The following is a 57671-nucleotide window of genomic DNA, read 5'->3' on the forward strand; positions in this document are numbered from 1 at the left end:
TCACACAAAGTGGATATGCAAATACCACATTGTATTCACCCCGAAGTATAGACGGAAAGAAATTTATAATCAAGTCAGAAAAGATTTAATCGTAATTTTCAAACGTTTATGCAAGTACAAGGGAGTAGAAATTATAGAAGGTCATATGATGCCCGATCATGTCCACATGCTGGTAGCGATTCCACCGAAGATTGCAGTCTCAACATTTATGGGCTATCTAAAGGGGAAAAGTTCGCTCATGATCTTCGAAAAGCATGCCAGCTCAAGTATAAATACGGGAATCGAAAGTTTTGGGCAGAAGGATACTATGTAAGTACAGTGGGGTTAAATGAAGGCACGGTAATGAAGTATATTCGTGAGCAAGAAGCACATGATCAAGCGTTAGATAAGCTGAGTGTAAAAGAATACGAAGATCCATTCAGCAGTAATCGGAGCAAAAAGAAGTAAAACCAGTTTAACTGGTGAGTGAAAGTGATAAATAACACTGAGCCTGAACAGCCCTGCTGTCAGGCTAGCGTCTTTAGGCGCAGTTTGGCAACAGGGGGTTATACCCCAAGAGCAAACCACCCGTTGGACGGGTGGTCCTGATTTATAAGTTCCAAACATGTATAAATACTTGTAGTTATGGTGTCCAAATAAGGAGTGAGTGAATTTCAAACGAGGTATGTGACTGCAGGTAAAGTTCATTTTAATCTCAGTACACAAGGGAAGCATATCCTGGATTGCTGTTTCATTGAACTAACGTAAAAAGGAGATGTCTTTTTTCTCATGTACCAGACTGGAGAATGACATCATAAAGTTGCCTACCAAGTTCCAAATTTGCTCCGTTAATTAAAGACAAAAGGCATAGATGCATGAAAGTAGGGAACAGGAACTTTGTGTCATTTTGGTAGGGAACTTTATGTACAAATTGTACAAACGAGGAATTTGGAGGGAGTGACATGAAGTTGCCTACCAGGCTGGAGAATGACATAAAGTTGCCTACCAGACTAGAAAAAATTACTAAAGGAACAGATCAAGTTCCGTTAAATTAAGACAAAAGGGCATAATTGCATGAAAGTAGGGAACTTTATGTCAATGTACATTTAGCGATAATGTCCGGCTAGTTTACGAAAATAATTAGCAGAGATGAGCATTGTGCCGGGGGTTCTTGAACGTGCGGTAGAAGAATATGAGGCAGCAGGTGGAGATGGATACAACGATTCGTTAGAAACGGAGGATTCATTGGATGCCACTAGCGGCCAGCGCGCTGGGATGAAATTCTGCATGACCGCTTGAAATCGAGTAAACGGACAGAATAATGGTTACTTACATTCAGATTCGTGTCCCGCAAGCCAGAAGATGATTGTATAAAAATTTGTCTATGGGTCATGATAAATATGAACATTACGGATGTTATTGTCATAGGACAAGAACATGCTCCCTTTAAAGTCGCTATTTTAGCGGCTTTCGTATTATTAGGTCAGCCAGAAATTTTCTGGTTGGCCTATTTTTATGGGTGTTTTACGATGGTGGTAGCCGGGAGAACGAGGGCGGCTTAGGGACAAAGAACCCGTACAAAAAACTGTTCTCTCACTACCTTCCAACGACCATGTTTGAGCTGGTTGAGGCAATGACCTCGTATCACAAGCGAAGCTATGGGTTTGGAAACCAGATGGGAATGCCGGTAAATCGAATGAGGAGGTTTTTATGCAACCTGTTGTTGGAATTGATGTGGCGAAAGGATGTAGTGTTATTCAGGCCTTCAAAAAGCGTAACGAACCCTATGGAAGGATGGAGACCCTTCAGCATAGTGAGGAAGGTTTCGAGCGGTTAGGGGTAGTGCTCAGCATACTGAAAGAGACAAGTGGTGTGGAGCCTGTCGTTGTCTTCGAGGCAACCGGAAATTACCATCGAGGTTTGGCAGGATATCTGAAACGTAGCGGATGAATTCACTACATCATCAATCCTTTGCAAGCGAAACGATCCAAAGGCACACAACTTCGAAAAGTGAAAACCCAGCCGATGCTTGGCATTTGGCCGAGATGTATTACCGTGGGGATGTTAAAGCGCATCGCGAGTGGGAAGAGTACTACAGTGAGCTTCAGCACTTGACTAGGCAGCATGAGTTTGTGACCGCGATGTATGTGCAGGCGAAGCTGAACAGCAGAGCATTGCTTGAGCAGGTGTTTCCTGATTTCATCGGAGTCTTTAGCAACTTGTATGCGACAACGTCCCTAAAAGTGCTGCAAAGATGCTTGGAGAATAAGACCGAGAATGTGGAAGGTCTAATTGAGGAATGTGTGGGTAGATCTAATTCGAAGCGATGGATTGCAGAAAAAACGGGAAGATTGAGGAAACTTATAGAAGGCTGGAACAGACAAAGAAGATAATCTCAAACCGTAGCACTGGGCAGCATGGTCGTGTTGCTGCTGGAGTTTGACAAGCAGTTAAGCCATTTGGAAAAGCAGATGGAAGCACTGGCGATGGAACTGCCCGAAGTAGGTTTGATTAAAAGCATACCAGGCATAGGGGGCAAACTAGCCTCTGGTAATTGCAATGAATGAGAGATCGATCTTTTCCAATAAAGCCAGTAATACATATGTACAAAATACGAGTTTTGTGAAACAGTACTTAAGAAAATAAAAGAACCGCTATGAATTTATATATCCAATTACGGTTCTGCTCATTTACAACTTAATCCCAAACAACTTCTGTTCCTGCAATAAAATCATGTATTGCACGACGATCCTCTCGCATTCCAACCATAAACGCGCTCACAATAATTCCAATACCTAGCGTCAATACGTACACAAGTCCAGCAACTAAAACTCGCATCAACATTGTAGTAATTTTAGGCGGTTCTTGTGTGTCATATATTCGAATTCGAATCCCACAAATTCGTTTACCAACCGTTCGGCCATACCAATAAACAGGTAAAAAAATCGCATATAACGAACTTAATATCTGCGCAATTGGTTCATCTGAATCATAATTACCAGTGAGTACACCTGCGATGATTACTGTTGGTATTCCAATAATAAGTCCATCCAAGAAACTTGCTGCAAGCCTAATCCAAAAACCTGATTTGTACAAAATCATTTCCTCCAAACTATTTTGTCATACCTTGATGCATGGTTATTTGTATTATACAAGAAATATATACCATTTGGTTCATATTATTCATTTTTATCTCTCAAATATCTTTCTTGCCACTTTGTGAAATTATTAACTATTATATAGATGCGTTTAATATGTTTAGACTTCACCTTTTCGCGTAATCCCTCTCTTCTATTACTTCCAAAATAAAGAAAAAGCCATATTACACATATGGCCTGGAAGTATATTTACCCTGCTCTTATAATCATCAATGAAATGCTCTCCAGAATGATCCTTCTGTATTAATGATGCTCATGATCTGACTAAACGGAATCGTAAAGGTCGGGAATCCCGCAGCATATGGCGCGATATCATAAGGGTTGAAATACAGATGTAGTGCATCTGCTGTCACAAAAAAAGGCTGGTCCGCACTTATTCCAGTGTACGTATCTGGAAAAACATACGAATACTGCGGATCATTTTTGATCTGGTCCCCTACAATTTGGCTTAATACCTTCACATAATCACTGTCCGGCTTAAACAGATCCTTCAATTCATAGAGCTGACCGTCGGTTAGATTAATAATGGCATACACCATCGTTGGCATCCCATGTGCAGCTCCTGCTGGATAGTTATAACCCGTCAACTGGAGTTGGAGCAATTGCTTCTGATAGAAAGTTATATCAAAATCACCGGTATAAGTATAGTCCAGTTGTTGATCTGCAGGAATCGGTTTTACTTGGGAAAGTTCTTTCAGCTTAGCATTAAGCTTATCCTGCTCTATCTGATTGGCTAATCCGTCAACCTGCGGATAATAAACGAGATAATCCCGGTTTGGTTTATACTTCTCTTCACGCACCTGATAAGGCGGATGTAGCGGTACGATCGTATTCTGTTGCCAAATCATACGTCCAGCCCGGTCCACATAGGATAAACGTTGATCCACAAACACTTTAATCAGATCCTGCGTCACCACTTCCATCGATCCTGCCCCTGTTACACGAGGATATCCTGGCGCCGGTCTACCGCTCAAATCCAGAAGATACGTCTGATTTCCGTCTGATGCAGATGCAAGACCATGTTTGTAATTTTCCACATTACGATAGATAAAGTCCGTTAGTATTCTTCCATTCAATTCAGCGATTGCATACAACGAGCCGATGTAAGGTTGTTCTGCATCAATGGCTTTCCCGAGTGCGTACCTGTTCTCCCCAAGCTCCCGAATATCGTTATAAGCCGGTTGAATCACAAATGATCCCTGCATATTAATGACACCATAGTTCGATTTGTAATCCTCTGCCGTATTAACAATAGCCTGCCCATCGTTAAAAGCAAATGCAGAAGTAAACTTAGGCTGAATACGAATGTTACCCCGTTCATCGATGTACCCATATTTTCCAGAGGATTCTTTTTGAAAAGCAAGCAAACCATCCCCTAACGGCCCTACATAGGCATATGGGTAAGTCGCTAATCGATTTCCGTTCCGATCAATAAGGGCGTATTCCTGATCCTTAATCTGTACAACGGCTTTACCCTGCTGAAAATCATTTGCTGAAGCGAATTGCGCTCGGATTACCTCATTTCCTGAAGCATCCAGGTATCCATACAAGCTAGATGATCCATTCGTCTGATTCGGATTTTCATTATAAAACATCGCTCTGCCTTCATGCATATCTGCGATAAACGGATAAGCTCGTTTGGTGAGCACGGTACCTTGCTCATTGATCATTTTAAACCCTTGAGAATCAATGGCCATGGCCCGCTCTTCGGAAAAAGAATTAATCGAATCATACACAGGCTGAACTACATACTGCCCTTGAAGATTGATGACACCGGCACGACCGTTCTTAACGACGACTGCCAATCCGTTAGGCTGAAACGCCTGAGCTTCTTCTAGCACCGGCTCTAGACGGATATGTCCCTGTGCATCCATATAACCCCAGCGCGTCCCGCTTGTTGTTCGAACAGAAACGGGATATAACCACGTTGTCACTCTGGCATGTGTGCCTGCCGTTGCAGTCATCGCCTGCTTTATTTTATTCTCTAGTTCAAACAAGTTCTCTCTTGAAGGATATGCTTCCGGAAAACGTAGCGCTTTCTGAACCGAAGTGAGTGCCGCAGGATAGGAGCGGGCTTGAAACTGGGCATCCGCAAGATAATACCAATAGAATACATAATCGGGATACTGCTTCGTTAACTGCTCATAATATTTCACGACTTTAGGAAAATAGGCTCGGTATACATCTGTTGCTGGAACCCACTGATTCTGCTGCCACCGAATAATCTCCACTCGATAAGCTTCACCAGTGTCATGAATCCAGAGCGCTAATTCTACCTTTCCATCTCGCCCGTGCACGCCAGGTATATCCACAATCTCAGCGTAGCTGTAATACAAATCGTCTGGGGCAATGTCCGTAAGACCGGATTCGGTCCACTCATATACAGCGAGTTTTGACCAAATGGCTCCAATCTGCCAGCCTACGATCAGATTATTTCTTGCCGTTGACGTTACAGGCGCTGCTGTCAGCAACGTAACGCCATAACCTAATCCTTTTGTCAAAGCCATTTTAATCCAATGGCCTTGAACGAATTTTAATATAAGCAGATACAATTCACTATTCAACTGATACACTGTAGAAATCTCAGGCATTCCATCACCTGTAAGATCAGCCGCATACACTGCCGGATGTTGAATTGGCTTATCTATCGTAATGACCATTGCCCCCGCCGGAATATGTTGATTTACAATTTGCAGTAATAGCGGTTCACTCATCGACATCTCCGCTTCCTCCCTTATGACCGCATTCGCCTAATGGTATGCAACATAACTCGGGATATGACATGAAAATGTATTGTGACACCTCTACTTCATCCTATTACTCTTCTAAATTCACCTTCTGTCCATTGATTACAAGATTGCTTACATCTTCTACGCGAATGGTTTTAGAAGATATCCATTTGACCAGATCATTGTGCAATTGAATAAAACCGGTTAAAGCAGACATTTTTGTGCCGTCCTTCAGCTGCAATTCGATTTTCAAGTCCTCCATACGAATCATGCCTAAGGCCTCGCCTGTTAACGTAATACCGATTGGTGAAAGAGTTGCTTCCACTTCTGTGCCTGAATTCTTACCCAGGTTTACATGTCCACGTTTACTTTTGTTAAGCTGGTTCAGGTTAAAGCTCGTTTCCCACTTACCTTGAATAACTTCACCGATATTTGTAAAACTGCCCTGTAGCTTAAGCTTATTTAGTGCTTTAACTGATGAAATATCATATATATACTCGATATAATCTCCACCATAACCTACGCCATCTTTCATATAATAACCGTAGCTGATGGAGTTTTCAGGAATATCGAGCCTATGACCTTGTTCATCTATGAAATAGAAAAATCCATGATTATATCCACCCACCTCATTATCCGGATTAATCTGCACATGCAGCTTTCCATTAACGAAGCCGATATTAGATATATACATCCAGTTCACACCCTGAATGGCAATGTTCGTTTGATCCTTTCGCAGTACTTGGAACGAATCTTTATCCATTTCATTTGCAATTTCACCACCAAGTCCGCTGATTTGATCTGAATTCAACATTTCGTAACTGTTTTTCTCTTTTTGTTGTAACAATGATTTCCAGTCCACAGGGACGGAATAGCCATCCTTCCTAGCCGCTCCTGACATCAAAGTATTTATGCGGACAGTCATCCGATTGGTACTAACTTTACCCTGGGTTACAAATCGAACAATTGCTGTTTTGGCGGCTCTATCATAATAAATAATTTGAGCATTACTTGCTTTTCCTCCAGTTAATCTGTAATCATACACATCGAGATTCCCGTCAATACGGTTACTTATCAGATCGGATACAGAAACATAAACTTCGGTTGTATCCCCATCTCTAACTGCCCCGATAACCTCCACATGTATTCCTTGATCTTCACTCTCCTGATGAACTGGCTGGAGAATAGCAATTCGATCTACTCCCAAAAAATGAAGAACTGAAGTCAGGTCAAGAATCCCGATCGCGGCAGCTGCACCAGTAAATATACATAGAGATAACGCTACGGTCACAGGAATATAAATGAATTTACGATATCTTCTCCGATTGCTTATACTTCTTTGTGTTTGTTTAAGTCCGCTAAACGATGATTCAGATAGAACATTCGGCTCTAATTCAGCCTTCGTTATTTTGTCATAAAACCGTCTCTTAATATTGGATAGGTGTTGCTCGTTGAATTGATTTTTGGATTTCCCCATAGGATCACCTCCTTTTTACTTCCTATCGTTCCACCATGTTTTCAAACGTTGTCTGGAACGATACAGTTTGTTAAGGACTTGTCTGACATGCAACGACAGATCTTCTGAAATTTCATGTGGCTTTTGACCATTATAAAAACGACGTTTCATGATCTCGCGTTCAGGTTCCGGGAAAGAATGAATCATTTGTTCAAGCTCTATATCATTCTCTTTGCGAATAAGCTGTAGTAAAACATCATCCGTTTCCATGGAATGAGTTTGCTCTTCATATGTAATCTCGGATCTTCGATTTATTTTTCGGTAGCGATCAATCGCTTTGTGTTTTACAATTGTCGCAAGATAATTTTTCAGGCTGCTTCGCTCTGTTTGGAACGCCTCTGGATGCTGCCAGAATGTGAAGAAGGTATCTGCTACACATTCTTCGATCTCTTCATTCGAAACATGTTGGAGAATAGAATGTGCAATCGTCCACAACAATCCTGCGTATTGATTCATCACCCATTCCATAGCCTCAGGATTGCGATTCACTATGGCCTTCCTGATCTGTTCTTCCTTCACAATTACATCTGCCTCCTTTCCATATTCATCCCCTGTTACTGCATCGTTACTTCGTAAACATGAGCTTCCTACATATATTCGTTCATCAAATCACTTTTACTCACATTCAACAACAAAAAAATCGCAGGGGCTCAGCCACCTGCAACTTTTTTAGATTATTTCTATCGAATTAGGAATACAACCAGCCCAAGTATTACTTCATACCATACATTAGTACAGACTTAACCTGCTTCATCGTTCTCAAAATCAGCCATAACGTTAAACAAGTTAACTAGAGAGATCAAGTTTGTGATTGTACACTAAGCTGAACATATTGACTCAGACGACAATATTGATCCAAGAGCCGTTCATCTTGTGCTTCGCCTAGTGCCACTTTGCGCCCTGCCTCTAGAACACCACTGATCAATTCATGCAGGAAGTGCATCTGCAATCGCTGCGCGTTGGCATCCAGTTGCTCAAGCAGTTGCGTATCTCGAATCGAAAATTGAGATAACCCCCGAAGAAGTAGTTCTTCAGACCAATCGGATAACTGCTGTATCAATCCACTATCTTCTTCCAAAACGTCCCATCCTTCCACTACTGGAATCCAGCTTCAAGCTTAGCAACGTCTGGCCCTTTAGAAAACTGATTGGACTAATACGTTTCGTTTCTATTCGAACAAATGCATAAAAATGTTCAAGTTTTTGTGAACCAAATCCTGATTCGAGTCTGTTAATCATAGATTGCCAATCCGATGAGTATGGAAGTGTGAGAGGCAAGCGCGCCCCCTCAGTATTCTCGACCATAAGGATCAGATCCTGCGTTTGTTTGTTAAAGCTATGCTCTGTAATACGGGCAACTTCAATTAGTGACAACCGTTCTTTTGGTTCAGTGAATAGATCAATAGAATCGGGCTCCCGTTGAAGTGCAGCAGATATGTCTATCAGGTACTCTCCAAAATCAACCTCTGTCACTCCGGTTCGTGGTAAAATAGTCAGTTTCGCTCCATCACCTGAAGAAATTCGTCGTTCTTCATTCACTTTAACCGACTGAAACTGAACTTCTTCTCCCGTAAATTGACTAAATGTCAAACTTGGCAACCAGGGGGTAAACGCTGCATAATGCTCGGCAAACGAGAAATGTTGATCCTCATAGTACACCGCACGTACATCACTGTACGTATAGATCTGCCCATCATCAAAGCAATAGAAATAATACGTAATGCCGCGAAATCCTGACCGTGTCTCCCAAGAATCTGCTCCTAGCCCATAGAGATGCAGTGAAGGTACGGTAAAGTACTTACTTCGGAAACTGCCAACCAGCTGACTTTGTTGCCTAACAGGGATTTCGCCTTGTTCAAGCACTTCTAGCGCGAGATACAGCTTACTTATACGATCCAGCATCGTCTGCATGGAGAAACGTACATGACGCTTGAAAAAAAGCTGGAGTTCTCCCTGAATGCCGCGTAAACTACGTTCAATCTCTGGAAGGTTACCACTATGTGCAGCAATGGCCAGCGTCTCCAGCTGCGCATTATATGACTGAGGTAGTCTGGCAAGCCCTGTCCTAAGCATGCCTGCCAACATGCCCCGGCACTCCTGAATGGTTTGAAGCGAGAACTTGGGCTCATATGCGCGGACACTCAAAGCATCCGTATCATCCACCCCATGATACATACGATATCTCAGCAAAGCTTCAAGCTTGGCCATTTTTCCCGCGGTCTGCTTTAACTTGCATAAAGCTTTGGTCAGCTGAGGTTCTTCTGTGAAGGAAACCTCTATATTCTGAATTTTTAAAAGTACAGTGAGCAGTGTGTCTTCCATAATTTGAATGTCTTCGGGATAACGTAAACGAAAAACGACCTCTTCAACCATCGTCGAAGTATATGATTTCAGGATGGGAGTAAGATCGGCTTCGAGCATCCAGCGAAAACGGACATGTCCCTCCGGCGCATGAGACTGCAAACCGTAATCCAGCCTTTCTGACTCGTTAACCTGATGAAACTTATCCTGCGTCTGAAGCTCGTATTCTTTAATAGTGTCAGGATCTGCATAATCAGGGGAAGATGCATGAATGTCTGCTGAAGGCTTGGCAACTTGTGCAACTTCCACAATATCCTCGCCCATGTTTTCAGTTATCTGCTGACGCTGATCATATAGAATCGCAATCAATACATGCTTGCAGATATTCTCCGAGGGACAGGAGCACTGCCATTCATCCAGCGTAGCATAGAGGGTACACTCGATACCCTCACTTAGCTGACAGCTCACTGAAGCTGTATTCCAGGTGTACTGTACTTGTACACCTTGATCCAGCTCTTTAAGCGCCCTTTTATATAGCCCCTTGTTCGCATAACGAATGAGATAATCCTCTGTGCACAATTTTGTAAAGTGTCTGAATTTCTGCTTGAATTCACTGAAATCGTTCATAACCACCAAATCAACGCCCCGTTGCTCTCAAAATATCATAGAGAGTCTCACTGAATACTCGGCCTGAAATTTGGCCCAAAGGAATGGATTTGTTATCTGCATAATAATAGTGCTGTCTCTTGCCATTTGGTTTGAAGAAATGTAACGATTCCAGCGTCACGTCGTCCATCCCTTCATAATACGTGATACTTGTACCGCTGAACCGAAGTTCAGCAACAATCTCTCCGTACTCTTTGTAAAACTCGTTGAACCAGCCGCCATCTTGCGCAGGACCTTTAATCCATCCGTATTTCTCCAATGCTTTCGGGAGAGCTGTTGGTGAAAATTCCTCTTCTGGAAGACCATCATATTCAGTCTTGGTCCGGTCTTCATCCTCAATTAGATGGATTTGACGTTTCAATTGCTCGAACGGCTGTTTGACCTCATAATCCTCAAGCTGAGTAGTCCAGCCTTCTAGCGTATCCTGGTCCAGTTCAAGCGGATGTACAAGACCCACCTGAGCTCCTGATGGCAGATCCGTTTCATCCTCGTCCACCGTATTAAATGTACCGTCCTCCATATAACGGAATGTACGGATTAACTCACCCTGCTCATAAATGCCCCAGATTAATCCAACGGCAAATTTCTGCATGATGACATTGTCTACAAATAGGGAAGTCCATTCCTCAGCTGTCCATAAACGCTGTTTGGATAAAGACTCTTCCAAGCGTGCAGTCTGGATCGTAACCATCGTTTTCAGATCCTTCTTCAACTGGGTAAAACGTGCCTTGGATTCTGCCGCGAGCTCAGGATCATCCTTTTGTGCCGGAGCAGGCAAACTTTTAACGGCTTTACCTGTTTCTTCGTTTACGACCACAACCTGTAGATCGGCATTAACTTTGACCTGGAAGGACCGTTCACCGTAACTAAGCTGTAACTTGCCTTTTTCATCAAAACCAAGGGAAGTGACTAGACGGTCTTCAAGTTGCTCTGCAGTCAATCCCATATTTTCTGCTGCAAGCTGCAAAGCCTCTTCGGCTGCGCCTTTTACCTGACGGTTCTTTACACTGCGTTTAACCTTGTCAATTGCCATCAGTGCGGCAGGTTCTTTTAGAAATGCGAGTACTTTCACTGCCTCGGCTGCTATAGCCCCGCGGCTATTCTCTGTCCATTCCTTAATCTGTGGGGTCAATATATGAACAATCTGAAGATCACCGAACAGTGCGGAAACATACATGATCCACTTTTCTTTCGCAGGTGCACCATCCTGAATCCATAGCTGTAACAATTCCTTTGAAAAACGAATAAGTGAAGCTTCGCTTACATATTCACGTAGTTCATTTAACCGCTCATTCGGTCCAGACCCATGATCAATCGATTGCAGTAACACATATTGTTTGATCCGATCATCTAATGGCAAACCATCTGTGGATCGAATCAAGGCAGGCAGTTCCTTTAGAGGTAACCAGCTGATCCGAGACATCTTTTTCGCATCGGCCAGGTCAGCTAACGCTGCATGTGAATATTCAGGGCTTAGGTCAGCCGTATCAAGCAGAATTTGAATCAGGTTTTTCCATTCGGTGGCTTTCTCATTTTGCAAGAGTTCAGTGTATAATTCCTTACTGTTATCCAGACTACGGATCGCTGTTAGCGCCATTTCTTTAATCGAAGCTTTTTTCTCCGCACGGTAAATCATCATATACAGTTCTTGATCCGGAACCCGGTTGAACTCAGCCAAAGCAATACTGCTCGCCCGTTTAGAAGCATCCTGTAAACCTACCTGAATAGCTGCTACCAATTGTTGCTTAGGCAGGGTATCTCGCTGCTCAAATGCAACCTCAAGCGTTAAAATACGTGTATCCGTTGGCAGTTTTTTATACTGCTTCAACGCGTACTCCAGGTTTTGCTGTAAAATACGGCGATACTCATCCTGCGGCATCGATTGATACGTATAATCTGTCATACCATTCAGCGAAATCAGACTAGTCAGCAGTTGTTCTCGTTTCACCTGAGGGTCGTCACCATACGTATTTAAAATCTGCTCACCACTAAAAGCATAAGAATGATACATGTCCGAGACAATGTCCAGCGTCCATTCCGGATGAGTTAGCAAAATCGCAAAGCGGTGCATTGGCTCCGAATCCATTGGCAGGAAGCTGATACTAATGAGATTGTTAATCCGCTTCCGATCCCGGTTGACATGATTAAACAATCCACGGCTGTCCTTGTCTTCCCAATACTCTTCAAGTGTGTACTCACCACTTAAATATCTCGCAATGGCAAGACCTTGTCTCCCACCTTCGAGCGGTTGACGCAACACTTGGAATACAGCATCTTCAATTGTGCTTTCCGGTTGAATTCCATTGATAGCTTGATCCAACATCATTTTATGAAGACACAACTTCAGGAATGGTGCTCTGACAATCTCATATGCTCGTTTGGCTTGCTCAGGTTGATTGGCAATTGCCGCTTTGATTATAATCCAAGACACGCGGTACGAATTCAATTCGAGTTGCATCATTTCAATCAATTGATAGGGTTCGTTCAGAGGGATCAGCCCGGACAGCAGATCATCTTCACTTCTTGAACGAGGGTTCATGCTAAGTAAATACTTACGAACCTCCATCGGATACAGTTCATGCAGGTGATGAATGACTTCGAGTAGTACCTTGCCAACGTCACTAACGTTATCCAGAAAGCGTTGCTTTCCTCCATTGATATTCGTCAGATACAAGACTGCACTGCTCAATAAAACCATCGTCTGATGGAATTCCGCATGTGAAACATGATGTTTCGCGGAGTAAGTGATTTCAGGATAATGCTTGGCAATCAATTCGCTACGTTTCTGTTTCAGGAATTCCTCTTCCAGCAACTGTGACGAACCGTTTTGTTTGCCTTGAACGTTGCCTGCAACCAAAGGTTCAATCAAGCGGTACAGCTCTTGATGAAGATTTGTCGCATCGTTCGCCATAACATGCTGAAACAACTCGGGCAGGACGGAACTCATATCCTCGATCTCTTGCTTATTTGCAAATTCCACATCCGGTTGCACACACAAATGAACAAGCATCATGGCATCAATCACATCTCTGAAATTACCCTGACTATCTGCTTTTTTGGAATCGAATAGCCATTGTGCTCGCTTCACGCGCCTCTTAAGCTCAGAGAGAATTTCTTCTTCACCCGCATATTGCTTCATTTTCTTCAAACGAGATAACAAGGTTCCCATCCGATCCGAAATCTTGCTTTTCCCATTTAATCCGTAAGCCTCCGAATCATCACCCAGACAAGCTGTGAATGCGTTAACCCCCCAAGGACTTCTACGGAAATAATTCGATTCCAAATGCATGGCAATAGCTCCGGCACGAAAAAAGATATCTCCATCATCTTTTTTGCCAAGCTTGGACAGAGCTTCTACTGTTCGATAGACATAATGACTCGTTTTACCCATCATCTCCGGGAACTTTTCGGTTGCACCCATGACGTAATCGATAATTTCGGAGCTACGATCTGTTTTGAGCGAGTAGTCATCTGAACAAATGGAAGCGAACTTTTCAACCAAACTCTCTACTCCACGGTCTGCGGTCAGCATGATTTTATTCCTCCTAAAAGTATGTTTAAGTGATCATTTCGCCGATCCATTCGGCAAGTTCGTTAGGTGTAATCGCTGCTACATGTGCCCCCATATTGGCTAAAGTCTGTGCAGCATGTTTGTTGTACACCGAATCTCCGTTGAAATCGAGAGCGGTAAGCACAAGCAACTTGCATCCCGCATCGATAATATCCTTACAGGCCTGATACATTTGATTAATCGGGTAACCTTCCTCCAGATCACTTACCAAAATGTAGATCGTTTTTCCAGGATTCTCAATCAGCGTCTCCCCATAACGTAGCGCTTTGGCGATATGGGTTCCTCCACCGAGTTGCACATTCATCAATACATCTACGGGGTCCTCAAGTCGGTCGCTCAGGTCCACAACTTTGGTATCAAAGATGAACAGCTTTGTGCGTAGCGCATTCAATCGATAGAAAATACTCGCCATGACCGAACTGTAAATCACCGAATCCATCATACTACCGCTTTCATCTACACCGATAATGATGTTCCACTTATTGTGTTGCTCTAAATTTCCGTCAAAATAAAGTCGATCGATCACAAACCTTCGTTTGTGTTTATCATAATTTTTAAGATTACGAGTAATCGTTCGTTTAAAGTTCAGGTTGCGCAGGGATCGCACCGAACTGGTTGCGTACCGACTGCGTTTCCCCATAATACTGGCCCGAGTATGAGACTCCAGCTTCCTGCGCAGATCCTCAACCACTGTGCGTACAATATCTTTTGCACTCCGCAGTACATCACCTTTCATTCGCCCTTTGAACTGCATGATGTTTTTGAGCAGGTTCATATTCGGTTCAAGGGACTCCAGCAGTTTTTTATCGGTTAAGAGCTCCGTCAGTCCATAACGATCAAGTGCCTGCTTCTCCAAAATTTCAACCGTTGATTTGGGAAAAAGATCTCTGACCTTGTGTAACCAATTGGGTACAGTAAGCTCGGATGAACCACGTCCACCCTCTTTTCGGTAACCTTGTTCTTCACCGTATTCACGGTTATAGAGGTACCCCAGAATCTCGTCCAATTCAACATACTGAAATTCACCCGTTTTATATTGATCCGATTCACAAAGACCTTCCTCTGCAGATTCTCCCAAAATCAGGCGCCAACGGTTCAAAGTTTCAACAGCACTTCGTTCTTCCGAGGAAGACAACTCTGGCAACATTTCGTCCTGGTCGCGACGGGCATCATTCATATTAACTTCCATGCAGCAAACTCCTTTCGAAGCGCTTCGTCCTGCGTTTTGTAATGAATAAGCAGTTGCTCGTCCAGCACAGGCATCAACATTTCATCCGACCTCACTTGGTGCAGATTGGCCACGCGCTCGGCAATCAGATTTGTTTCCATTGGCGTAAAATAAGTGAAAGCCAGACGTAGTTCTGGAATCATAGCAATAAAATCATCATAGGATAACTGCTCAATTAACCCGTTTAGCTCTTGTAACAGCTGGTCCTCATATAGAAATGCATCTCGAGCTACGGTAAACACACCTTGTAAAAATAAAGCCGTTTGACGCGTCTGTTCCGGCGTTCCGCGGATATACCCGCGGGCACGCTCCACGATCTCTTCTCTAGATCGATCACCAAGTCCCGAAGCAATAGCGATACAGACCCCTTCGAGCTGAGCAGGAAGCTTCGAATCCGATAAAAGCTCGTGCAAATGGTTTCGAAAAGCCGTATCCTGGAATTGCTCTTCGGCAGACTCGGCCAGCATTGCAAGTAGCTTTATTCCCTGAATAATACCTTCATGCTCGTCCGCATTCGTTCGCGAAAGCTGTTGCAGCTTGTCCACCGCGTTACGGTAAGCTTCAGATACTAATTCAGGAAGATGAGGGTCATCCGATAGTCCTAGCAGCCGGCGATGCTGATGAATCCGATTCAGAATCGTTAAGCTGTTGCATAGTGACAGAAAATGTCCATCTGTCCGCAAAGCTGCTCGAACCTGGGCATACAAACGCATCGCTGTCTCCTGAAGTCCCATTAATAGTGCCTGGAGCATTTTTTGAGCAAGTTCACCGCTGTGATGGTCAGGAATATCTCGCATCTGCTCTTCCATCTTTCGAGTAGCTGCTGTGGCAAGTGTTCCGCCATATAAAGAATTTTCAATAAGCCGCGCTTCAATTCGTGAGGAATACATGTATTCCCACGTTTCACGAACCAGATTCATATCACGCTGCGCGATCCAATCCGGTCCCGCCTGTCGCTTCGCGAACTCGGGAACAAGATAAGAGATGCATTGAAACAACTGGCTAATCAAACGATGTTCCGGCTTGGCATACAGATCAAGTACCTTTTTATGCTGACCCGTTGTTCGAATCTGAAGTTTGAATTCTGTGCATCGCGCTTTAAAATCCTCAACGATAGGAATATGAAAAGCATTAGGTGCAACGCTCCCGATGGCGTCTCCGGTCAACAGAAGTTGCAGTTCCTGAAGCGGCTTGTCGGTGGCAAGTGTAAGCTCTCCTTTGACAAATGAAGAGAGGGCCGCGTCCATCAGCTCGTACACTCCGCCTTCCTGCTTGCCTCGAAGCTCCGCCAGACCTTGAATCATACTATATGCCTCAATGGCATCACTCGTGGAAACATGTTCTTCCCGTTCTCGCAGCTTGCGCATCAATCTGGATAACACGTTCAGTGTAGTTACACGGTAAGGAGAACGTGAAGTATGGAGCAGTTGATCCCAGATTTGATCGTAAAAATACACATAAGGCATACCGCTGGCATAGCCATTCAATCGATCAGCTTCGGCAAATGTATACACCATCGGATACACCTGTTCTTGAACATTTCCTGAATCAGATGTATCGTGCTGAGTTGAATTGCCCTTGGTTTCCTTTTCCTGAACAGTAGAATTCACTAACCCAAAAGTATGAAAACCTCCCGTAATTACAAGCACACGCTGATACTGCTCTTCAGCTTCCTTGATTCGTTTTGCCATATGGGCTTCTCTCACCAGGTCACCACTCGTCATCAGCCGCTCCGGGGTGTAACACATTCGGGATAATGTACAATACGTGAAAACATCCTGCACAAAGGCAGAGGTAGGTTTCTGCAGCCCCCCGATCTCAAACACCTTTTCCCATAGTTCATCAAAACTGCGGCAGTTTGTTTTCTCACATAAACGGTTAATAAATTCTGAACTGGCAAGCAGTGTTTCGTCCTGAACGGAGATTTCTTTCTGTTCTGTTTGCGAAGGACTCTCCGTGTTTCTGGATACATGCCGATAATCCAAATCTATAAATTGTGCCGGAATGCCAAGCTGGTGGGCTTGCTTCAACGCGACATATTCGGGTGAATACCGGAGCATCGGATAATAACAGGCTTCTCTTCCATATTCATCTTCATAGGTATAATAGAGACTGACCGGAGGCAAGGTCGCTTCATCCGTTAAAACATGTATCAGGGGATTACCGCTTTCTGGCCCTTCAATCAAAATGATATCGGGTTTGTAATCTCCGATGACATGCAACAGATGATGGGAACAAGCTGGACTATGATGCCGTATTGGAAAATAAACCGTTCGATTATTTAAGTTATATACACTCGTATCGAATAAGGATTGAAGCTGATCGAAATCCGTAACATCCGATAAACCAGCAGCGTCGGTGGGCTCTACTTGGTCTAACCGATCCATTTTCTTTCCTCATAATAATTTTTCCAAATTTCCTCTTCGGCGGAGCGAGCTTTGACAATTTTGGAAAAATAGTTTTTGAGAATGCCTAGGTCCTTGTCGCTTTCCTTAGCAATGGTTCCCAGCATGTTTTGTACCAACCGATCCAGCGCAATAGATTTCCCCTCATAATAGTACGATGTCATTGCGCTCTGCACATATACCGACACGGCTTCTGCAGTACTCATGGACGCTTGAGGTGTATCGAGCTTGTACCCTTCACGTGACATGCCTGTTCGCAGCTCCATAAATGTAGTTGCCAGCAACTCCACCACGTCGGTTTGAATTTCGGTATCAATTCCACTATGTAATAACAGGTTTCTCGCCTGAGATTCAATGATTTTGGCTTCCATCTTCACATTCTGGATCGGTCTGATCGTTTCAAAATTAAAACGTCGCTTGAGTGCGCCGCTCATCTCATTTACACCTTTATCCCGAATGTTTGCCGTAGCAATGACGTTGAATCCCGGTTTGGCAAAAAGCACACCCCCGTCAAGTTCTGGAATGCTCATGACTTTATCACTCAAAATACTAATTAAGCTGTCCTGTGCTTCAGCCGGACAACGTGTAATTTCCTCAAATCGCGTTAAAATCCCTTTTTTCATGCCGTTATATAACGGGGAAGGCACGAGAGCTGCTTCAGAAGGCCCTTTGTCCAAAAGCATCGCATAATTCCAAGAATACTTGATCATATCCTCCGTTGTTCCAGCTGTACCTTGTATGGTATTCAGACTGGTCCCCGAGATCGCTGCCGTAAGCAACTCACTGAGCATTGTTTTTGCTGTACCGGGCTCACCGACAAGCATCAACCCGCGATTTCCTGCAAGGGTAACAACTGCACGTTCAATCAACACATCATTCCCGTAGAATTTACGTGTAATGGTGATCTTCTCTCCATCCAGCATCGCTGGCTTATCTCGACCAATAATAAAATCCCGCACATTAGCTGGAGATAATAACCAGTTGGGCGGACGATGACCCTGATCCTCCTGTTGTAACGCCCTTAACTCAGCCTCGTATAATGTCTCCGCAGGCGGTTTAAGCATCTCTATCATCAAGATGTCTCCTCTCAAATAAACAGATCGTATGTTCCTATTCTCATCATTTTATCACAGCCGTAAGTTATTAAGTCTGAAAACGGGCAAAAATGGTTGAAACGTCCTTCTTACCTGCACTTTTGACTAAGTCCAAGGACTTACATCACCGCACAAATGTGAATCCTCTCTCCCGGTCTACCTCTAGAATAGAGCAATTTCTCATTCTATCCTTTGGAATATCGCTTAGGCATATAGTTCTACCTATCAACACTAACGGCCGGACTTCAGAGATAGGGCACTACCATCTTATAAACAATCCAACATCTCTTCTAATCACTGCATAAAAAGAAAAGAATACATAACACAGAACTGTGCTTCCTGTGTTTCATCCACCCGCATAATTGGCGGCATATTGTCGCTCACTTCACGCACTCAACTGGCTACAGCCATAAACAAAAAGCCGCTAGATTAGCGACTATATGCAAACATATATCCTGTTCTGTAGACACTACATTCTCCGTCCGCACGAAGACGAGTACAGCTCGTACCATTCATACCGTGTGAGTTCAACCTGAGCCGCATCACGACAAGCGAGAATCCGCTCTGGACGAATCGAACCAATCACCGGCTGAATTCCGGCTGGATGTTTCATTAACCAAGCTAGTACAATGGCTTCACTCGTGACACCACGCTCTTTAGCAATACGAGCCACCAGTTCTGCCGTTGCTTCAATCTCGGGTCGTTGTCCTTCAATCGCCCTGCCTGTAAATCTTCCCTGTGCGAGAGGACCCCAAGCTTGCAACTGAATGCGCTCTGCCTGGCAGTACTCCATCGTACCGTATGGGAAAACATTTTCTTTCGCCTGCGCACGGTTCACGGTTACGCCAGCCTCTACAAAACCGATTTTATCAAGGCTCATTTCCAGTTGATTCACGATGAATGGCATACGACTGTGCATCTGAAGCAAACGGATCTGTTCAGAACCCATATTAGACACGCCGAAGTTTCTTACTTTTCCAGCCTGATGAAGTTTAGCCAGCGCTTCTCCGATCTCCTGCGGGTGGGCAAGTGGGTCGGGACGATGCAGCAGCAAAATATCCAGATACTCCGTGCCGAGCCGGGATAAAATCCCATCAACACTCTTTATAATATGTGCCCCTGATGTGTCATAACGCTGTGGCCCCTCATCATCCCCTACCAGCCGAATTCCGCATTTAGATTGAATAATGATCTGTTCCCGAAGTCCGTTCCTTTCAGATAAGATCCGCCCAAAAACATGCTCCGCTTTCCCGCGTGTATAGATGTCCGCCAGGTCAAAATGATTAATGCCAATCTCCAGTGCGGCTTCTACCGCTTGACGGCCTTCGACCACCAAATCCTCAGTAATGGGGGCTCCATCCCAATCTCCTCCAAAGCGCATACACCCCAGAACAATAGGACTCGCGGGAATTTGATGATCATGTAAAGGCAACTGTCTATATGACATTTCCGTACTCCCTCTCATTTTTTTATTTTTGAAAACGTATTCTTGACTTCCTATCTTGTCTTCTTGAGTCCAACACGATATTCCTGCATCGCTCGCATTTTTATCATGGAAAAACAAGGTTTCGAACCTTTACATATGGAATAATTACAAAGTGACATATCTTATTGCTAAGGAGAGGAGATTACACATCTTGAATCCAAATGAATCCAACGAGACGAATGAGAGCAACGAGACCTCCAGCCCTGATTTTTTCAACGCATCATTTACTCACAATCCTTATGCGGTATACGAAAATTTAAGAAAAGAAGACCCCGTCTTCAAAGTCATGTTTCCGAGTGGAGAGTTTGGCTGGATCATTTCTCGATATGAGGATGCTGTTCAGATTTTGAAAGATTCTCGCTTCAGCAAAGACATAGTCAAACGATACGGGACAGAGGGCAAGAGTATTTTTTCAAAAAATATGCTGTTCTCCGATCCACCTGATCATCGTCGTTTGCGAGGTTTGGTACAGAAGGCTTTCACGCCAAAACTTGTCGCAGATATGAGAAGCCATATTCAGAGCATTGCGGATGATCTGCTCGACGAGCTACCTTCCCAAGAAACAGTGAATCTTATAGATGACTTTGCTTTTCCGCTACCTATTATTGTCATCAGTGAAATTCTTGGTGTGCCGCTGGAGGATCGGGACAAATTCCGCATGTGGTCTAATACCGTTATTGAGGCTTCCACCGGCAAGAATGAAGAACTATTCCAACAACATGAACGGGAGTTCATCGAATATTTGACCGATTGGTTCGCCAAAGTACGTCGAGAACCTGGCCAGGACCTGATTAGCCAGCTAGTCATTGCCGAAGAATCCGGGGAGCAATTGACCGAAAAAGAATTGCTTGGTGTGGTCTCACTACTTATTATTGCTGGACATGAAACCACTGTAAATCTTATTGGAAACGGTATTCTGGCCCTGCTTGAGCATCCGGAACAACGAGATTTGTTAATTCGGGAGCCTGAACTGATCCATCAAGCCATTGAAGAGATGCTGAGATATAACGGGCCGGTTGAGTTCAGCACCTCACGCTGGGCTTCAGAGGATATGGAGTTTCGTGGGCAGCAGATTGCCAAAGGTGAACTTGTGGTTGTGGCGCTGGATTCGGCTAATCGAGATGAAGAACAATTCAAAGACCCGGATGTGTTCGATATCACACGTGAGAAAAGTGCGCACCTCGCTTTTGGCAAAGGTATTCATCTCTGTCTGGGTGCACCACTTGCCCGACTTGAAGGCGAAATTGCCGTAAGTACGCTGATCAATCGCTTTCCTAACATGAAGTTGCAGATCGATGTCGATACACTGGAATGGAGACCGGGCATGGTCGTTCGCGGCGTCAAGGAAATTCCGGTGCTACTAAAATGAGCAATTTCTTGTTTGTGGTGTTCCTGTTGATTATTCCGATTCTGTGGTCCAAACTCAGCAATCTTCAACGTCAGGTGCATGAACTGAAATCAGAGGTAGAGCGACTTCAAAACGGTTCGTCTGTCGATGCAAATCGTTTTGCTATCAACGCTTCTTCTGTCCAAAATGCTTCATCCTTTTCTTCATCTACAAGCACAGATTCTTTTCCTCAGAGCGGATTCGATATGAATACGGAGTTGGATCAGGAATTGCTTGCAATGGTACGGGGTGGAAACAAAATTCAAGCCATTAAAAAACTTCGTGAAGCCCGCAGCCTTTCTTTAAAAGAAGCGAAAGATTATGTTGAAGCATTAGATCGATAGTATCGCCCTCAAAATGAAAGAGGAACTGAGCGGATTAACGCATACAGTTCCTCTTTTGAGTACTCTTTTTCATGGCGCCCTGACTTCTTACTGAGCAGTTACCGCACCATCGATCGGATATACAGCTCCGTTGATGTACGGTGCATCGTTTCCGAGCAGGAAAGAAACCAGATTAGCGATTTCTTCCGGCTTACCGAGACGTCCGGATGGAATGCTATCTACTGTAGCTTGGAAAACTTCCGGATTATCTTTACCGAATTGAACAACCATCGGTGTCTCAATCGTCCCAGGAGCAATCGCGTTCACGCGAATGTTCTCCTTGCCATATTCAATCGCTGCTGTACGCGTCAAACCAACAACACCATGTTTGGTCGCCGCATACGGAGCAACTGCCGGAACACCCACAATTCCAGCGGTAGAAGCTGTATTCACAATGGAACCTCCACCCGTTTTGAGCATTTCGGTAATGACATATTTTAATCCGTAAAATACGCTTCTCAAATTAATATCAATAATCTGGTCAAATTGCTCAATGGTATGTTCGATTAATTTGATCCCTGGGCCGGCAATTCCCGCATTGTTGAAAAACATATCAATCCGGCCAAACTCTTCAATCGTCTTTTTCACATAATTCTCTACCTCAGCAGCTTTACTTACATCGGCCTGAACAAAAATTGCCCTGCTACCCAGCTGTTCAATCTGCTTCACCGTTTCAAGACCTGTCTTTTCCACCAAATCTACGACAACGATGGAAGCTCCTTGCTCCGCTAGTTTCAGTGCTGCGGCTTGACCTAATCCACTTCCTGCTCCCGTAATGATGGCTACTTTTCCTGCGTGACTCATGATGATCTCCTCCGATTATGTGTCATTTGTGATTGTACCTATTCATTCCTCGGCTCGATATGGATGAGCTATGTAGGTCAGCAAGGAAATGACTCCTTCCTGACTTTACCTATTTTATCAACAACCGATTTAAAAACAAACTAAATTATATCAACCCATATGATTTTGCTTACCGAAGCAAGTTCGTTTTCGCCAGCTCAATTAATTCATCGCCACGGCCATTCAGAACGGCTTTCATCATCCATAACGTGAATCCTTCCGCTTGTTTTATATTAATTTTCGGTGGCAGGGACAGCTCCTGGCGATTCACAACAGCGTCGATTAATACCGGGCCATTGTGTTGCAACGCGCGCTCCATGGCTCCCTCAAGCTCGGCAGGATCTTCTACGCGTATGCCTTCAATGCCCATTGCTTGTGCCACCATCGCGAAGTTTGGATTCACAAGCTCTGTCCCCGATTCGAGGAAACCGGCAGCTTTCATCTCCAGCTCTACAAAGCTGAGTGCGCCATTGTTAAACACAACCACTTTGACTGGGAGGTTATGCTGCTTCAGCGTGAGCAGATCTCCCATAAGCATCGCTAATCCCCCATCTCCGGACAACGAGATGACCTGCCTTCCAGGATCAGCAACCTGAGCACCAATGGCCTGAGGCAGTGCATTGGCCATCGTTCCGTGATTGAATGAACCAAGCAATCTGCGGTTACGGCTCATCTGAATATAACGTGCTGCCCACACCGTGGGTGTACCTACATCACAAGTGAAGATTGCATTTTCCGTAGCGGCATCACTGATCACTTTGGTCAAGTATTGCGGATGAATAGGCTTTTTGCCTGGTTTTCCCACCGCAAGCTCGTCCAAATCCTCCCTTACTTTCGTATAATGCTTCACGCTTTTACGCAGATGTTTGTCACTATGTTCGGCCGTGAGATATGGAAGCAACGCTTCAATCGTCGCCTTGATATCACCGCACACTCCGTAATCCAGCTTGGTTCGCCGCCCTAAATGCGAGGTTTGAATATCCACTTGCAGTACAGTTGCATCTTCCGGATAGAACTGACGATAAGGGAAGTCAGTCCCGAGCATAAGGAGCACGTCACAGTCCATCATGGCATGGTATCCCGAAGAATATCCGATTAAGCCTGTCAGCCCTACTGAATAAGGATTGTCGTATTCTAAGTACTCTTTCCCTCGAAGTGCAATAACCATAGGGGATTTCAATCGATCACAAAGCTCTAGCAGTGGTTCACGAGCCCCCGCACATCCTGCCCCGCATAGAAGTGTAATTTTTTTGTCCTGATTCAAGTACTCCGCCAGCTTGGTGAGTTCGGGTTCAGAAGGATGTACAACCGGATGTGGCGCATGGTAGACATGCTCGGGAACAGGCAGATCAGCCGCTTCAAGTCCAGCAACATCGCCCGGAAGCACAATGACTGACACACCGGAACGAGCTACTGCTGTCTGCATCGCCATTGTGAGCGAACGAGGCATCTGCTTAGCTGTCGTGATCACTTCACAATAATGGCTGCATTCCTGAAACAAATACTCTGGATGAGTCGCCTGAAAATATTCACTGCCAATCTCGTCACTTGGAATGTGAGCAGCAATGGCCAGAACCGGCACACGGTTTCGATGGCAATCATAGAGTCCGTTAATAAGATGCATATTCCCAGGCCCGCTACTACCTGCACATACGGCAATGCTCCCACTTACTTGGGCATCTGCACCCGCTGCAAAAGCCGCTACTTCTTCATGTCTTACATGAATCCATTCTATTTTGCCCGACTTGCGGATGGAGTCGAGGACCGCATTTAACGAGTCTCCAACAATGCCGTATATCCGGTGAATTCCCGCATTTAATAAAGCTTCGACAAGGACGTCTGCTATCGTTTTTTTCATGATGCTTGGTCACTCCTTTATAACGTTATTTTGATTAGGTTTCCATCCCTTGAATATACCTATTCTTATACCCCAATATTTTGAAAAACGAATCAAAAGCATATGTCATTCCAAGTATATAAACACATTCTGCGTTAACATCTGGAGAAAACTCAAAAAATCCGCTTACCTTAAAAGGCAAACGGATCAATCTTGTTTTTTACACGATATCTACTCCTGAGAGCATAATTAATCAAATAGCTGGCATAACATTTCCACCACTTACAGGGATGTACGCTCCAGTGATAAAAGAGGACAAATCGGATGCCAGAAAAGCAACGACGTTTGCAATCTCCTGGTCTTCTCCCCTGCGTCTCAATGGTACGGATCGAGTATATGCCTCATCATGTCCTGGTTCACTTGTTCGGTCACGTTCACTAATTGTCCAACCCGGAGCTACTTGGTTGACCGTAATCTGATATTCGCCAACTTCCTTCGCTAACACACGATATACACCGTCCATTCCGCGTTTTCCTGCGGTGTAGGCCGATTGATGGGCAAAATTTTGCATCGCACATTCAGTGTTAATCCCAATGAAGCGACCGGACCTCATTTCCTGCATCTGCGGAATGAAAGCTTTGGCAAGATATACACTCTGCATGACACATGATTCGAACTGGCTTAAGTAATCCTCGGGTGCTTGCTCCAGAACGGAAGTCCATTCGTATTGAATGACTGCATTCGCAACGACAATATCTACGTTACCCAGCGTATTTTGGATCGCACCTCGCATCTGAAATACGGTATCTTGTTTAGTCATGTCACCTTGTACGATAACGGCCTTACGACCCATTGCTTCGATCTCGTCCTGCAATTCTTTGGCCTTCATTTCGTTGTTTATGTAATGCAATGCCAGATTCGCGCCGCAAGTTGCAAGTGTACGAGCAATCACTCTTCCCAATTGCCCAGTTGCACCCGAAACTAATGCCGTTTTCCCCGTTAAATCCAACTTCATGACCTGAGTCACCTCCTTATCCATTCTACTCTAAAACGATTTCGAAAAGTGAATTTTCGAATACTCGTGACGCCTGCATTTTCGGATATCAAGACTTCCTTTGGAGATTTTCTTGACTCTCAGTCCATTTTCAACGTTACTTTTGGATCTCTATTCACCATTGTGTTTTATAAAATCAATTTCCTGAAAACGGCTGACTTCCTTCTCCCAGCGCTCAGCAACATACTGACGGTGTACGGGATGATCATTATAAGCGTCATAAGCAGCCTGATCTGCAAACTCCATAGAAAACCCGTAATCAAACTCATTTTTTGCACTCACTTGGCGTAGGACCTGGAAATGTTCAACACCTGGAATTTCCGCAAGCGCTTCCTTACTTTCGTTCAAAAAAACTTCGGACTCCGCTGTATCTTTACCTGCATAAAGTGTAAATGTCACCATATGTGTAATTCTGCTCATCTCTGTTTCCTCCTCCACTATGTTCAGACTCTGTACTCTAGTTTACAACTGAATGCGCTGAAAGCGCAATATTTGGTTGAATTGAACCAAATATTGCGCTTTCATGCAAGAAACTAAGAAAACACAACCAAAAACAAAAACCCCCGGAATAACATTCCAGGGGTTGCTCCTCATCTATAAGTGAACTAGTTTTTGAGGTTGTATTTGCGGTTGAACTTGTCAACACGTCCACCGATATCCACGTTTCTTTGTTTACCAGTGAAGAACGGGTGGGATGCAGAGCTAGTATCTACACGGATAACAGGGTAAGTGTTACCGTCTTCCCATTCCATTGTTTCATTCGAGAACTTCGTGGAAGAAGCCAGGAATTTGAAGTCAGCACTTGCATCGTAGAAAATAACGAGCTGTGTTTTAGGATGGATGTCAACTTTTGGCATAATCTATTTACACTCCTTTAATATGGGTACTTCCTAGAATCAAACTAAATTTTATTATACTCTTTTTTTGCACGAAGTACCAGCAAGAATTGACGAAAAGACAAAAAAATTATAATCCATGCGAGTGGGTATCTAAATCCATCATTACGCCGGGCCTTTTTCCAGTACATGCAATATGTACTCGAGCGCCTCGAGTTCATCCCTTCCTCTCGTCTGTAATCGAACCATACTGCCGTTTCGAAGCGGAAGTAATGCCATGCCTAGCAGGCTCTTTACATCTACACGATGTTCATGATCAGCCTCCGTATAAGACAATGATATGTCCGAAGCAAAACGTGACGCTTGAGAGGATACCGACAGTAACTCATCCCGATGAAAATCCGCGTGAATCATAAATTCATGTGTTCTCACAACTTTCAATTCCTTTCGCCAAAATATGAGTAACTGTAATCATGTGTTTTCATTTATATATTAAAATCAACATGAATTATACCATGTGCTGGCAGGTTGTCCATGCCTTTCATGCGGAAAAAACAAAAAAATTACGACTACTCCCGTTACAATTAAAAAAAGGTCCTGTACACATATGTGTACAGAACCCACACTCTTTTCTTATTACATACCGTTCGGGTAAACCATCACTTTAAGACTACCGCTTTTGTTATGCAGCGCCCTCTCCATTGCCTGTTGTGTCTCTTCAAGGGGGTATCGATCGGTGATCAAAGACATCACATCATGCTGTCCCGAACTTAAAAAGGCTACCCCCGCAGGATACGTATTGGCATAACGGAATATGCCATAGATATCGACTTCATTGTCGGCAATAAACGGGACATTGATTGCAATCTCATCCTGGGCGGGCAATCCAACAATGGCCAGCTTACCACCTCTGCGAAGAGAATATAGCGCCGACTGCAGTGCTTTGGGATTACCTGCCGTCTCCCAGGCTGTATCCACTCCGATGCCCTCGGTAATTTCCCGAATCACAGCAAGCGCATCCTCATGACGCACATTGATGGTGTGCGTTGCTCCCATCCGGCGTGCGGCCTCAAGCCGGACTTCCTCTAGATCCGTGACAATGATGGCCTCTACTCCGAAGGATTTCGCTGCCGCAACAGCCATCAGTCCGACGGGGCCCATGCCCATAATAGCCAGTGTCGTTCCTGGAGCCAGTTTACTCCTGCGAGCGGCATGAATACCAACGGAAAACGGTTCATTCATGGCTGCTTCCTCAAAGGTCAGGTGATCCGGGATTGGAAATACCATATCCTCTCGTATGACCATGTACTGCACGAATGCTCCATCGACCGGAGGGGTTGCCAGGAATTGAACTTCAGGACACAGATTGTAACGTCCTTCCTTACAAGCTGTACAGCGTCCGCAAGTCACTCCAGGTTCAATGGCAACTCGCTCCCCCACCTTCACTCGGGCAACGTCTGCACCAACCGCAACGATAATCCCCGCACATTCATGGCCAAGAATAATCGGTTTCTCCACAACAAATCTGCCAATGCGACCATGCTCAAAATAGTGTACATCAGATCCACAAACGCCTACGGCCATTACCTTAATAAGCACTTCATTGGATGAAGGTCTGGGAACAGGTTGATCCTCAATGATAATATGTCCAGGCTTTGTCATGACGGCAGCCTTCATCGTTACGGGCAGTTCGTGTTCACTCATACGCATTCTCCTCCTTATGCATGTCAGTGCTGTCTCTCGTTTCAAAGAAAACATTGCGTACTTTCGTACATGTTTATTTCATGCATGATTATTAGTAGATTTTTCGAGCTTGCTCATCCTGAATACCGCTCTTGCGATAAAAATACGTGTTAATCATATCGCGCCATTCCTTCGCGTGATCTGCCTGTTCCTCCTGCAGCGTAGCTACCTTGTTAAAGATGACTGGATCCACTTTACCTTCCAGCTCTCTCCATGTTTCGAGTAAAGCTTCAGCCTGCGCAGCACCTTCGAAATGAGTATCGTAGATGTGCTGGATAACCGTTTTACCGGAATGTAACACATGCGTGTACGGGACGTGATGGAAAAAGAGAATTAACTCATCGGGACAAGTCTCCAGTGATTCATATCTTGCTGCATTTTCCGCATGATATTGGGAAGTATAACCTGTACCACTCTTCACCGTCCGATCAACCCCAATTCCATGACAGTCCGCAAAGTGATACGTTCCCCATTTGGAATACTCGTAACCATCCACATTAGGTCCGTAATGATGATCCGGGTTTACCATCCAGCCTACACCGAGAGGTGCAGTATAATTTTCATAGATGTCAAGTGAAGACAGCAACATACCCGTAACCCGCTCTACGACTTGCTCATCATGTCCAAACGTTAATCTCACCCATTCATCTGCGATGGCTTCTGCCGAGAGCTCAGGATTCCACCCCAGTCTGCCATATCCGTACAAATTCGCTTGAGCCAGCGGATGGCCTGTCCAACTTGCATCCGCACCGATGTTGGATACAGCCGCAAATCCACTGTACTGGCGCTGATAGAGGGAACCGTCTGCAATGCGCTTGATCTCTGAGCCTTTGCCCTTGGCATACGTGTCAAAATCCAGAATTTCCTTCCACTGTGGCACAAGATAAGCCAGATGACGCTGTTGTCCTGTGTATTCTTGCGTAATCTGGAACTCGATCACTTGATTCGTATTCTCCATCGCCCCAAATAAAGGGGATACTGCTTCTCTAACCTGAAAATCCATAGGTCCATTTTTAATCTGCAAAATGACATTGTCTGCAAACCGTCCGTCTAGCGGTTTAAAGTGGTCATAAGCCGCGCGAGCCCGATCTGTAGTACGATCCCGCCAGTCCTGCTTGCAGTCGTATACGAAGCACCGCCAGATGACAAGTCCGCCAAAGGGACGAAGGGCTTCTGCAAGCATGTTTGCACCGTCTGCATGGTCACGATTGTATGTGAACGGCCCCGGACGATTTTCAGAATCGGCCTTGATCACATATCCGCCAAAATCCGGAATCACAGCGTACACCTTCGCCGTTTGAACGTTCCACCACTCACGTACCTGATCATCCAGTGGATCAGCTGTCTGCAAGCCACCAACTTCGATTGGACTGGCGTAATTGGCACAAAGAAACAAGCCAATACCATACGCTCTGAATTCAGCCGCTACCTTCGCAACATCACCAAGGTATCGCTCTGTCAGAAACAGACTCTCTTGTTTATGCACATTCACGTTATTAATCGATATCGCATTGATTCCGGTTGAAGCCAGTAATCGGGCATAGTCTCGGATCCGCCCTAAATCCTGTGTGAACTCATCGTTTTCGTAAAAAATAGAACGCCCGGCATATCCCCGCTCAATACTGCCGTCCACATTATCCCACTGATTAATCATGCGCAGTTGATTCACGGGTTGCTCTGTAATAAATAAAGGCTTCTCTCCGTCAAGAGCCGAACCGGCCTCTTCTGACTTACCTTGCTTTAATGTCAGTTCACGAAGCAAATGAAAAACAGCATATAAAACACCTTGCGGCGTCTCTGAACCAATAATCAGTTCCTGGCGAGACTCATCTTCACGAATGATAAAACCCTCACCCTGTACAGCAGCACGTTCCGCCTCCGTAAACGCACTTGTCACCTGATTGTTCCCTGCCCAGGTGCCCACTCGGATTGAAGGTTTACGTTGTTCGTCTGAATCCGTGCTTTGGGTCTGAGAATGGCGAATGACAGGCTGTTCACCGTATAACTTACCGAGCCCTTGCTTGAGCTCGGTAAGAGCGGTATCGATGACCAGATGCTGTTCCTGTACATCAATTTGCCGGCTCCAGAGAGGAGCTGCCGTTCTCGTTCCCGTAGCCCCTTTCGCTTCTGGTAGTGCAACATGATAACCTAGCCATGCTTCATATTGCGGGCCGGACAGTCCAGATTGTACGGTAGTTTGACTCATTGTACAGCCTCCTTGCTTGCATAGATCTGTGCAAGACGATTATTTTTGCCTTCAAGCAACCACAGTATAGAAGTTACGCCACGTGGATAATATTTGCTGCCGACAGCAACACCGGATAAGATCTGGTCACTCCAGCACCAGTAGGATTCCTTCGGATGAAGCAACCATTCCACATGAGTTGCATCCGCTGCTTTCCCAGTCTCATCCCACTCCACACCCAGAATCTCACGTGTGATAAATTGGGACAAATAGATTTTGCTCAACCAGGAGTTGTTGCTTGTCGAAGACAGCTTCCAGCCACCATCTTCAAACAGACATATTCCTGGAACTAGCACCGTTTTTAGATGTGTATGCAGTGCCTTGATATAGGGTCCGAACCGACCGTTAACATCGAGTGCCGCTTCACAACCTGTAAAATACGGGAATACCAGACCTTCAATCGCCGGAATGATACGCGAATCGTTATTTTCCGCAATAACCGCCGGGATGTAACCTCCATCAGTCAATTGAGCAGCGACGCTTGCCGCGCAGCGATCTGCTTGTTTTCCTGCCTGATGAGACAGCTCTGCGAGCTTCTCGGCTGCAAACAACTTTTCGAGTGCAACATAGACAGCCCAGCATTTACCCGCAAGATAGATATTGTTCCGCGATTGTCCAAGGGATACGTCCAAACTGTCGTACGTGGTTATCTCTGCCCCGCCTTGTGTACGGCTGCTATCCAGTCCCATTAAGCCATTACGTTGATCTTCTTCTGGATGGTCACGGTTAAGCATACTTTGGAAGCATTCCTGAATAACCGGCAACATCTCCGTCACAAACTCCCGATCTTGCGTCTGCTCAATATATACCGTTGCGCAGCAAAGCCAATTGACAAGCTCTTCATGGCTCATCTGAGAGAAACAGTCATCGATGCCGACGAGTTCATACGCCGAATGACCCGGACGGGAAAATACATTGGCGATTCCAATATCATGTGTAAACGTAATGCCGCCCGGATGAAGTGTCTCTTCTCCAGGGAAGCGAACCTGATCCGTATAACTATAACGCTTCACAAACCACTCCAGCTCATTACGAACAGTCCATGGATTAAGAGCAAGCTCGAAGTACAGCTGATCTGCGGTCAGATCCAGCGTATTCATCATCCGATATTCGCCTTCATTCACAATCCAAAGCGGCTCGCCATCTGCATCGAGCAGTTGGGTGCTCGCATAGTAGCTGTGGATGGAATGAGCAAGCATATAGGACTGATCTTCGCTAAGCGCTTCCGTTCCAAGTCGCCGATCTACTTCGGCACAGGATGCAGTCAATGCATCAAAACGATCGAGTGCATACTCACCCGCTTGCAGAATGTCAGCAAAGTAACGTGTGTACCAATATGTGGTGTCCATACCGGTAGTTACAATTCCTCCCCGATAGAAACATACCGCGAATTGGAACGTGCGTTTCTGGCCTGCCGGAACTTCCATCAGTAATACCGATGTAGATCCTAAGCCAAATGCCAGATTGTCACGATGTTTTTCCTCTAAAATTTTCTCCAGCGTAAATCCGCGTGCAGGCCACAGACCTTCATTTTTCGACACAATAGCTGTCAGACGCCCTTGTCCAACCCCTGTCAATGGACCTCCCTCTGGTCCACCAATTAAACGCATCGCAGAATACGGATCACTACCTTGATAACCGAAGTACCCTTTACGGGTTTTCTCGCCTTGGCTGTTGTCAATGGTCATCTCGACCAACACTGCGGGTACGAGTGCATCCATCAGCGCTTCACGATCTGCACTCTTCGGATGCGGAACGGGACGTACAGGCGAATAAATACGGAATTCAAGATCTCCTGCATTCCATGTATCTGTCCCCGAAGTGAACTCCCGAGTAATGTCTTCATCCCGAAACGCAGAGATCAACGGCTTTGCCCCCGCACCGTCAGCTTGACTTCCACTGTCCAGCTTCTCCACATCATAACGTCTACTCTCATCTTCACTCGCTTCATAAAAAGGCAAAGCCTGATAATGCTCTCCATCACAAGCTTGTAATCCTATATATACGTTTTGGTCAGCCGGCTTCCCAAGTTCAAGCCCCAGCCCACCTTTAGCCCCTTTGTAACCTAGCGTGAAACTGGCAAATGCACCGATTGGTGCGTGATGAGCATTGTAAAAAATAGAATTGGATGTACTCATTCTTCATAACCTCTCTCGGAATAAGATATGCATGCGTTTTCATTAGCCCCATCCTATCACGCAGTGTCCGTCCAGACCATGAACAAATCAATCGGATATTTACCCAAATCAAGCTGAAATATGATAAAATATAAAGCGGTTACACTTTTAAAATTTTAATAAATTCGTTTTAAATATGTACATAACATAGCGTAACATGACCCAACATAAGGAGGAATTCAAATGTCTTCCACGTATTTACCTCCCGATCTGGGAGAAAGTGTGCATGAAGTGTTTTACCCAGATGTGCAAACCACCGTTAACTTGTTCGCCATTCATCTGCGCAGTGTCGGACCCGATTGGGACTATCCGGCGCACGAGCATCCTCAATATGAGCTCAATTATGTAACAGAGGGTGTGCAGTATATGACCATAAACGGTACTTTGTATGTACAAAACGCTGGCGAGCTCCTGCTGATCCCTCCGGGAAGCATTCATTCCAGCCAGAGCCGAAGCGGACAAGGCTTCACCTACTTCTGTATGCATTTTGATATTGATGATCAGCTGTTTCTCTCTCTTCTGGCACGAATCAAGCAAGTATTATTCGGAGCAGACAGCCCGGTTACCCGGCAGATTGAACCTGTGCTGCACAAGCTCATGTCCTCTGCCCACGATCAATCCCCCAGTGCTATGGTACAGCGCATGCAACTGCAATCCGCGGTATTTGAGCTGTTTGGTCACCTCTGGGAGACGGTGTCTCAGGAAGCAGTCCAGACGTTTGCGGGTGGGTACGAACGGATTGAACTGGCGCATCAGATTCGTACTCGGCTTCAAGGACTAATGAGCCAGCAATTCAAACAAGGCGATGAATCCGACAGCCACTATGGGATCGATGATATCGCCGCAGAACTCGGCATCAGTACTTCGCATTGCAATCGTGTTTTCAAACAAATATTCGGGCAGTCCCCCCGTACCGTTCTATCCCAAATGGTGCTGCACGAGGCCAAAGTTTTACTAGGTAATCCGCAGCTCTCTGTACAAAATATCGCAGTGATGCTTGGATATAAGGATATCGCCCATTTTAGCCGTCAATTCAAACGGTGGTCGGGGAAGTCCCCTTCACAATATAGACAGGAACAGCCTGCTCTGGAGTAATGTCCAGCAACAGGCTGTTTTATTTGATGTTTACGTTACATATCGTTATTTCAGCAAACGTTTGATCAGATTCAATTTGTTACTGTAAGGCGGGTACAGCATATGCGGATTAAGCTTGGTACTCTTTTTCAAAACACTTTTCATATGTGAAAAGGTCTCGAAGCTGTACCGTCCATGGTACGAGCCAATACCAGAATGACCTACTCCTCCAAACGGTAGCCGTGGATTGGCCACATGTGTAATCGTATCGTTAATGCATCCTCCGCCAAAAGAAACCTCGTTTAACACTTTATCCTGAACAGCTGAATCGGATGTGAACAGGTACAAGGCTAACGGCTTTGGTCGTTTAATAATTTCGCCAATTGCATCATCTAGATGATTATAACTGATCATCGGCAAAATCGGCCCAAAGATCTCATCCTCCATCGTAGCTGCATTCCACGATTCCGCATCAATTAGGGTCGGCTCAATAAAGCGATCCTCTTCATCGGAAGAGCCTCCATAGATGACCTGGTCCCAGTCTCGTTCAATTAATGCGGTCAAACGTTTAAAGTGTGACTTGTTCACGATGCGCCCATAGTCCTTGTTATGCTGAATATCCGTTCCAAAGAAGGTTACTATCGCAGCTTTCATCGCATCAATTAAAGGCTGTTTTACACGCTCATGTACAAGCAAATAATCCGGGGCGATACAAGTTTGCCCTGTGTTCAGCAGTTTGCCCCAAATAATACGTTCGGCCGCAACTTGAATATCCGCCTGCTCATCCACGATGACAGGACTTTTCCCTCCAAGCTCCAGCGTAACAGGAACAAGGTTTTTCGCTGCGGCCTCCATCACGATTTTACCAACGGGTACACTGCCTGTAAAAAAGATATAGTCGAACGATGCATGGATAAGCGCTGTTGTTGTGTCTTTGGCTCCTTCGACCACTTGTACATATTCCGGCTCAAATACTTCACCAATCAATTTCTTCACAACAGCCGATACAGCCGGGGTGTTCTCTGACGCTTTGAGCACCGCCGTATTGCCCGCGGCAATCGCACCAACCAGTGGTTCGATAAGGAGTTGAAAAGGATAATTGAACGGCCCAATAATAAGCACCGCACCATACGGTTCAGGAAAGATATAACTTTTGGAGCCAATAAGCGCCACTTGAGTTCTAACCTTAACAGGCTTCGCCCACTTTTTGATTTTACGCATCGTGTGTGTAATGCTGTCGAGCATAAATCCAATCTCTGTCGTATACGACTCAAATTCACTTTTCCCCAAGTCTTGATACAGTGCCTCGGTCAATCCGGATTCATGTTTCTGAATGGCCTGTTTTAAACGTCTCAAACGCTCTATTCGAACTTCCGCTGGTCTCGTGGCACCGGAACGGAAAAATGTACGTTGTTTCTCCAGAATGACGTGTACATCTTCGTGTGTTAATTCTTGAAACGTGGTCATAATGCTCACTCTCCTTCGTTGGAAAAGATTATTGATGAAAGGTTTAAACTGACGAACCTATACGTTACATGCCGTAGCATGTTAAGTCTTTTCTTGTTGTTGTGCAATCTGACTGTAGATTAATCGAGCGCTGAATCAGCTACTTATTTATAGGCATTCCTCTTCAAGCGCAGCTACAAGCTGTTTAAGCAGATCGACGGAAGCGTGCAGCGAAGCTGAATAATAACGCTGCGTTCCCTTCTGTTCCACGGAAATGAGCCCTTTCTCCAGCAGCAACTTCAAATGGTGGGATATCGCTGGACGGGACAGACTGGACTGCTCCGTAATCTCATTCACTGTCATATGCCCTTTTTCGCTCAGCATGAGCAAAATCGATTGGCGATGGTTGTCACTCAGAACTTGAAACAGCGGGATACATGTTTGGAAAATGGTTATGGCCTTCTGACCCATATTTACACCTCGATTATCATTCTGCGTTCTATCTATTAACTATCATTCTACGAACTTTATAGTTTTTACTTTCATTCGTTTAAACATTTAAACCTATAAATTGAATTGTACTTCCTAATATCTCAAATTTCAAGAAAAACAGCTTAGAACAACAATCTTTTATAAATAAAACGCTTCCACTCTACCATACTTGTATGGTAGTATGGCAATGAAGGAGTTGAAGTTGTGGAACATACCCCCAGATTATCATCCAAAGCCGGTTTATCGCCCTTGTCAGGCCACCTCTCGGCGTTGAACAAGCAATCCTACTCGACGCGAGATTTGGTCTATGACACGCTGAAACGACAGATTTTGAGTCTGCAGTTGCCTCCGGGTACGGCCATTTCGGAGAAAGAAATCGCCCTGGACTTTCAGGTTAGCCGGACTCCTGTGCGAGAAAGTTTTGTCCGGCTCGCTCAGGAAGGTCTGCTGGAAGTGTATCCCCAGCGTGGAACGTATGTCTCTCTGATTCAACTGGATCTCGTCGAAGAAGCCCGATTTATGCGCGAGCAGCTGGAGCGAGCTGTCATCCGTCTAGCTTGTGCACAATTTCCAGAAGAGCAGATGTTGGCCCTTGAACACAATCTTGCAGAGCAGCAGCAATGCCTGAGCGAACCGGATGATGAACGCATGTTTCAACTGGATGAGGAGTTCCATAGCAGTCTTTTTGCTGGCTGTAACAAAAGCAACACCTGGACGGTGATTCAGCAGATGAATGTGCATTTGAATCGAAGCCGGATGCTCCGTCTGTCTTCCGATCATCATTGGGATCACTTAATCGAGCAGCACCGATCCATGGTTCAGGCGATTCAGCAGCATGATGCAGAGAAAGCAGAACGTCTGATGCAGGAACATCTGTATCTGACAGTGACGGATCTGGCTGTTCTGCGGAGTACATATCCTTCCTATTTCCAATAAGTACAGAATTCCTGCTTGCACATCGTAATACATGTTGTTTCTTCCACTAATGAGGATGAGGTGAATGAGATGAAGATGGTTTTTCGCTGGTTTGGCGAAGGCAATGATACGGTATCGCTGGATCAGATCCGGCAAATTCCGGGCGTCGAAGGCATTGTATGGGCACTACATGATGTTCCTGCAGGCGAAGAATGGCCGATGGACAAAATACTTGCTGTCAAGACAGCTGCGGACCAAGCCGGACTACATCTGGATGTCGTAGAAAGTGTTAATATTCATGAAGATATCAAGCTTGGACTGCCTTCACGGGATAAATATATTAGCAACTACATTAAAACCATGGAGAAACTTGCCCAAGTGGGTGTCAAAGTGATCTGTTATAATTTTATGCCGATCTTCGATTGGTTGCGTACGGATCTGCACAAAGAAATGGAGGACGGATCAACAGCCCTCTTCTATGAAGCTAGCAAAATTGAAAACATTGAACCACTGGAACTGGTTCGCAAAATCAATGAAAACTCCACCCTCACGATGCCGGGCTGGGAACCGGAACGACTGCAGTATCTCACAGGTTTGTTTGAAGCCTATAAAGATGTGACCGAAGACGATATGTGGGAGAACGCACGTTACTTCCTGCAAGAGATCATTCCTACCGCCGAGCGGCTTGGCATTCGAATGGCGATTCATCCCGATGACCCGCCTTGGCCGATCTTTGGTCTGCCTAAAATTATAATCAATCAGGACAATGTTCGCAGATACCTGAATCTATATGATAGTCCGGCGAATAGTGTAACGCTGTGTAGCGGATCTCTCGGTGCCAATCCAGACAATGATATCATCGGTATGATTCATGAGTTCAGTGATCGGATTCCGTTTGCTCACATCCGGAATGTGAAGGTCTATGAAAATGGTGACTTTATCGAAACCTCTCACCGCAGTCAGGACGGAAGTGTAGATATCGCGGGTGTTGTAGAAGCCTATCACGATATTGGTTTTGAAGGATACGCCAGACCGGACCACGGTCGACATCTGTGGGGAGAAGAATGTAGACCAGGCTATGGACTATATGATCGTGCACTCGGAATTATGTATCTCTGGGGTGTCTGGGATTCACTACAAAGGAGGGCAAACGCATGAGCGAACACCATTCGAACCTGAATCTGGAGCGTACTTCTCGCCTTCAAGGTAAAACAGCCGTGATTACCGGAGGGGCAGGCGTATTATGCCGCTCCATGGCTGAAGAACTCGCAAGACACGGCGCCAAGGTGGCCATCCTGAACCGGACGGTATCCAAAGGTCAAGACGTTGCATCCGCAATTGAAAAAGCAGGTGGCCGTGCCATTGCCGTTGCATGTGATGTCACCCAAGCCGAAAGTGTTCAGGCGGCGGCAGATATTGTTCGAGAGCAACTCGGCCCATGTGACATATTGATTAATGGTGCTGGCGGCAATAACGCCAGTGCCAACACAACAAATGAAATTTTTAAACCGGAGGATTTGGGTAATCCTGATGTGACCACCTTTTTTGATGTAAGTGTAGAGGGGTTTCGGCAGGTCATGGATCTGAACTTTGTCGGCTCCCTCATCCCTACTCAAATTTTTGCCAAACACATGATTGAGCGCGATGTACCGGCTACGGTCATCAATATATCGTCCATGAGTGCCCCATCTCCTATGACCAAAGTACCTGCGTATAGTGCTGCCAAGGCGGCTATTAACAATTTTACACAATGGCTCGCTGTGCATCTGGCAGAGTCGGGGATTCGAGTCAATGCGATTGCTCCAGGCTTCTTCCTGACCGAGCAGAACCGCAACTTGCTCTTACAGCCAGACGGCTCACCTACGGAGCGTTCCAGCAAAATTATTGCGCATACCCCAATGCGCCGTTTTGGTAAACCGGAGGATCTGCTCGGTACGTTAATGTGGCTGGCAGATGAGCATCAGTCCGGCTTTGTAACGGGTATTGTTGTGCCTGTAGACGGCGGATTCATGGCTTATTCCGGGGTGTAGTCTTCTTTTTGAATACATCGATTGTCTGAAACAGATTCACAATCCAACCGAACCTCGTGATATGCTCACGGGCTTCGGTTTTTTTGACGTTGATTTGATCCTCAAGTGATAAGGAATAAATTGCATCGTTGTGGGCAAGGATTGAGGGTGTAAAGGGTGGTGATGCATATATGATGGAGGAAACTACGGTCGTTGCTGTGCGAGCGATTATCGCTTTTCTCACCTTAATTGTCTATACGAGGGTTTTGGGAAAACAACAAATGGGCAACCTGACCTATTTTGATTATATTAACGGCATTACGATTGGCTCCATTGCCGGTACGTTTGCCACGGATTTGTCGTCCAAAGCGTGGATTCATTTTGTAGCGTTAACCATCTTCACCTTGATCACCATCATTTTTCAATACATTACGCTGAAAAGCCGAGCCTTCTCCCAAATTATGGACTCCGATCCCACCCTGGTCATTCAGAATGGCAAAATTCTGGAACAAAATCTGAATCAAATGCGCGTGAAGTTCGACGAACTCACCATGATGCTACGGCAAAAGGATGTATTTGACCTGACCACGGTCGATTATGGCATTTTAGAGCCGGATGGCACCCTATCCATTGCTTTGAAACCGGAGAATCAGCCCGTAACCGCAAAGGATATGCACATGCGCCCACCATCCCAGAAACTCATGACCGAGCTTATTATCGACGGTGTATTAATGAAAGAAAAACTGGCGGAGCGGAATAAGGACAGCAGCTGGTTAACCGAACAATTGAAAAAACAAAACCTGACGATTCAGGACATTGCATTTGCTGCCATTCTACCGAATGACAAGTTATATATCGATTTGTATAAGGATCGGTTATCAGACATGACCAGCACGGATGAGGAAAAAAAACGCAACTGATCTGAATGAATCTAGTATATCTGAACTCATAAAAACAATCTGACCAAACTTGTCCCGGGAGGTTCGGAAATGAAAAAGCATAAATGGCTTCTCTATACGATCCCCATTATCATGCTTTTGCTGTTCATCGCGATCATGATTAGCGGCCCTTGGCTCAAAAAACCTTTTGGCACGCAAGATCGCTTACTGGAATCCATCCAGAAGCTGGAGAAGCAGGTTCTGGACAAGCAGTGGACTCAAGCCAAAGGTCAGATCGAGTATGCCATGCAAGCTTGGCATCGGATCGTCAACCGCATTCAATTCAGCGTGGAGCGTGAAAGTATTTATGATATTCTGGGCGCACTTGCACGAATCCAGGGCGGTATTGCGGCGCAGGATGATCAAGCGATTATGGAGGAAATTTATTATTTTTATGCCTTATGGGATAACCTCGGGGACTAACACTTCGCACTATCCAAAGAGAGTTGAAACTAACCCGCAAATTATGCTGAGTGGTACAAAACAAAAAAACGATATAAAAACACCTCCTTTTAAAAAAAGGAAGTGTTCTTTGTTCATCCTTCGGACTTTCGCCCTATCTACATTACGTTCTATGCTCTGTTTAATCCACGGGATTTCGACTTCGAGGGACTTGCCGTTCCTTCTTTTCGGAAGAAAAGTGCAAGAGCTCCCTTTGCACACCATAACGCAAACAATGCAAACAGCGTACCCCAGAACAGAGCTGGCATAAACGTCTGTTGCGCCAGATTGGCTGCATCTCCGGCCTGAGATGGACGGGTCCAGGATGCCCAACCGATATACATCGCACTAACAACGGACTCTTCGAGCGTAATAAAGGCCAGTAGCAGATAGTAGTACTTCGCGATTTTCACACCAAAAATCATAATAACTACATTCAACGCGATAAACCCGGTCAACCACAACATTCCGAATTCGCCTCTGACATATAACACCAGCGACACAAGTGCCACAGCCGTCATAACTCCCAAGCCCCACATGTGCCGCCCTTTGCGGTACAAGTAAAACAGAAGCCATGCAAAAAGCGATGCACCAATGTATCCTGCCAGCGAAACAAATATCGCTCTCCCCGATGTCAGCATAGATGAATACGTGACACCGCTATGATCCGCGTATAATTCTATGCGTAACACTTTACCGGACAAAACCAGTGTCATCAGCGCATGAGCGAATTCATGAATCATCGTATCGAGATTACGGAACAAGGATGAGAACGGGATGAATCGGGTCAGAAATACAGAGGCCATTAGAAAAAGGATCGTTTTGAGCCACTTGTTCACTCTGTTCAAACCTCCTTGCCTTCAACTAGCGAGCCTATCCATTATAGTACGTCAGGCTTCCCTGCTTCGTTTCGTCTTTTGAAGTCAAGCGCGCATTGCTCCATCCACCAGCAAAAGCTGCGATTGTGCCCAATGAAAAAAGAAGATAGATCATATCGACCACGCCCTTTCTCAAAAGTCACCAAAAGTCGATTTCGCATCCGCAAAATGGCATCGTTCACGAACTGTTCGGCGGCTTTGCTCTGGATAAGCGTTACATATGCATATAGTGAATGATCGACAGGCTCATCCAGCGGACTAACCCCGGCACATGAAAACTCGGTCTGCACCCCTGCTTCATGGAGCAGGCTCAGGGAGCGAACCAGCTCTGCGTCGACCTCTACCCCGTTCCATATCACCGTCCGTTTGGGAGACACGGTTCGTTTGTCCCGTTCGGTCCAGTGCAACAGTTCCTGTTTCCGTCTTCTCCACAGATGTACAGGCTGTTCACTGAGCAGTACTTCCTGTTCCTCAAATTCTTCATGTACGTTCATCATGTTCCTCCTGGTCTGCATATCCAAACGTCTCAAACGAAAAAGAGCACATCACTGTGCTCTCTGCTTCGCAAAAGGCAAAGGAATAGGTCACGTTCATTCCTCAGCATGTTGTTATATTGTACCTTTTTCGGCGAAAAGCATCAAATGCTCATTAAAGTTCCTATTCGTTCAATGCCAGCTTCAGCGCTTCCAGATTCTCTCTCATCACGCTAATGTAGTCCTTGCCTGCCTTAACCTCATCCTCGGTTAAACCTTCGATGGGGTTCAACACAGCCGTCTTGGCTCCAATCTCCTTAGCAATAGTTTCAGATACTTTGGATGAAACGAGTGTTTCGAAAAAGATTGTTTTCACCTTGTGTTCCTTGGCAAAATCAATGACAGTTGCCATCTGTGCTGCGGATGGTTCCTGTTCAGGAGACAACCCGGCAATCGGAACCTGCTGCAAACCATACTCCGCTGCCAGATATGCAAAAGCCGCGTGTTGTGTAATAAAGTCCTTCCGTTTGCTGTCCTTCACAGCCGCTTTGAAGTCCTGATCCAGTGCTTCCAGCTTGGCAATATATGCATCGGCGTTCTGTTTGAACTGGTTTGCATGCTGAGGGGCCGCTTTGGCAAGTCCAGCTTCAATGTTGCGTACTTCCTTTATAGCAAGCGCTGGTGACAGCCACACGTGAGGATCAAGCCCGCCATGGTCGTGGTTATGCTCTTCACCTGTTGCGGCGTCATGGTCATGCTCGTGACCTTCCTTCGCAGAGGCGTCATCTGCGTGATCATGTTCTTCAGTGGTTGTTGCTTTGTCCGCATGTTCGTGATCATGTTCTTCTTCTCCTCCTTCACGAATGCTAATCCCTTGACTGGCTTCCACCTGTACAAGTTTGCTATTGCTTAGGCTGTCTTTGACCTGATCCATCCAGGACTCCATGCCTGCCCCGTTGTAGACGAGAACATCTGCTTTTTCAATGCTCGCGATGTCCTGAGGCGTTGGTTCCCAATCATGCGGCTCCATGGCTGGCGGAATAAGCGTATGTACATCAGCCAGATCGCCCGCTACATTTTTCGTAAAATCATACATCGGATAAAAGCTGACCTCTACATTTAATTTTTGCTCCGAAGCCGCTGGAGTACTAACTGCAGCAGCTTGATCCGGATTGGAGGTTGTTGTTTTTTGGCCGCAACCTGTTGCAACAAGTGCCAAACTGAAGATAATTCCCAGCGCTGAAGTTTTGCCCAATTTCATAGTCTGAATTCCCCATTTCATCTTTATGTGTTGCTTTTTGAATGAATATATAATGTTGCTGTCTGCTGCTTGACGGCGCGATGACGTTTACGATTGTATAGTGAAATCACCTTTTGGGCTGATATTCCAGTCAACAGGAAAAGTAACAGGATGAGTGCAATGGTTCCTCCCGGAGGTGTATTCCATTGATACGAAGCGGTGAGCCCGCTAAAAATGCCCATCAATCCTGTAACGATAGAAATAACAATGGCTGCGGCAAAACTGCGTGCAACCCTCAAAGCTAATGCTGCCGGCAATACAATAAGTGCAGATACGAGCAGCACACCGACAATCGGCATCGCAGAGGCCACGGTCATTCCGGTTAGTATCGCAAAGGCAAATGATAAACCTTTCACCTGTACGCCTCCAATGGAGGCAGTCTCTTCATCAAATGTCAAATTGTACAACGGTCTTCGCAAAACGAAAAAAAAGGTCAATCCAATCAAACATACCGCAGCCATCATCCACAGCTGGATATTACTCACCGCGACGATGGAACCAAACAGATAAGAACTGAAAGTTTTGGTAAGATTCATTTTTAGACTCATTAATACAACAGCCAAAGCCAGACCAGATGTCATAATGATTGCAACCGGCACCTCACTGTACGTCCGATAGCTTCGCCGTAGCTGCTCGACCAGCAGAGCACCAATAATTGCAACAGAGAAGCCGCTTAGAACCGGATTCAGGTTCATAACCGAACCTAGGGCAACCCCTGCCAGTGAAACGTGAGAAAGTGTATCAGCCATAAGTACCTGCCGTCGAAGCATCAGATATACACCCAGAATAGGTGCAATGATTCCAATTAGTCCTCCAGCCCAGAAAGCACGTTGCATGAATTCGTACTCAAACACTGCCATTCCTCACTTTCTTGTCTCTCCAAGGTGATCGTTCGATCCAGCCGGTTACCCACTTCTTCGAGACCGTGTGTGACCATAATGATGGTGAGACCATGAACATCTGCATAGTGACGCATCAATTCATAGAACCCTTCTCTACTTCGCCGATCCATCCCGGTGGTGGGCTCATCCAGCACAAGCACTTGCGGCTGTCCAGCCAGGGCTCGTGCGATACAGATTCGCTGCTTCTGTCCGCCCGAAAGCTCTCCTACGCGTGCGTTGCGATATTCCCACATGCCGACCTCACGCAGGCTTCGTTCAACAATCGCTTCTTTGTCCGAAGTGAATCGCCGAAAAAGACCTAACTTGTGATAACAACCGGATCGCACCAGTTCAATGACTGTACTGGGAAAACCACTATTAAACGAGGCGACTTGCTGAGGTACGTAACCGATCTCCAGCTTTTTGCCTCGAAGCTGCTGTGTATTCATATGTACCGAACCGCTCCAGGGCTTCAAGAGCCCCAGCAACAGCTTCAGCATGGTTGTCTTCGCAGAGCCATTCGGCCCCGTGATGCCGACAAATTCACCCACATGAATATCCAACGACAGATGATCAATGACGGGCTCTTTACCATATCCAAATACGACATCACGCATGGAAGATAAAATCATGGTGTTACCTCTTTCTTTTTTTCGTAAATATTACGATTTATAAAAACCAAAATTTTTTAGCGGGTTTCCCGGTGAATCGTCATCTTCTTCAAACGAGGTGAATACTTTTTCATCTCCAGACGTTCTGGATGGTTGCGCTTGTTCTTCGTTGTTGTATAGTTGCGATCTCCGCACTCCGTGCATGCTAAGGTTACAATGACTCTCATGGTGTTGCCTCCCTTTATTTATTCGTAATAATTACTATTTATTGATACTAGCCTAAGCCTTTTATTTTGTCAACTGTTTCTCTTAGCTCCACTGCGGAAAAGGATCTTTCAACTCGCGCCAGTTCATCTGCATCTCTTCGTCCGTAAGTAATGTCTCATCCAATGTTCGTTCAATGGCTGCACGATCCATATCGATCCCAATAAATACCAGCTTGGTCACCCGGTCACCCCACTCTTCATTCCAATCCGGAATAGCTGGAAGTGTGTCGCCAAAATGAAGATGCCGCTCTTCCTCACTCATCGCCCCTACCCATATTCCCGCGGGTGCAAGCTGTTTGGAAGTACCCGCATGGCTAAATGAAATAGCCATATGGTTGCGAGTAGCCATCCACATTAACCCTTTGGAACGAACGATACTGTCTGGCCATTTGGCAATCCAGCGCAGCAGGCGCTCGGGATGGAATGGGCGTTTGCGATGATATACAAACGAATGAATACCGTATTCCTCGGTCTCAGGCGTATGCTCCTCTTTCATCAATTCGCGGATCCAGCCCGCGGACTGGCTTGCTTTTTCAAAATCAAACCGACCGGTATTCAAAATTTCTCTCGGATCAATCTGTCCATGCGTTGTGCGAACCAACTTGGCCTCTGGCTGCATCGCATGCAGTGCTTTTTCCAGCTTCGATAGCTCTTCTTCGGATACCAGATCACATTTGTTCAGCACAAGAACGTCGCAAAATTCAACCTGGTCGGTCAGCAAATGCACAATGCCCCGCACGTCATCTTCTCCGGCTTCCTGTCCGCGATCCTTAAGCGTCTCTTTCGAATAAAAGTCACGCCAAAACTGAGCGGCATCCACCACCGTTACCATCGTGTCTAGACGAGTGAATCGAGTCAGATCAATGCCAAGTTCCTCGTCAATGTACGTAAATGTCTGAGCCACAGGAACGGGTTCGCCAATGCCCGTAGATTCAATCAATATGTAGTCGAACGACCCATCCAGCGCAAGCCGCTCCACCTCTTTTAACAAATCCTCACGAAGTGTGCAGCAGATGCACCCGTTCGACATCTCCACCAGCTTCTCATCAATCCTCGATAAACCGCCCCCGTCCCGAATCAACCCTGCATCAATATTGACTTCACTCAGATCGTTTACGATGACGGCGACACGCATGCCCTCCCGATTATGTAACACGTGGTTTAGCAATGTCGTCTTACCCGCTCCAAGATAACCGCTAAGAACCGTAACTGGCACTCGATTTTGAATATGTTGTTGTTTTTCTGATACTGACATTATTGCTTCCTCCACTTCTTATGGGTGAATTTAAGTGATCCATGAAACCTTTCGGGATATCTAGATGGTGAACTAAGATGATGGATGATGTACTTATGCTGATTTAGTTATATGGGCGATGTATTTAATCGTAATCATTACGATTAAATACATCGAGAACTATACCTTATTCCACCTTTGCTTGTCAACTGAGTCCCTTTGAGCGAACTTTTTAATCGTAAAATAACTGATTAACTGCCCGAATCGATGTATGTTACGGCAAGTACAAGCATATATTCTAGCAAAGTTCTAGTTACGGAGGTCTTTTCATGAGAATCGCAGCTAGTTTGAAACTTCTCACCTTCCTGGTTCCCTGTGCCTTTCTGGTTCCGGTTGTTATTGCGTTCGCCCCGGATCTCAATAAGGTCTGGAATAGTGAAGCGTTGCAAAATATAAAAACAGTATTTGTGAGTATTTTTCTGGAAGCGGCCCCCTTTCTGCTCATGGGCGTGTTCCTGTCCTCTCTGATGCAATGGTTCGTATCGGAAGAGATGGTGCGAAGACTGACCCCCAAACATCCGGTTGGGGGCGTGCTTGTAGCGGGCCTGCTCGGTATTGTTTTTCCCATCTGCGAATGCGGAATGATCCCGGTTGTACGGCGGCTTATGCATAAAGGCATGCCTGCATATATTGCGGTAACGTTCATTCTAAGCGGTCCTGTCGTCAATCCGATTGTATTTACAGCAACTCTCATGGCATTTCCTAGTCATCTAGAGCTCACCATCGCTCGAATGGGACTGGCTTTTGCGGTGGCTGCTGCCGTTGGTGGGCTTGTGTATGTTTTTGTGAAACGCAATCCTCTGCGCATGCCCAAAACGGTCATGACGGAAGTAAAGACACATCCTGGGTTCAAAATGGCTTCCTCAGCTCATTCTCATAAACCAACACATACACATTCAGATGTCCACGCTCACTCGCACGGAGGCACCCATGACCATCATCACTCCCATAAGAAGGACTGGCGCAGCTTTTTCATCCATGCCGGTGAAGAGTTCGTCGATATGAGCAAATATTTGGTGATTGGAGCATTGATTACAGCATGTATTCAGACATTTGTGAGTCGCAGTGATCTTGTTGCGCTGGGAAATGGCCCGGTTGCATCCTATGTATTTATGATGGGCTTTGCATATGTTCTGTCCTTATGTTCTACATCGGATGCTTTTGTTGCGTCAGCCTTCTCACATACGTTTGCTTTGGGTCCGCTGATTTCCTTCCTTGTGCTCGGCCCGATGCTGGATTTCAAAAGCACGCTTATGTTACTCTCCACCTTCCGCACCCGTTTTGTCATTGGCTTAAGTCTGGCGATTATCCTTCTGGTTTTTGCCGGGTCTTGGCTCGTAAACTTCTTTGGATGATTGAGATGAAACTGCTTCTAGCTGAAGAGTACTTGTTATGTTATTAACAACATTAATCATTAATGCTGTTAATTAGTTTACCGGGTGGTATCTCCTCATTTGAAATGATCCATAGATGAGATTCATACAAGAAAGGAGTGCAAGTCATGGCTCACGCTAATCATGCGATGAACAAGAACTTTTTTACGAAAAGGATCGTCATTCAGTGGCATACGCTCATTCGTGCAGGCTGGATTGGCAGTCTGGCTGTGTATATTATGCACCTCAAATCGAGCAACTCTCTACATTACTATCTGGCTCCTACGATGCAAAAGCTGCTTCTCGGTTGTGCTGTTCCTCTCCTGTTTATTGCTTTTATTATGGCATGGCATGCTTTTGGGAGTCGAAATGAATTCGATTGCGATTGTGAGCATGCTCCACCTTCCGGCCTGATTCGCAGTTTTATGGTCTACGGTCTAATTGCTTTGCCGCTATTGCTCGGTTTTCTACTACCGGATCAAGCTTTAGGCAGTTCGATGGCAAGTCAGAAAGGAATGTCTCTGACGTATACTCCACCTGAAATAAGGCGTAAAGACCCACTGCCAGACGCGTCTGCTAAGTTGAACGTGCAGGATTATACGGTCACGCAAGGTATAAAGCAGCAAAATGACAAGTTATCCGAATTACCTGCCAATGTGCAGTTTGTACCACCGGATGAATACAGCCGGGAATTCGCGGAGCTGGCAGAAAAGTTATACGTACAACCTGTCATCCAGGTGTATCCAGAGATATTCTCGGAAACCCTCGGCACCATCGATATGTTCCAGCGCCAATTCACAGGCAAAGAGATTATGCTGACCGGCTTTGTTTACCGGGACGATAACATGGAGCATACATCTCATTTTGCATTAGGACGTTTTCTCGTGATGTGTTGCCCGGCAGATGCGGCTCCTTTCGGCGTGATGATTCATATTCCGGATGCCAACAAGTTTGAGAAGGACAGTTGGGTACAGATCCGTGGTACCATTGGCTCCGCGCAAGTCGACGGTAAAGATACGATGGAAATTCAGGCAACGTCCGTAACACCGATTAATCAGCCAGCTTCTCCTTATATTTACACCAATGCCGATTCCGTTAAGGCATATGATAAGATCGTAAGTAAGTAAGTAAGTAAGTAAGTAAGTAAGTAAGTAAGTAAGTAAGTAAGTAAGTAAGTGAGTGAGAGAAAGTAGAGCATCATTGAGTTGAAGTGGAGCACTTTACGAAAAGATCGCCAGCACACTTCTATTTCTAACGATCACCTGAGAGCTTATTTTGCTGAAAACACAAGAAAAATGCCCTTTTTCACATCAAAATTCTAAAATAAGGTTTCCTGTGATCGTTAGAATATTTAAACGCGGGAAATAGCTCAAATAGCGTTCCTTGTGATCGTTAGAAAATTAATCTCATTGGATCGTTTTAGACGCTCCATTTGCACACAAGTTAGTAGCCGAGCTGATGATAATCATGATGATCATGACAATTTAAACTAACGAAGAGCGCCAAAGTAGCACTTTCACGGTTTATTGAGAACCAGAACATTGGACTGAGGTTTGTCGTATTATGTACTCAGCCGTGTATTCGAGTTTACGTGCACGTCGTCTCCTAACAAAAAAAGACGGGCAGATTAATACCTGCTCCGTCGTCTTTCATATATTATGTTCGCCTGTATGTTTACAAGTGTCTGCCAGTAAGGGATCTCACGACAGTTTTGTGGCAGTCTAGCGGACTGCCATCAGCAGGTAAGTCATGAGTGCATCGTTACCCTGCTTATCTATCCCGCTAGTCTACCTTATTTATCCTTTTACTCCGTTACGATATCATGAACCAATACAGGTGCATCGGCATGATCTGCAATGGTGATGTTTTCCTTGATTTTCGCAATCACGGCATCGACATCTTCACGATTCGCATGAATGGTTACCAGAGATTCACCGGCTTTCACTGAATCACCAACTTTTTTGTTCAGCATCAAACCAACCGCCAGATCGATCTCGGACTCTTTCGTTGCACGACCTGCACCAAGCAACATCGCAGCCGTTCCGATCTCATCTGCAACGATTCCAGCTACATACCCGTCACGATCTGCTGGAACTTCGATTAGATATTGTGCTTGTGGCAAGCGCTCTGGGTGATCGACCACAGAAGCATCGCCGCCTTGATTGGCCAAGAAATGTTTAAATTTCTCCAGTGCTTTACCGTTCTGGATGACTTCTTTGAGTTTCTCTTCCGCCTGCTCCAGTGAATCTGCTTTACCTGCAAGATATACCATCTGACGTCCCAGTGCCAGGCACAGTTCTTCCAGATCTTTCGGACCTTTACCTTGCAGTGTAAGAATCGCTTCTTTCACTTCCAGAGCGTTCCCGATGGCAAGACCCAGTGGCTGGGACATATCGGAGATAACCGCCATTGTTTTACGTCCTACATTGTTACCAATGCTAACCATGGCGTGTGCCAACTCTTTAGCCTCTTCTGTTGTTTTCATAAACGCACCTGCGCCTGTTTTTACGTCCAGTACGATCGCATCTGCACCTGCTGCGATTTTTTTGCTCATGATAGAGCTAGCAATCAATGGAATCGAGTTTACCGTTGCCGTTACGTCACGAAGTGCGTACAGCTTTTTGTCCGCAGGTGTCAGGTTGCCACTTTGACCGATAACCGCTACTTTGTGTTCGTTGACGAGACGAATAAACTCTTCTTTTTCCAGCTCAACGTGGAACCCAGCAACGGATTCCAGCTTGTCCGTAGTACCGCCCGTGTGTCCCAGACCACGACCAGACATCTTCGCAACAGGTACATCCAGTGCAGCAACGAGTGGCGCAAGTACCAGTGTCGTCGTGTCTCCCACGCCTCCAGTGGAGTGCTTGTCAACTTTAATACCTTCAATAGCCGAAAGATCGATCGTTTCGCCGGAGTTTACCATCGACATCGTTAGATCGGCACGTTCCTTATCCGTCATATCCTTGAAAAATACAGCCATCGCCCATGCGCTGACCTGATAATCCGGGATTTCTCCTTGCGTATATCCTTGAACGACGAAATCGATCTCTTCTGTGGTCAGTTCTTTTCCGTCACGTTTTTTAGCAATAATGTCTACCATTCTCATGATGATCTCTCCTTTTGTAAAATGGATTGTCTAGAACACGTGTTGAGCGGGGCCGTTCCGGATCCGGATCGTTCTTACGAGCGCTGTTGTCTTCACATTTTTTTGAATCACCTTTACTAAGGTTAAAATGTGAAAACAAAGGCGAACGCTTCGCTTCTCCAGAATCGATTCCAGTTCCTCCACTCCATGCTTCAACACCAGTTTCGATATGTTTACAGTGTAATTGCTGTATCCAACGCCACAACCATCATGTCGTTAAATGTTTTTTGACGCTCTTCAGCTGATGTTTCTTCGCCTGTCAGCAAGTGATCACTTACGGTCAGGATTGTCAAAGCGTTCACGCCAAATTTCGCGGCAATCGTGTAAAGCGCTGTTGTTTCCATCTCCACGCCAAGCACGCCGTGTTTCATCAATTTCTCTGTCACGGAACGGTCATCGCGATAAAAGGAATCGGAGCTAAATACGTTACCTACGTGGATTTTCATGCCTTTTGCAGTGGCACGGTCATAGGCTTCTTTCAACAACGAGAACGTTGCAATTGGTGAGAAGTCGTATCCACCGAAAACATGTTTGTTCATGCTGGAATCGGTACAAGCTGCTTGAGCAAGGATCACATCACGTACACGTACATGTTCCTGCATTCCTCCGCAAGTACCTACACGAATCAAGTTTTTTACGCCATATTCGCTAATAAGCTCGTTCGCATAGATTGCAAAGGATGGAATCCCCATACCTGAACCTTGCACCGAAATCCGGTGACCTTGATATGTACCTGTGAAACCGAGCATGCCACGAACTTCGTTGTAACAAACAACGTCTTCCAGATACGTGTCAGCAATGTATTTGGCGCGTAGCGGATCTCCTGGCAAAAGGATCGTTTCTGCGATATCTCCTGGTTTTGCTCCGATATGTGTACTCATGTGTAATCTCCTCCGATATAGATGATCTTTGTTACGATAGATAACCTTGAGTTCTTGATGTGAGTCTTGTTGGTTTCAAGTTATTACATCCGCGTCTGAACGCAATTTACTTCAACTCATTCAAGAAGCTTTTTCCATACTCCGGTAATTTCACACCAAAGTTATCTGCCACGGTTGCACCAAGATCGGCAAACGTGCTACGCAGTTCAAGCTTTTTACCCTCGCTGAAACGCGGGGAGTAAGCCAGCAGTGGTACATATTCACGCGTATGATCTGTGCCGCGGTAGGTTGGATCGTTACCATGGTCAGCTGTAATCAACAGCAGATCATCGTTTGTCATTTTCGCAAAAATCTCAGGTAAACGTGCATCATAATCTTCAAGGGCTTGCGCATAACCTTGTGGATCACGGCGGTGACCGTATAATGCATCAAAATCAACCAGGTTCAGGAAGCTGAGTCCAGTGAACTCTTCGTCCAGCGTCTCAGACAACTTGTCCATCCCATCCATATTGGACACAGTACGAACAGCTTTCGTTACGCCTTCACCGTCATAAATGTCAGAGATTTTACCCAAAGCAATCACATCCAGACCGCCATCTTTCAATTCATTCATCACCGTGCGTCCAAATGGTTTGAGCGCGTAGTCATGACGGTTCGCCGTACGTTTCCAATTCCCCGCTTCACCAACGAATGGACGGGCAATAATACGACCGAGCATGTACGGATCTTCAAGCGTGATTTCACGACAGAACTCACAGATCTCATACAGTTCTTTCAAAGGTACAACGTCTTCATGCGCTGCAATTTGCAGGACAGAGTCAGCTGAGGTGTATACGATCAGCGCGCCTGTTTCCACATGTTCCGCACCCAGTTCATCCAAAATCTCCGTGCCGCTGGCTGGTTTATTACCAATGACCTTACGGCCCGTTTTCTCTTCAATGCGCTGAATTAACTCATCCGGGAAGCCATTCTCGAACACACGGAAAGGTGTATCAATGTATAACCCCATGATCTCCCAGTGACCTGTCATCGTGTCTTTGCCTCGGGAAGCTTCCTGCATTTTGGTGTAATACGCTTTAGGTTTATCCGCGACAGGGATACCTTGGATTGGTTCAATGTTGGAAAGTCCAAGACTTGCCATATTCGGCATATTCAGACCACCACGTTCACGTGCAATGTGACCCAACGTATCGACGTTAAAGTCATCGAATTCTGCTGCATCCGGCGCTTCGCCGATTCCTACAGAATCCATAACGATCAGATGTACTCTTTTGAATGTTGACATAAGTTAAGCACTCCTTCCAGCTTCCAATAATCCGAATTACAAAAACAGTCCAGTGATGATCGCAGACAGCACGCTGACCAGCGATGCACCGTAAAGCAGCTTCAGACCGAAGCGGGCCACCACATTGCCCTGTTTCTCATGAAGTCCCTTCACCGCGCCGGCAATAATACCGATGGAGGAGAAGTTGGCGAAGGATACGAGGAAGACGGATACGATTCCTGTTGTTCTGGCAGACAATGCCGTTTGCTCGCTCAAACTCAGCATCGCAACAAATTCGTTGGACACCATTTTGGTAGCCATGATACTGCCTGCCTGAATCGCTTCTTTCCAAGGGACACCCATAACAAAGGCAAAAGGTGCAAACACATACCCAAGCAGTTCCTGGAACGAAATACCGATTACAGCGCTAAATATTCCGTTAATCAAGGCAATCAGGGCGACAAAACCGATCAGCATCGCCGCTACGACAATTGCTACTTTGAATCCGTCCAGAATGTATTCTCCCAGCATCTCGAAGAACGATTGTTTCTCTTCTTCCCGCACTTCCAATATATCTTCTTCCGCCGTAACCCGATACGGATTGACGATGGAAGCAATGATAAAACCGCCGAAAAGGTTAAGCACAAGCGCTGTCACTACATATTTCGGTTCAATCATTGTCATATAGGCGCCGACAATGGACATCGATACCGTGGACATTGCTGATGCACAGAGGGTGTACAGCCGATGTTTCGGCAGTAGCCCGATTTGTTTTTTCACCGAGATAAAAACTTCAGATTGCCCCAAAATGGCAGAAGCAACCGCGTTATATGATTCCAGTTTGCCCATTCCGTTGACTTTGCTTAATACCAGACCAATATATTTTATAACAAAAGGTAAGATTCGGATATACTGCAGGATACCAATTAAGGCAGAGATGACCACAATCGGCATTAGCACAGTCAGGAAAAACGGACCGCTCCCGCCTTCTGCTCCAATGTTGATCAAACCGCCGAAAACAAAGGTGATCCCTTCGGCTGCATAATCAAGCAAGTTCTTAAATACGGTGGAAAATCCGCCAATCAGCCATGTTCCCACTTCCGTATTCAGCAAAGCGTAAGCCAGTATAATCTGTAAAACAATCATTACCGCAAGCGGTCGGTATCGAATCTGTTTCTTTCCGTTACTGGCGATATAAGCCAGTCCAAAAACAACGAGTAAGCCAAGGATGGCAATAAGGTATTTCATGTGATCTCTCCTTTGAAGGTCGTTAATCCCGTTGTATAAACTGCTCAAAGGGTTACTGAATCTTATTTTGTGTCATTTCATAACATATGATTTCAGAAATTTTATAAAGCGCTTACAAACAACAGGATATATTACGTTTCATGTTCAAGTGAAAAATGGCCCTGAACCCTGTCATGTATCTCAGGCAGAGTTCAGGAGAATAACTCATTTTAGTAAGAAGAAGTGGACTGGCCGCCTTGCATGATTTTCACGCCAGAGCTTGCTCCGATTCGAGTTGCCCCTGCTTCAATCATTTTCTGCATATCTTCCAGACTGCGCACGCCGCCGGATGCTTTAACCCCTACGTCCGGACCAACGGTACGACGCATCAGAGCGATATCTTCCGGAGTTGCCCCACCTGTGGAGAAACCAGTTGATGTTTTCACAAAATCTGCTCCGGCTCTGACAGCCGCTTGACACGCACGTACTTTTTCATCATCTGTCAACAGACAAGTTTCAATAATTACTTTCACCAATGTACCTGCTGCAGCTTCGACAACAGCACGAATGTCCTGCTCTACAACATCATCTTTGCCGTCTTTCAGTGCGCTAATATTGATGACCATATCAACTTCTGTTGCCCCTTTAGCAATAGCATCTTTCGTTTCAAATGCCTTTGTTTCCGAAGTTGACGCCCCCAGAGGGAAACCAATAACTGTACAGATATCTACGCCAGTGCCTTGAAGTTGCTCTGCAGCGTAAGATACCCAGCCCGGATTCACACATACCGATGCAAATTGGTACTGCTTCGCTTCTTCTGTCAGCTTGGTAAGCTCGTTACGAGTTGCGTCTGCACGAAGCAGCGTGTGGTCGATCATTTTGGCTAATTGTGGTGTAGTCAATTGAAATCTCTCCCTTATCTGAACTGGTGAACTTATATCCTTACACTATCATGAACATATGTAAAAATCAACTTGAACATTCGTTCATTTATCATTTGTGGATCGAAAAGTGAACTTTGTGTTACGCCATGAGGAAATTTTACTTGTTCCGTGTTTATTTTCCGCCTTACATAGTAAAACATCCGCCCGGATGTCATGGCAGATGTTGTCACTGTTGAACTTAATATGAAGTTGTGCAGGTGACAAGAATAGCAGCCATATGGGTTGGGTAACCCATCTATTAGCTTTCCTATAAACGAAGCAATGCCTGCGCTGTGTATTGATCCGTAACCAAAATGTTGGCATACTGGCCTTTCAGAGCCGCATGAATCGCTTCAATTTTGCGCCCGCCCCCAGCCACGAGAATGGATTTCTCCTTGTTTCTTAATTCAGCCAAATCAATCCCGACCGTTCTGCTGTTAATCTCCTCACTGATCAAGTGCCCTTCCGCATCAAAAAAACGTGAACAAATATCACCTGCACCAGACTTCATCAGAAGCTCCTGTTCTTGTTCGTTAAAATATCCCAGCTTGAACAGAAGTGCGTCCTCTTTCACGGTTCCTACCGTAAATATGGCGATGTTCGCCTGTCTTCCCAGCTCAACAATGCGTCCAATGTGACGGTCTGCCTCGACCATTTTTTTCACTTCAATATTATCGAAGATCACCGGAAGCGGCAGATACCTGGGAACCGTATGAAACGCTTCGGCAAACAGATGAACAATATCCGCGGCATAGGTGTTTATATGGGAGTGACTTACGCCCCCTTTGAGCTGTACCACTTCTACGCCTTTCACCTGCTTGGGTCTGAGTTGACGTGCGACCGCATGCATTGTTGTTCCCCATGTCACACCGATAATGTCCGCATCCTGCACGGTGTCCTGCAAATAGTCCGCAGCTCTCTTGCTTATATGCTTCTGAATCTCCTCATCACTCTTCAAGGGTGCAAAACATACCAGTGCCGTCTCCAGGTTGTATTTGGCTTTCAGTTCCCCGCCGATAATATCAATATCCTCCAGCGGGTCCATGATTTCAATGCGCACGTACCCTCGGTCTTTGGCATATTGAAGAAGCCTCGACACGGTAGGGCGTGATACGCCCAGTCTTGAGGCAATATCCTGCTGGCTGTAATCGGACTGATAATACAATTTTGCCGCTTCAATGCTTAATCGCTGTTTCTCCAAGTCCATTCCCATGTGCATTCATCTCACTCATCTTATTATCGTTGGAAAATAAAATATAACGTTTGGCCTCAACTTCTGGTATATAGCTGGCTGAACTTGTACGTATAAAGTTCATTTCGCTACAATACTTGTCCTTATATATTATACATATATTAAAGTTTCCATCACTATATTTTGCCAAAAGTCAAATTACATATCACCTTCGCTGTCTCAATGACCAACTTACCCGGTCTTTTACCCAAACGGACGAATAAAAAGTAACATCGCACCCCATACTACTCCAGTCACTGGAGCTGTTTCTTGAGATATATGGACCCATAAATCAACCCACATTGGAAAGTGAGGATACCAAGTTATGTCTACTTTATTGTATATTACTGCCCATCCGCATGATCATCAAACCTCATTCAGTATGGCTGCCGGCAAAGCATTTATTGATGCGTACAAAGAAAGTCATGCCTCAGACGAAATCATTCATCTCGATCTGTACCGTTCCAATATTCCACATATCGATGCGGATGTATTCAGTGGATGGGGCAAGCTACAAGCTGGAGGCGACCTGAGCTCTGAAGAACAGTCCAAGGTACAACGGCTGAATGAACTATCTGACCAGTTCGCGAATGCGGACAAATATGTTTTCGTCTCACCACTTTGGAACTTCTCCTTCCCGCCTGTACTTAAAGCATATATTGATTCGATCTGTGTAGCAGGCAAAACGTTTCGTTATACAGAGCAAGGTCCGGTAGGACTTCTGACGGATAAAAAAGCATTGCATATTCAAGCCCGTGGCGGTGTCTACTCCGAAGGACCAGCGGCTCAGATGGAATCGGGACATCGTTATTTGGGCATCATCATGTCATTTCTAGGTGTACCGAAGCTGGATGGCATCTTTGTTGAAGGTCATAACCAGTTCAAGGATCGTGCAGAGGAGATCAAACAGAAAGGAATTGAAGAAGCGCAGCGTTTTGCCAAGCAGTTCTAAGTAGGATAGACCGAGCCAAACGGCCGTAACCAGTACCAACGATCATCCGCCATGATAAATAAAACCCGCATCACAGCCCTAGACCATAATTCTAGGGTTGATGCGGGTTTTTCATGTAAATCTGCACTGTATAACAGTGTTGTATAACTTATATTAATGCTCAGCCCTTGTGCGCCCCGGCACTGGCACGGCTCATTGTTTCAAGCTTGCGAGTAATCGCATGACGATCTATTTTCAGTCCCCAGATCAACTCGATAATGTGTTCTTTCTCTTCCGGGTGATCGGCTTGTTTTAATTGTAGCAACAATTCATGCATCTGTTCGTTGATGTCTTCAAACTGGTTCCAGAGATCCTGCCGTACTTCGGTAGAATCCACGTGATGGTTCGCATCGACTTCTTCCTTCAATGCTTGCAGAATAGCGTCTTTCCATTCGTCATCACCAAGTTGTTTTGCAATGTTCAGGAGATCCAGATAATCGTCAACAAGAAGAGAGTTCAATTCAGCATATGTTTTCATCGTTTATTGCATCCCCTTTTCGTTCTATTTACCCAGTATTATACTCGGTATTTCAGGTAATGCAATAGTTGTCGAGAAAAAGGGAATCATTTGCTTATCCTCATGTCATATTTTGACGAATCTCATATCTTTGAAATTCTTCCCTTACGACTGCAGAAACTATCCTGTTTTAATATCAAACCAGATCAAGATTTAAGTTGCTGCAGTAGCTGAACTCGATAAGCTTCACTCTCAAGGGATTGAATCTCTTTATATTCTGCGTCAGTCAAAATTTTAGGTTCGCCTGCGGCCTTGGCAATCATATACACCTTGGCACTTTCCTCTACCACTTGTGTACGGTAATAGGCTTCGCGCAGATTTTTGCCTGTCGTAACCAGACCGTGATTGACGAGAATAAGCGCAGAATGTTCGGTCACCTTAGCAGCAACAGCATCGGCGAGAAGCTTGGTCGTTGGCAGTACGTAAGGCACAAATCCGATATCTCCAACCAGGGCGGACTGATC

General features: G+C 45.4%; 52 protein-coding genes and 1 pseudogene (2 of these 53 running past the window's edge). 16 read left to right on the plus strand and 37 right to left on the minus strand.

The annotated features are described in order from the left end of the window. The 5 genes and pseudogenes from tnpA to ACT89M_RS15700 form a co-directional block, all read left to right on the plus strand. A pseudogene (gene tnpA, locus ACT89M_RS15680) lies at positions 1 to 447 on the plus strand (IS200/IS605 family transposase) (it extends 26 nt beyond the left edge of the window). 681 nt (positions 448 to 1128) lie between these two features. Beyond that, complete coding sequence (locus ACT89M_RS15685) at positions 1129 to 1278, plus strand: hypothetical protein (protein ID WP_186809845.1); 150 nt, start codon at positions 1129 to 1131, stop codon at positions 1276 to 1278. A gap of 411 nt (positions 1279 to 1689) precedes the next feature. Continuing rightward, positions 1690 to 1929 (plus strand): transposase, encoded by a 240-nt coding sequence (locus ACT89M_RS15690; RefSeq protein ID WP_154891853.1) that lies wholly within the window; start codon positions 1690 to 1692, stop codon positions 1927 to 1929. Beyond that, positions 1926 to 2372, plus strand: a complete 447-nt coding sequence (locus tag ACT89M_RS15695) for an IS110 family transposase (protein WP_154891852.1) — start codon at positions 1926 to 1928, stop codon at positions 2370 to 2372. The genes ACT89M_RS15690 and ACT89M_RS15695 overlap by 4 nt, the downstream gene beginning before the upstream one ends. A gap of 24 nt (positions 2373 to 2396) precedes the next feature. Beyond that, positions 2397 to 2546, plus strand: coding sequence for a hypothetical protein (locus ACT89M_RS15700; RefSeq protein WP_186809844.1), 150 nt, complete (start codon positions 2397 to 2399; stop codon positions 2544 to 2546). 130 nt (positions 2547 to 2676) lie between these two features. On the opposite strand, the gene ACT89M_RS15705 is transcribed toward ACT89M_RS15700, so the two are convergent. The 11 genes from ACT89M_RS15705 to ACT89M_RS15755 all read right to left on the minus strand — a co-directional run bounded on the left by ACT89M_RS15705 (position 2677) and on the right by ACT89M_RS15755 (position 20093). Continuing rightward, positions 2677 to 3081 carry an RDD family protein gene (locus tag ACT89M_RS15705; RefSeq protein WP_308721726.1) on the minus strand — a complete coding sequence of 135 codons (405 nt, stop codon included), beginning with the start codon at positions 3079 to 3081 and terminating at the stop codon, positions 2677 to 2679. A gap of 265 nt (positions 3082 to 3346) precedes the next feature. Next, complete coding sequence (locus ACT89M_RS15710) at positions 3347 to 5857, minus strand: WG repeat-containing protein (RefSeq protein WP_308721725.1); 2511 nt, start codon at positions 5855 to 5857, stop codon at positions 3347 to 3349. 97 nt (positions 5858 to 5954) lie between these two features. Then, positions 5955 to 7343, minus strand: coding sequence for a hypothetical protein (locus tag ACT89M_RS15715; RefSeq protein ID WP_308721724.1), 1389 nt, complete (start codon positions 7341 to 7343; stop codon positions 5955 to 5957). Between the two features lie 15 nt (positions 7344 to 7358). Beyond that, positions 7359 to 7901, minus strand: coding sequence for a sigma-70 family RNA polymerase sigma factor (locus tag ACT89M_RS15720; protein ID WP_308721723.1), 543 nt, complete (start codon positions 7899 to 7901; stop codon positions 7359 to 7361). 280 nt (positions 7902 to 8181) lie between these two features. Further along, complete coding sequence (locus ACT89M_RS15725; protein ID WP_154959260.1) at positions 8182 to 8460, minus strand: hypothetical protein; 279 nt, start codon at positions 8458 to 8460, stop codon at positions 8182 to 8184. After that, positions 8447 to 10309, minus strand: coding sequence for an SWIM zinc finger family protein (locus tag ACT89M_RS15730; protein ID WP_308721722.1), 1863 nt, complete (start codon positions 10307 to 10309; stop codon positions 8447 to 8449). The genes ACT89M_RS15725 and ACT89M_RS15730 overlap by 14 nt, the downstream gene beginning before the upstream one ends. 10 nt (positions 10310 to 10319) lie before the next feature. Further along, on the minus strand, positions 10320 to 13880 hold the full coding sequence (locus ACT89M_RS15735; protein WP_308721721.1) for a DUF4132 domain-containing protein: 3561 nt from the start codon (positions 13878 to 13880) through the stop codon (positions 10320 to 10322). A gap of 25 nt (positions 13881 to 13905) precedes the next feature. Next, the gene (locus ACT89M_RS15740; protein ID WP_154891884.1) at positions 13906 to 15066 is read right to left on the minus strand and encodes a VWA domain-containing protein; all 1161 of its coding nucleotides are present in this window, start codon (positions 15064 to 15066) and stop codon (positions 13906 to 13908) included. A 26-nt stretch (positions 15067 to 15092) separates the two neighbouring features. Beyond that, positions 15093 to 17534, minus strand: coding sequence for a DUF5682 family protein (locus ACT89M_RS15745; protein ID WP_487344740.1), 2442 nt, complete (start codon positions 17532 to 17534; stop codon positions 15093 to 15095). Beyond that, positions 17522 to 18622, minus strand: coding sequence for an ATP-binding protein (locus ACT89M_RS15750; protein WP_208606751.1), 1101 nt, complete (start codon positions 18620 to 18622; stop codon positions 17522 to 17524). The genes ACT89M_RS15745 and ACT89M_RS15750 overlap by 13 nt, the downstream gene beginning before the upstream one ends. Before the next feature lie 493 nt (positions 18623 to 19115). Beyond that, positions 19116 to 20093, minus strand: a complete 978-nt coding sequence (locus ACT89M_RS15755) for an aldo/keto reductase (RefSeq protein WP_154891843.1) — start codon at positions 20091 to 20093, stop codon at positions 19116 to 19118. A 190-nt stretch (positions 20094 to 20283) separates the two neighbouring features. Between ACT89M_RS15755 and ACT89M_RS15760 the strand changes: the two genes are divergently transcribed. Together ACT89M_RS15760 and ACT89M_RS15765 are read left to right on the plus strand one after the other, a co-directional pair. Then, on the plus strand, positions 20284 to 21501 hold the full coding sequence (locus ACT89M_RS15760; protein ID WP_154891842.1) for a cytochrome P450: 1218 nt from the start codon (positions 20284 to 20286) through the stop codon (positions 21499 to 21501). Next, entirely contained in the window at positions 21498 to 21863 is a 366-nt protein-coding gene (locus ACT89M_RS15765) for a ribosomal protein L7/L12 (protein ID WP_186809843.1), read from the plus strand. The genes ACT89M_RS15760 and ACT89M_RS15765 overlap by 4 nt, the downstream gene beginning before the upstream one ends. A gap of 87 nt (positions 21864 to 21950) precedes the next feature. Here the strand turns inward: ACT89M_RS15765 and ACT89M_RS15770 are convergent, their stop codons facing one another. The 9 genes from ACT89M_RS15770 to ACT89M_RS15810 all read right to left on the minus strand — a co-directional run bounded on the left by ACT89M_RS15770 (position 21951) and on the right by ACT89M_RS15810 (position 32598). Further along, positions 21951 to 22706 carry an SDR family NAD(P)-dependent oxidoreductase gene (locus ACT89M_RS15770; protein WP_090916407.1) on the minus strand — a complete coding sequence of 252 codons (756 nt, stop codon included), beginning with the start codon at positions 22704 to 22706 and terminating at the stop codon, positions 21951 to 21953. Positions 22707 to 22875: 169 nt separating this feature from the next. Then, positions 22876 to 24603: a ubiquinone-dependent pyruvate dehydrogenase gene (gene poxB, locus ACT89M_RS15775; RefSeq protein WP_308721718.1), complete on the minus strand. Its 1728-nt coding sequence runs from the start codon at positions 24601 to 24603 to the stop codon at positions 22876 to 22878. Positions 24604 to 24835: 232 nt separating this feature from the next. Beyond that, positions 24836 to 25597, minus strand: a complete 762-nt coding sequence (locus tag ACT89M_RS15780) for an SDR family NAD(P)-dependent oxidoreductase (RefSeq protein WP_154891838.1) — start codon at positions 25595 to 25597, stop codon at positions 24836 to 24838. A 150-nt stretch (positions 25598 to 25747) separates the two neighbouring features. Beyond that, positions 25748 to 26056 (minus strand): Dabb family protein, encoded by a 309-nt coding sequence (locus tag ACT89M_RS15785; RefSeq protein WP_308721717.1) that lies wholly within the window; start codon positions 26054 to 26056, stop codon positions 25748 to 25750. A gap of 185 nt (positions 26057 to 26241) precedes the next feature. Further along, on the minus strand, positions 26242 to 26493 hold the full coding sequence (locus tag ACT89M_RS15790; protein ID WP_090916418.1) for a type B 50S ribosomal protein L31: 252 nt from the start codon (positions 26491 to 26493) through the stop codon (positions 26242 to 26244). Between the two features lie 144 nt (positions 26494 to 26637). Further along, positions 26638 to 26886: an HPr family phosphocarrier protein gene (locus ACT89M_RS15795; RefSeq protein WP_090916531.1), complete on the minus strand. Its 249-nt coding sequence runs from the start codon at positions 26884 to 26886 to the stop codon at positions 26638 to 26640. A gap of 222 nt (positions 26887 to 27108) precedes the next feature. Then, positions 27109 to 28182 (minus strand): NAD(P)-dependent alcohol dehydrogenase, encoded by a 1074-nt coding sequence (locus ACT89M_RS15800; RefSeq protein ID WP_261769638.1) that lies wholly within the window; start codon positions 28180 to 28182, stop codon positions 27109 to 27111. 85 nt (positions 28183 to 28267) lie between these two features. After that, a complete protein-coding gene (locus tag ACT89M_RS15805) occupies positions 28268 to 30421 on the minus strand; it encodes an alpha-glucuronidase family glycosyl hydrolase (protein ID WP_154891834.1) in 2154 nt (717 codons plus the stop codon). Beyond that, a complete protein-coding gene (locus ACT89M_RS15810; protein WP_154891833.1) occupies positions 30418 to 32598 on the minus strand; it encodes a glycoside hydrolase family 52 protein in 2181 nt (726 codons plus the stop codon). Before ACT89M_RS15810 ends, ACT89M_RS15805 begins: the two co-directional genes overlap by 4 nt. Positions 32599 to 32820: 222 nt before the next feature. On the opposite strand from ACT89M_RS15810, the gene ACT89M_RS15815 reads away from it, so the two are divergent. Next, positions 32821 to 33732 carry a helix-turn-helix domain-containing protein gene (locus tag ACT89M_RS15815; protein ID WP_090916427.1) on the plus strand — a complete coding sequence of 304 codons (912 nt, stop codon included), beginning with the start codon at positions 32821 to 32823 and terminating at the stop codon, positions 33730 to 33732. Between the two features lie 45 nt (positions 33733 to 33777). Here the strand turns inward: ACT89M_RS15815 and ACT89M_RS15820 are convergent, their stop codons facing one another. Together ACT89M_RS15820 and ACT89M_RS15825 are read right to left on the minus strand one after the other, a co-directional pair. After that, a complete protein-coding gene (locus ACT89M_RS15820) occupies positions 33778 to 35178 on the minus strand; it encodes an aldehyde dehydrogenase (RefSeq protein ID WP_487344741.1) in 1401 nt (466 codons plus the stop codon). A 147-nt stretch (positions 35179 to 35325) separates the two neighbouring features. Beyond that, the gene (locus tag ACT89M_RS15825) at positions 35326 to 35628 is read right to left on the minus strand and encodes an ArsR/SmtB family transcription factor (protein WP_154891831.1); all 303 of its coding nucleotides are present in this window, start codon (positions 35626 to 35628) and stop codon (positions 35326 to 35328) included. Positions 35629 to 35898: 270 nt separating this feature from the next. Between ACT89M_RS15825 and ACT89M_RS15830 the strand changes: the two genes are divergently transcribed. The 5 genes from ACT89M_RS15830 to ACT89M_RS15850 all read left to right on the plus strand — a co-directional run bounded on the left by ACT89M_RS15830 (position 35899) and on the right by ACT89M_RS15850 (position 39934). Next, positions 35899 to 36585, plus strand: coding sequence for a GntR family transcriptional regulator (locus tag ACT89M_RS15830; RefSeq protein ID WP_373323176.1), 687 nt, complete (start codon positions 35899 to 35901; stop codon positions 36583 to 36585). A gap of 69 nt (positions 36586 to 36654) precedes the next feature. Next, complete coding sequence (gene uxuA, locus ACT89M_RS15835; RefSeq protein WP_154891829.1) at positions 36655 to 37722, plus strand: mannonate dehydratase; 1068 nt, start codon at positions 36655 to 36657, stop codon at positions 37720 to 37722. After that, complete coding sequence (locus tag ACT89M_RS15840; protein WP_090916437.1) at positions 37719 to 38594, plus strand: SDR family oxidoreductase; 876 nt, start codon at positions 37719 to 37721, stop codon at positions 38592 to 38594. The genes uxuA and ACT89M_RS15840 overlap by 4 nt, the downstream gene beginning before the upstream one ends. A 170-nt stretch (positions 38595 to 38764) precedes the next feature. Then, the gene (locus ACT89M_RS15845) at positions 38765 to 39493 is read left to right on the plus strand and encodes a DUF421 domain-containing protein (RefSeq protein WP_154891828.1); all 729 of its coding nucleotides are present in this window, start codon (positions 38765 to 38767) and stop codon (positions 39491 to 39493) included. 69 nt (positions 39494 to 39562) lie between these two features. Beyond that, positions 39563 to 39934 carry a DUF4363 family protein gene (locus ACT89M_RS15850; RefSeq protein WP_154891827.1) on the plus strand — a complete coding sequence of 124 codons (372 nt, stop codon included), beginning with the start codon at positions 39563 to 39565 and terminating at the stop codon, positions 39932 to 39934. A gap of 149 nt (positions 39935 to 40083) precedes the next feature. Here ACT89M_RS15850 and ACT89M_RS15855 read toward each other — a convergent pair whose 3' ends face one another. The 7 genes from ACT89M_RS15855 to ACT89M_RS15885 form a co-directional block, all read right to left on the minus strand. Further along, positions 40084 to 40791 (minus strand): M50 family metallopeptidase, encoded by a 708-nt coding sequence (locus ACT89M_RS15855; protein WP_090916441.1) that lies wholly within the window; start codon positions 40789 to 40791, stop codon positions 40084 to 40086. 41 nt (positions 40792 to 40832) lie between these two features. Then, positions 40833 to 41327 carry a hypothetical protein gene (locus ACT89M_RS15860; RefSeq protein WP_312027632.1) on the minus strand — a complete coding sequence of 165 codons (495 nt, stop codon included), beginning with the start codon at positions 41325 to 41327 and terminating at the stop codon, positions 40833 to 40835. Positions 41328 to 41487: 160 nt separating this feature from the next. Further along, a complete protein-coding gene (locus ACT89M_RS15865) occupies positions 41488 to 42564 on the minus strand; it encodes a metal ABC transporter substrate-binding protein (protein WP_308721715.1) in 1077 nt (358 codons plus the stop codon). A 23-nt stretch (positions 42565 to 42587) separates the two neighbouring features. After that, the gene (locus ACT89M_RS15870) at positions 42588 to 43463 is read right to left on the minus strand and encodes a metal ABC transporter permease (RefSeq protein WP_308721714.1); all 876 of its coding nucleotides are present in this window, start codon (positions 43461 to 43463) and stop codon (positions 42588 to 42590) included. Beyond that, the gene (locus ACT89M_RS15875; RefSeq protein ID WP_154959282.1) at positions 43409 to 44116 is read right to left on the minus strand and encodes a metal ABC transporter ATP-binding protein; all 708 of its coding nucleotides are present in this window, start codon (positions 44114 to 44116) and stop codon (positions 43409 to 43411) included. The genes ACT89M_RS15870 and ACT89M_RS15875 overlap by 55 nt, the downstream gene beginning before the upstream one ends. 56 nt (positions 44117 to 44172) lie before the next feature. Then, on the minus strand, positions 44173 to 44322 hold the full coding sequence (rpmG, locus tag ACT89M_RS15880; protein WP_036613813.1) for a 50S ribosomal protein L33: 150 nt from the start codon (positions 44320 to 44322) through the stop codon (positions 44173 to 44175). 82 nt (positions 44323 to 44404) lie between these two features. Further along, positions 44405 to 45616, minus strand: a complete 1212-nt coding sequence (locus ACT89M_RS15885) for a GTP-binding protein (RefSeq protein ID WP_154891823.1) — start codon at positions 45614 to 45616, stop codon at positions 44405 to 44407. A gap of 308 nt (positions 45617 to 45924) precedes the next feature. Between ACT89M_RS15885 and ACT89M_RS15890 the strand changes: the two genes are divergently transcribed. Together ACT89M_RS15890 and ACT89M_RS15895 are read left to right on the plus strand one after the other, a co-directional pair. Further along, a complete protein-coding gene (locus ACT89M_RS15890) occupies positions 45925 to 47010 on the plus strand; it encodes a permease (protein WP_154891822.1) in 1086 nt (361 codons plus the stop codon). 146 nt (positions 47011 to 47156) lie between these two features. Further along, positions 47157 to 48155 (plus strand): TIGR03943 family putative permease subunit, encoded by a 999-nt coding sequence (locus ACT89M_RS15895; RefSeq protein ID WP_487344742.1) that lies wholly within the window; start codon positions 47157 to 47159, stop codon positions 48153 to 48155. A gap of 677 nt (positions 48156 to 48832) precedes the next feature. Here ACT89M_RS15895 and ACT89M_RS15900 read toward each other — a convergent pair. The 6 genes from ACT89M_RS15900 to deoR all read right to left on the minus strand — a co-directional run bounded on the left by ACT89M_RS15900 (position 48833) and on the right by deoR (position 55675). Beyond that, positions 48833 to 50134: a pyrimidine-nucleoside phosphorylase gene (locus ACT89M_RS15900; RefSeq protein ID WP_308721710.1), complete on the minus strand. Its 1302-nt coding sequence runs from the start codon at positions 50132 to 50134 to the stop codon at positions 48833 to 48835. Between the two features lie 212 nt (positions 50135 to 50346). Further along, positions 50347 to 51054 (minus strand): purine-nucleoside phosphorylase, encoded by a 708-nt coding sequence (gene deoD, locus ACT89M_RS15905; RefSeq protein ID WP_056691414.1) that lies wholly within the window; start codon positions 51052 to 51054, stop codon positions 50347 to 50349. Between the two features lie 106 nt (positions 51055 to 51160). Further along, positions 51161 to 52339, minus strand: coding sequence for a phosphopentomutase (deoB, locus tag ACT89M_RS15910; protein WP_154890359.1), 1179 nt, complete (start codon positions 52337 to 52339; stop codon positions 51161 to 51163). 36 nt (positions 52340 to 52375) lie between these two features. Beyond that, positions 52376 to 53566, minus strand: coding sequence for a NupC/NupG family nucleoside CNT transporter (locus tag ACT89M_RS15915; RefSeq protein WP_090924846.1), 1191 nt, complete (start codon positions 53564 to 53566; stop codon positions 52376 to 52378). Positions 53567 to 53775: 209 nt separating this feature from the next. Further along, positions 53776 to 54423 (minus strand): deoxyribose-phosphate aldolase, encoded by a 648-nt coding sequence (gene deoC, locus ACT89M_RS15920; protein ID WP_154958012.1) that lies wholly within the window; start codon positions 54421 to 54423, stop codon positions 53776 to 53778. Between the two features lie 313 nt (positions 54424 to 54736). Further along, positions 54737 to 55675, minus strand: coding sequence for a DNA-binding transcriptional repressor DeoR (gene deoR / locus ACT89M_RS15925; protein ID WP_090924853.1), 939 nt, complete (start codon positions 55673 to 55675; stop codon positions 54737 to 54739). A 349-nt stretch (positions 55676 to 56024) separates the two neighbouring features. Between deoR and ACT89M_RS15930 the strand changes: the two genes are divergently transcribed. After that, entirely contained in the window at positions 56025 to 56651 is a 627-nt protein-coding gene (locus tag ACT89M_RS15930; RefSeq protein WP_487344743.1) for an FMN-dependent NADH-azoreductase, read from the plus strand. Positions 56652 to 56811: 160 nt separating this feature from the next. Here ACT89M_RS15930 and ACT89M_RS15935 read toward each other — a convergent pair whose 3' ends face one another. Further along, positions 56812 to 57168, minus strand: a complete 357-nt coding sequence (locus tag ACT89M_RS15935; RefSeq protein ID WP_487344744.1) for a hypothetical protein — start codon at positions 57166 to 57168, stop codon at positions 56812 to 56814. 185 nt (positions 57169 to 57353) lie between these two features. After that, positions 57354 to 57671, minus strand: the final stretch of a protein-coding gene (locus ACT89M_RS15940) for a class II aldolase/adducin family protein (RefSeq protein WP_341180960.1). Its footprint extends 345 nt past the window's final position; the window shows 318 of its 663 coding nt (coding positions 346-663); its start codon lies beyond the right edge, outside the window; the stop codon is at positions 57354 to 57356.

The sequence above is a fragment of the Paenibacillus sp. NN59 genome (assembly GCF_057597225.1).

What these genes read in the sequence shown, in the direction of transcription:
- ACT89M_RS15930 (WP_487344743.1), top strand. Translation starts at nt 56,025, where the DNA reads ATGTCTACTTTATTGTATATTACTGCCCATCCGCATGATCATCAAACC.
- ACT89M_RS15735 (WP_308721721.1), bottom strand. Translation starts at nt 13,880, where the DNA reads ATGCTGACCGCAGACCGTGGAGTAGAGAGTTTGGTTGAAAAGTTCGCT.
- ACT89M_RS15820 (WP_487344741.1), bottom strand. Translation starts at nt 35,178, where the DNA reads ATGACCACGTTTCAAGAATTAACACACGAAGATGTACACGTCATTCTG.
- ACT89M_RS15815 (WP_090916427.1), top strand. Translation starts at nt 32,821, where the DNA reads ATGTCTTCCACGTATTTACCTCCCGATCTGGGAGAAAGTGTGCATGAA.
- ACT89M_RS15895 (WP_487344742.1), top strand. Translation starts at nt 47,157, where the DNA reads ATGGCTCACGCTAATCATGCGATGAACAAGAACTTTTTTACGAAAAGG.
- ACT89M_RS15860 (WP_312027632.1), bottom strand. Translation starts at nt 41,327, where the DNA reads ATGATGAACGTACATGAAGAATTTGAGGAACAGGAAGTACTGCTCAGT.
- ACT89M_RS15800 (WP_261769638.1), bottom strand. Translation starts at nt 28,182, where the DNA reads ATGCGTATGAGTGAACACGAACTGCCCGTAACGATGAAGGCTGCCGTC.
- ACT89M_RS15790 (WP_090916418.1), bottom strand. Translation starts at nt 26,493, where the DNA reads ATGCCAAAAGTTGACATCCATCCTAAAACACAGCTCGTTATTTTCTAC.
- rpmG (WP_036613813.1), bottom strand. Translation starts at nt 44,322, where the DNA reads ATGAGAGTCATTGTAACCTTAGCATGCACGGAGTGCGGAGATCGCAAC.
- uxuA (WP_154891829.1), top strand. Translation starts at nt 36,655, where the DNA reads ATGAAGATGGTTTTTCGCTGGTTTGGCGAAGGCAATGATACGGTATCG.
- ACT89M_RS15935 (WP_487344744.1), bottom strand. Translation starts at nt 57,168, where the DNA reads ATGAAAACATATGCTGAATTGAACTCTCTTCTTGTTGACGATTATCTG.
- ACT89M_RS15885 (WP_154891823.1), bottom strand. Translation starts at nt 45,616, where the DNA reads ATGTCAGTATCAGAAAAACAACAACATATTCAAAATCGAGTGCCAGTT.
- ACT89M_RS15695 (WP_154891852.1), top strand. Translation starts at nt 1,926, where the DNA reads ATGAATTCACTACATCATCAATCCTTTGCAAGCGAAACGATCCAAAGG.
- ACT89M_RS15715 (WP_308721724.1), bottom strand. Translation starts at nt 7,343, where the DNA reads ATGGGGAAATCCAAAAATCAATTCAACGAGCAACACCTATCCAATATT.
- ACT89M_RS15810 (WP_154891833.1), bottom strand. Translation starts at nt 32,598, where the DNA reads ATGAGTACATCCAATTCTATTTTTTACAATGCTCATCACGCACCAATC.
- ACT89M_RS15700 (WP_186809844.1), top strand. Translation starts at nt 2,397, where the DNA reads ATGGTCGTGTTGCTGCTGGAGTTTGACAAGCAGTTAAGCCATTTGGAA.
- ACT89M_RS15745 (WP_487344740.1), bottom strand. Translation starts at nt 17,534, where the DNA reads ATGGATCGGTTAGACCAAGTAGAGCCCACCGACGCTGCTGGTTTATCG.
- ACT89M_RS15690 (WP_154891853.1), top strand. Translation starts at nt 1,690, where the DNA reads ATGCAACCTGTTGTTGGAATTGATGTGGCGAAAGGATGTAGTGTTATT.
- ACT89M_RS15785 (WP_308721717.1), bottom strand. Translation starts at nt 26,056, where the DNA reads ATGAGCAGAATTACACATATGGTGACATTTACACTTTATGCAGGTAAA.
- ACT89M_RS15740 (WP_154891884.1), bottom strand. Translation starts at nt 15,066, where the DNA reads ATGTTGCCAGAGTTGTCTTCCTCGGAAGAACGAAGTGCTGTTGAAACT.
- ACT89M_RS15770 (WP_090916407.1), bottom strand. Translation starts at nt 22,706, where the DNA reads ATGAGTCACGCAGGAAAAGTAGCCATCATTACGGGAGCAGGAAGTGGA.
- ACT89M_RS15915 (WP_090924846.1), bottom strand. Translation starts at nt 53,566, where the DNA reads ATGAAATACCTTATTGCCATCCTTGGCTTACTCGTTGTTTTTGGACTG.
- ACT89M_RS15795 (WP_090916531.1), bottom strand. Translation starts at nt 26,886, where the DNA reads ATGATTCACGCGGATTTTCATCGGGATGAGTTACTGTCGGTATCCTCT.
- deoC (WP_154958012.1), bottom strand. Translation starts at nt 54,423, where the DNA reads ATGATCGACCACACGCTGCTTCGTGCAGACGCAACTCGTAACGAGCTT.
- ACT89M_RS15755 (WP_154891843.1), bottom strand. Translation starts at nt 20,093, where the DNA reads ATGTCATATAGACAGTTGCCTTTACATGATCATCAAATTCCCGCGAGT.
- ACT89M_RS15805 (WP_154891834.1), bottom strand. Translation starts at nt 30,421, where the DNA reads ATGAGTCAAACTACCGTACAATCTGGACTGTCCGGCCCGCAATATGAA.
- deoB (WP_154890359.1), bottom strand. Translation starts at nt 52,339, where the DNA reads ATGTCAACATTCAAAAGAGTACATCTGATCGTTATGGATTCTGTAGGA.
- ACT89M_RS15730 (WP_308721722.1), bottom strand. Translation starts at nt 10,309, where the DNA reads ATGAACGATTTCAGTGAATTCAAGCAGAAATTCAGACACTTTACAAAA.
- ACT89M_RS15765 (WP_186809843.1), top strand. Translation starts at nt 21,498, where the DNA reads ATGAGCAATTTCTTGTTTGTGGTGTTCCTGTTGATTATTCCGATTCTG.
- poxB (WP_308721718.1), bottom strand. Translation starts at nt 24,603, where the DNA reads ATGAAAAAAACGATAGCAGACGTCCTTGTCGAAGCTTTATTAAATGCG.
- ACT89M_RS15780 (WP_154891838.1), bottom strand. Translation starts at nt 25,597, where the DNA reads ATGAAGTTGGATTTAACGGGGAAAACGGCATTAGTTTCGGGTGCAACT.
- ACT89M_RS15875 (WP_154959282.1), bottom strand. Translation starts at nt 44,116, where the DNA reads ATGATTTTATCTTCCATGCGTGATGTCGTATTTGGATATGGTAAAGAG.
- ACT89M_RS15685 (WP_186809845.1), top strand. Translation starts at nt 1,129, where the DNA reads ATGAGCATTGTGCCGGGGGTTCTTGAACGTGCGGTAGAAGAATATGAG.
- ACT89M_RS15840 (WP_090916437.1), top strand. Translation starts at nt 37,719, where the DNA reads ATGAGCGAACACCATTCGAACCTGAATCTGGAGCGTACTTCTCGCCTT.
- ACT89M_RS15845 (WP_154891828.1), top strand. Translation starts at nt 38,765, where the DNA reads ATGATGGAGGAAACTACGGTCGTTGCTGTGCGAGCGATTATCGCTTTT.
- ACT89M_RS15900 (WP_308721710.1), bottom strand. Translation starts at nt 50,134, where the DNA reads ATGAGAATGGTAGACATTATTGCTAAAAAACGTGACGGAAAAGAACTG.
- ACT89M_RS15870 (WP_308721714.1), bottom strand. Translation starts at nt 43,463, where the DNA reads ATGGCAGTGTTTGAGTACGAATTCATGCAACGTGCTTTCTGGGCTGGA.
- deoD (WP_056691414.1), bottom strand. Translation starts at nt 51,054, where the DNA reads ATGAGTACACATATCGGAGCAAAACCAGGAGATATCGCAGAAACGATC.
- ACT89M_RS15890 (WP_154891822.1), top strand. Translation starts at nt 45,925, where the DNA reads ATGAGAATCGCAGCTAGTTTGAAACTTCTCACCTTCCTGGTTCCCTGT.
- ACT89M_RS15705 (WP_308721726.1), bottom strand. Translation starts at nt 3,081, where the DNA reads ATGATTTTGTACAAATCAGGTTTTTGGATTAGGCTTGCAGCAAGTTTC.
- ACT89M_RS15850 (WP_154891827.1), top strand. Translation starts at nt 39,563, where the DNA reads ATGAAAAAGCATAAATGGCTTCTCTATACGATCCCCATTATCATGCTT.
- ACT89M_RS15710 (WP_308721725.1), bottom strand. Translation starts at nt 5,857, where the DNA reads ATGTCGATGAGTGAACCGCTATTACTGCAAATTGTAAATCAACATATT.
- ACT89M_RS15865 (WP_308721715.1), bottom strand. Translation starts at nt 42,564, where the DNA reads ATGAAATTGGGCAAAACTTCAGCGCTGGGAATTATCTTCAGTTTGGCA.
- ACT89M_RS15825 (WP_154891831.1), bottom strand. Translation starts at nt 35,628, where the DNA reads ATGGGTCAGAAGGCCATAACCATTTTCCAAACATGTATCCCGCTGTTT.
- deoR (WP_090924853.1), bottom strand. Translation starts at nt 55,675, where the DNA reads ATGGACTTGGAGAAACAGCGATTAAGCATTGAAGCGGCAAAATTGTAT.